The organism is Acinetobacter lwoffii (assembly GCF_024129435.1).
In the GTDB taxonomy this organism is placed as follows: domain Bacteria; phylum Pseudomonadota; class Gammaproteobacteria; order Pseudomonadales; family Moraxellaceae; genus Acinetobacter; species Acinetobacter lwoffii_F.
Map to the genome: position 1 here is coordinate 1 of NZ_JAMXXN010000021.1, position 50,928 is coordinate 50,928.

Below are 50,928 nucleotides of genomic sequence, written 5' to 3' on the forward strand. Positions count from 1 at the left end.
ATTATCAAAGTTCTGTTGCTTTAGCCTGTATATTTTTATGGCTACCTTTATAGGGTTAATTATGAACAGTAAATGTCAACAGACCCTAATAGTTTAGTTTAAAATGATATTTATACTTACAATAAATTTTCTAATGTTATGACAAATACACGAAGAGATAATTTTTCAAAACCTGTTGTGAGAGCATTAAGAGAACGGGTAAATAATCTTTGTTCTAATCCAGATTGTGGTAAGCAAACAATTGAGCCACAAAAAGCTACCTTAGATAAAATTAATCTTACTGGTACAGCCGCACATATATGTGCAGCAAGTGTAGGAGGACCAAGATATGATGAAACTATGTCTCAGCAAGAGAGAAAATCTATAGAGAATGGAATTTGGTTATGTAATCATTGTGCTAGAAAAATTGATATAGAACCTGATGCATATTCTGTTGAGTTATTAAAAGAGTAGAAAAATAAAGCTGAGCTTAAATTATTGGCGAATAGTAATAGTCCTCTATATGCGGAAAGTGAGTTTCAAAAGGAAGCACAATTAAGGGTGCTTGAAAGTCATAGATCAGGTCAAAGCTTTATAGGTGTGGCAAATTCTTCTTTAAATACTATTTCTAAAATAGTTCAAGAAGAGCTTAGGATACTTGATCCAAGACTAAATATTTCCTGTGACTATATCAATAGCACAACTCATTATAGAATAGATGTGGCAGAAGATAGTGAAGAGTCAGTAAAAATTAATTTTAAACCTAATAGTGCTGAAGAGTTTACCAAGAAATATACTAAGTTAATTGAAGGTGGGGAAACTTTTGAAATAGATGTTGATGCCATTAGTTCTAATTCAGAAGCTTTAAATGTTATTTTTCCTTCTCAGATAAAGGATGGAAAGCTATATGTTAAGAAAAATAGCGATTTAAGAGGAGAGTTAGAGTTTTTTGATGAAAAAGAAAATCTTATCTTGAGTGGTAATTCTGAGGTGGTTTATGGAGAAAAATCACATTCTTTAGAAATTACGAAATTTGACGGTTTAATGACCATAAAGTATAAAAATTCACCTATCAAAATTGGAGAGCCGAATAAAATACATTTTGAGATTTCTATCCATCTTAAAAATTGGGATGATATACCAGTCGAACGACTAACTTATTTTAATCAGATTAAAAGAGTATATAAGCTTCTCGCAGAATGTAATCAATTAAAGGTTAGACTTTCAGTAAATGGAATTGAAATATCATCTGTAATTACTGAAAATTTTCAAAAAGATTGGATAAACTCTATGTATATATTATTAGAATATGTAGAAAATGCTAGAAAAATCAGTGAAAAATTAAAGGTAGATGTTTTTTTTAGGTCTGATTTTCCACTAAATAATACAGAAATTAACAATTCTTACGAAATAGTTGAGTTGTTAGCAAATAAAAGTCACGAAAAGAAATTTTCTGCGTTCAGTAATTTTATTCCAAATAATGAAAAACAAGAATTAGATGCAATCTTTGCACAAGAAGACTATGAAATTATTATTCTTGAAAATAGAAAATTGAGTAATTTTATATTGTTAGACACTAAGGTTAAGTCAACCAAGATTTATATAAAAACTACCATTATTAATCCTCTTTTTGAGGTGGTTGAAAAAACAAAAAATAAAGAAGGTAGAATAGAATATAAGTGTAAGGTTCTACCTAAGGATGAAACTAGTTATTTAAATCGAGAGGTTTCTTTAGAGCCTTTTAACTTACAAAAAAATTAATTTCAGAAATTAAATAACGGTTTTAAATTTTACGATTGTTCATTCGTAAGCTCGAAACCATTTTTTTGGAAAATTCTAAGATTCCAAAAATAAACTTAGTGGATCATTTGATTTATCTAAAGTAAAACTTAGATCGGCAGGCTATCGCTTAGTATATCAGCTTATCGACTTCAAAATTGTCGTTTTGGTACTAGATGTAGATCGTCGAGATGCCATCTATAAAAAGATGTGAAAATTTTTTCTGGAAGTGCTTGCCATTGCTAAAACATCTTTCAGCCACACTTTGATGCACCCTCGAACCCCAATGGTGCAAAATGGTCTATTTTTTAGGCATACTTAAAAAATAAATCATTCTTGTTTTGCCTCTTTTTACGTATGTAATTAATTTCCCACGCATTCTGTTTAAATCTATTCTACTTTTATATTGTGGCACGCTTAATGCTTTTATTTATATACAACATAAATAGAGGATAGACATACACTTGATCACTCATAATCACAAACATCGGTTAACCATTCATGTATAAAAAGAATAGCAAGGACATGAGCAATCAAAATGGAATAAACCGGTGAAATACAAAACTTACTTTTGCTTTAGAACAAGCCCCATTTCAATGTTATGGGGCTTTTTTTCGCCCTTTTAAGCAAGTTTATTTACCTCATCCAAATAACTAAAAATTGGCACGCTTTCTGCATTTTCCTAAGTAATACGAAATTCTGGTTTTGTAATATCCCTAGGAGATGCACATGAACAATCCGACATCAAATAAAAAAATGCATCCATGGCTTCACTTTCTGGTTGAGCTGCTCAGTGTACGTGCAGGCTTTCACATTAAACAGTCTTCCCAATATCAACCCAAGGATCAACATCGTGCCTAAACAAAAATTGGCACGGATCAGTATTACCGTGCCAGAAACCACGCTACATGCGATGGATCAAAAAATTGTCGAGCAGCACTATGAAAGCCGTTCGCAGGCCATTGTCGACATGATTAACCGTCACCTGATTGATGATCTGGTGATTCGCGATGAAGTCATGGTTGGCACACTTACTTTGCTCTATGACGTCAGCCTTAAACCGCTACGCAGTCAGCTGGTCGATCTGCAACAGCAGTATCTGGCGCAAGTGATCAACTCACTTCATATCCAGCTGGATGATGAAAAAATCCTGCAAGTCATGCTGATGCAGGGCGCGAGCAGTGATCTGAAAGAAATAAGCGAACAATTTATTGCACTGAAAGGCGTGATTAAAGGGCATCTCGAACTGATGGATGCCGTCATGCCACCCATTCCACAAAATACCGAACACACTTAAGGAGAACAGCTGTGCACAACTTATGGACTGTACAGGACTGGCAACACGCCTACCAGAATAACAATATCCAGCTTAGTGACCTGATTGAGTATGTTGCCGGATTGAATAATGACGATCATGCCTGGATTTCAATTGCAACAGCAGCACAATTACAGGCACAAATTGATCCATTAACTGGTGCAGATAGTGCAAGCTTGCCACTTTATGGGGTGCCATTTGCAGTCAAGGACAATATTGATGTTGCAGGGTTCTATACCACAGCAGCATGTAAAGAGGTAGCTTATCTGGCAACTTCCGATGCAACAGCAGTCGCCAAATTAAAAGCTGCCGGCGCGATTGTCGTGGGTAAAACCAATCTGGATCAGTTTGCGACGGGTCTGGTTGGTGTGCGCTCCCCATACGGCGCGGTAAAGAACAGCTTTAATCCTGAATATATCAGTGGCGGCTCGAGTTCGGGTTCCAGTGTAGTCGTCGCAAACGGCTTAGTGCCATTTTCACTGGGTACAGATACTGCAGGTTCAGGACGTGTACCGGCAGGGCACAATAACATTGTCGGACTCAAACCGACCAAAGGCTGGTTCTCGACTACCGGCCTGATTCCGGCTTGCCGCACCATCGATGTGATTTCGATTTTTGCCTTAACGGTGGATAATGCCTGGCAGGTAGCGCAAGTCATGCAGGGCTATGATGCCAGCGATGAGTATTCCAGAACGCATCCTCAAAATGTTCCTAGCCAATTTTCAAAAGGGAAAATTGCCATTCCAGATACACTGGAATTTTATGGCGATGCTGAAACTGAAAAAGCATTCCAGCTGGCGATCGCACGTGTACAAAGCTTGGGTTATACGGTTGAGCCGATTGATTTTGCTCCATTTCAACAACTGGCAGCGGCCTTGTATAACCGCTCTTGGGTAGCTGAACGTACCAGTGCCGTGGAAAAAATGGTGCAACGCGAGCAGACCCATCCGGTAATTGGCCAGATTATTGCACAGGCAGACCGGTTCAGTGCGGTCGATGCCATGCAGGATGAATATGAACGCGCCCGCCAGAGCCGTGTTATTCAAAATACACTGGCAGATTATGATGCCTTGATGGTGCCTACGGCACCCACCATTTATCGCATTGCAGAGGTAGAAGCCGATCCTCTGGTGAAAAACAGCCACATGGGCGCTTATACCAATTTTGTCAATTTTGCCGACCTGTCGGCTTTGGCATTACCAAATAGTATTCGTGCCGATGGTCTGCCAACGGGTGTGACCTTTATTGCGTCAGCCTGGATGGATGAAGCACTGGCCAAATTCGGGCAAAAATGGCAGCAGGCGAGCCAGTTAAAGTTAGGCACATCTGAACGCCTGTATGAAAAAACAACTGGAATCTCATCAGGTCACAACGTGAAACTGGCTGTCGTCGGAGCACATCTGACCGGAATGCCGCTGAATTTTCAGCTGACCACACGTGGTGGCACCCTGATCAAGCAGACCCGGACTACTTCGCATTACAAACTCTACGCTTTAAAAAATACCACACCGCCAAAACCTGGCCTGCAATACAACGCGAAAGGTTCTTCAATTGAAGTCGAAGTCTGGGACATTCCGCGTGCACTGTTCGGGGACATTGTTGCAGAAGTGCCAGCACCATTGGGTATTGGCAATGCCCAACTGATTGATGGTACATGGGTTAAAGGCTTTATCTGTGAAGGCTATGCGCTTGAAGATGCTTCCGATATTAGCCATTTCGGTGGCTGGCGCGAATTTATGAAATCAAAACAGCTTTCAAATACTAAATTTAAATGTGAATGCATAGGGGAAATCGCAAAATGATCAAAAAAGCATTGATGTCAGTCTCTGTACTGTCTGCAATTTTATTGGCGGGCTGTGACAATACTGCCAAAGTTCCTGAACCGAATGCCAAGGCTGAAGGTACTGTAAATATTCAACCCATCCGTATTGGTTATAGCGACTGGCCGGGCTTTGTGGCCTGGCAGGTAGCGATTGAAAAAGGCTGGTTAGAGGAAGCTGGAGTCAATGCTGATTTTAAATGGTTTGACTATTCAGCTTCACTTTCAGCCTTTGCCGCCAACCAGTTGGATGCGGTCATGGTCACTAATGGTGATAATCTGGTCACTGGCTCTGGTGGGACTAAAGGCGTGATGATCATGGCGACCGATTATTCAGCCGGGAATGACGTGATTATTGCCAAGAATGGTATTAATTCGATTCAGGATCTGCGCGGTAAAACCGTAGCCACTGAAAAAGGTCTGGTCGATCACTTACTGCTGTCTACGGCACTGGATGATGCCAAAGTTGGCCTGAATGAGGTCAAACTGGTCAATACCATGACCAATGAATTGCCACAGGTATTTGCAACTGCCGATATTGATGCAATTGCGGTATGGCAGCCAGTGGCGAATCAGGCTTTATCCGCGGTGGCCGGTTCCAAGATTATTTTCACATCTAAAGACAAGCCCGGTCTGATTTACGATACTTTAACCGTTAATCCGACCCATCTTGAAGCCAATAAAGAGCAATGGAAAAAGGTGATTCAGGTCTGGGATAAAACGGTGAAATACATCAACGACCCGGCGACTCGTGAAGATGCCGCACAGATCATGTCTAAACGTGTCGGGGTCGATGCGAAAACTTATATGCAGTTTCTTGACGGCACCCATTTACTCGATTTAGCAGCGAACAAGAAAGTCTTTACCAAGGGTGATGGCTTCGATTCGATCTATGGTTCCAGCTACCATGTCAATAAATTCAATGTGGCCAACGGCATTTATACGACAGAAATGAATGTAGATGGTGTGATTGTTCCGACCTTGGTACAAGAACTCAAATAGAGCATATATCCTCATTTAGGAATGTAATCTAAACCCATAAAAAATCCCCAGATTGGGGATTTTTTATTATCAGATCAATATCAAAAAATTAAAGCTGCGTACTTTTAGAAAAGACATTGATAAAAATAATGCCAATAATCATGAATGCCAGCCCGATCAGTGCAGGAAGATCCAGTTGCTGTTTAAATACCAAGAGACCAACCGTTGAAATTAAAATAATGCCGGCTCCTGACCAGATCGCATAAGCAATGCCCATCGGGATGGTTTTCATGGTTAGTGACAGAAAAAACAGGGCAATGGCATAACCCAAAATGGTAGCAAGCGAAGGCCAGAGCACACTAAAACCATTAGAGGCTTTAAGTGCAGAAGTCGCAATAACCTCTGCAATAATGGCAATCGACAGATATAAAAAAGACATATTTCTCCCTATAGCACCCGTTCTGCATGCTGCATCAGATGTTCCCGTTCTGAATTGAGCCAGCTTTCAGCTTCTGTAGTCGTTGGCGTCCTGTATTGAAATTCATAGTCCGGCTGATATATATCCAGCGCAAAAATCAGGTCAATGTCGCGACCATCTAAAATGACGTGCTGAACCAGACGGGTTTCATCGAGAACTTCAAAATTTTCCAGATGAAAGGCTTTGCCTGTCTCACTGCTGCGAGTGCTATAAGTTTTGCTTTGACTATCAGTCCCAATAGATACCTCAAAACTTTCTAACAAGGTAAACACGGTCGGTTCGACAGCTTTAAAGTCCATTTGAGCGACTGTACTTTGCACTTCTGGTAAACGCGTCAGGGCATAGGCAATATGATTGCCACAAATCATCAGGCCACCATCCATTTCCAGCTCCTGACCAGATTGAACATCAAACGCAGACTTAAGACGCAGGCCTAAAAATAAACCGTGCTGTACCTGCTGTCGCCAGTCTTCGACATAAACATTACTGGGAGAAAATTCCAGAATGCAGTTACCAATCGCATGTAGCTTAGCTGGTTCCGGCCATTGCACATGATTCTGGTAATTGGCGTAGTCTTTCACTTCCCAGGACAAGAGTTGGCTGGCACTATCCCAAAGTGTATTGCCAATCCAGCCTTGGCGTTCCTGAACAGCAGTTCCCGTCTGGCTTTTTAGACGAAGATCAATAGTAAAACTGCGCGACTGAAACCAGTACACAATGGTATTTTCATCAGTCAGGCCATTATAAAAACTGATACTTTTACGCCGGAAAGCACCGTATAAAAAGTCCGGAATAATCTCTGGCTGAGGGGTGGTGGGCTTTAAAGTCTTAATCACTTCAAACAGATTCATGATGCTGTCTCCGCCTGTTCTTCAAGTCCAAAAGAGGAAAGTGGTACAGCATTTTTTAAGATCAGTTCACCGCTAGCAATGCGCTGTTTTAAATATTGAAAGGTCTGGGCGGTCTGATTAAACAGATGCTCACCCCCGATCAGGGCAGAATATTTGGAATTTTCAGTGTGAATAACCGGTTCAATCACGGTGTCATAATTGCAGGCGCAAAACAGCGGGAATGAATAACGTTCTTCCGAGACCTTTTTCACGCGGTGCTTGGTGGCGAGATATTTACCATTCGACAGAATTTCCATCATGTCACCGATATTCATCACCAGGGTATTTTCAATCAGAGGAATGTCGATCCATTCGCCGGTTTTATTTAAAACCTGTAAGCCGGGCGCGGTTGGTAACAGCAAGGTAAAGCATTCGTAATCGGTATGTGCGCCAATGCCTTCGGCATCTTGCACTTCCGGATTATAGGGATAATGAATCAAGCGTAGCTGACTTGGTGCAGCAGTAATTTTGCTTTCAAAAAAGTCCTCACGAACGCCCAACGCCAGTGCAAAGGCAGAAAAAATCTGCCGGCTGATCTCACGCAGATGACTATAGTATTGGCTGACAATAGACTTGAAATCCGGATGGTCTGGCCATAAGGTGGGCCCAAGTAAAGGACAGTCTTTTCTTACCCCCTGATAATCATAATTGACATCATAGGCTTCTTTTAAATCATAACTGTTGCCGGCAAACTGTTCTTCGCCAATCGGCACATAGCCACTATGGTTTTTTGATTTGCCAATATAGTGCTGCATTTTGGTGTCCAGATCCTGAGAAAAATAGGACTGGGCCATTTCAATCAGGGCTTTGGCGTAATCAGAATTAAACTGGCTACCTTGCAGATAAAGAAATCCGACTTCTTTACAGGCATGATCCAGAGCATGAGCAACTTCAATACGATCGGCTAAATCCGGACTTTGTAATTTTGAAATATCAACCAGTGGGAGTACATATTGCGCTTGCATGATAATCACCTCTAATGTTGGTCGTCCAACACAGCGATTAAAACCTTCGGGTCGTCCCAAAGGCATTTTGGATAAGATTATTTATTGCTGCTGACCTTGGTCATACGCGGAATGACCGGCAGTTCTGCCAGTGCCGGATCCAGTTCATCTTCTTCAGCATGCACCAGATAATCGACACGTTGTCTTAACTGTTTAAATTCAGGACTAAGCATGACGTCTGGATGGCGTGGACGAGGTAGATCAACTTCGATAATTTCCTTGATTTCACCCGGATTGGCTTTCAGCCCCACAATACGGTCGGCCAGTAAAATGGCTTCATCCATATCGTGAGTCACAAAAATGATGGTGATGTCGATATTTTGCCAAAGATCCATCAGATGACGCTGCATTTTTTGCCGGGTATGCGGATCGAGTGCTCCAAAGGGTTCATCCATCAACAGGATCTTCGGTTCATTGACCAAAGCCCGGGCAATCGCGACACGCTGTTTCATCCCGCCAGACAGCTCATGCGGATACTGGTTTTCATACTTTTCCAGACCAATGATATTGATCCATTCACGTGCCTGCGCTTCGGCCGCTGCACTACTTTGGCCTTTCATGCGCGGGCCAAACATGACATTTTCCTTGACGGTTTTCCATGGAAACAGGGTATAGCCCTGAAACACCATGCCACGCTCCGGACTTGGGCCGGTAATTGGCTGGCCATCCACCAGAATCTCACCACTGCTATAAGGATCCAGACCGGCGACTACACGGCTAAAGGTTGACTTGCCGCAACCGGAAGGCCCAATCACACAGATGAACTCCCGCTTATGAATTTTCAAATCAAGGGCATTTAAAACCGTACGCTCGGTTTTGCCATGACTGAATGATTGGGTCAGCTGTTTGGCTTCCAGAATCACCGGACGGCTATAAATCTTGTCAAAGTATTCGCGGGTATTAAATTCAGTGTTTTGCATCAGTTAGCTCCCGGTTTCCATTTAAATAAGCGTTGTCCCAATTTCATCAAGATCACATCACACAGCAGACCAATCACCCCGATAATCAGGATCGCGGCAAAGACATTATCAAAGTTCTGATAGCGGGCTTGCTGGGTAATGAACCAGGTAATTCCGGAGGTGCTGCCGATCAATTCTGCTACGATCAGGTATGTCCATGCCCAACCCAGCAGCACACGCAGATTGCGGTAAATTTCAGGCAGGGCCGCTGGAATCACCACATGCAACAGGCTTTTCAGTTTATTGGTGCCCAAGGTAAAACCGGCTTCAATCAGGCTGCGATCCACCAGACGTGTGGTATTGGCAATGATCAGGATTTGCTGGAACAGGGTTCCTATCACAATAATGGCAATTTTGGGTGCATCATTAATTCCGAGAATTGCCACTGCCAGTGCACCAAAGGCGGGAGCAGGTAAATAGCGGAAAAACTCAACAAAGGGTTCGGTCAGCTGGGAAATTTTATTTGAAAATCCGCATAAAATACCGAGTGGAATACCAACCAAGGAAGAAATAAAGAACGCGGTAAAGACCAACTTGATACTGTGCCACAGACTTTCATGAAACCAGGGTGCATTGGCTTGGGTAGGCTCCGTGGTAAAAGCTGTGATCAGTGCAATTGCCACTTGATGCGGTGCAGGCAGATAAATCGGGTTGACCAGAATACCCTGCGGCGGAGCCAGACCCTGATCTACCGCAGACTGAGCAGCAGAAAAAAACTGGTCTTTATCAATACGACTTTCGACCTGTAAATAGGCAACACTACCTGAATCAGTAATCTGGACTTGTGGATGCCAGATAAATGGCAAGTAGCTGACTGCACACCAAATTAAAATTGGTATTAAAAAAGACCCCAAGCCAAACAGCAATTTATTTCTTTGACTGAGTTCACGTGCAACGTAACTCATAGTGTTGCCCCTCAATATTACAAATTTTATAAAACGTAATACTGACTAAGCAAAATGGATGCCATGATGAGGGGAAACAGCCAAAATGTTAAAATAATCTTATATTTAAAAAGAAAATTTAAAATGAAAGGTAAGGATGGCAACTTACTTAAGTTAACATTCTGATTACATGTAGAAACATAAAACATGGAATTTTAGTCTTTATTGGTTATTTTTTGATCCAAACTATTTCATATCTTTACATCGGTTTAATTCGACCCAGCTTTTCTTTAAGGTATTGCTCACTTCTTAACTCATTGAATTATAAAAAGGGGAGCAATGTTAGAGTTTAAAAATCAAATCGTACATGGCGCAATTTTCGATATGGATGGAACCATGTTCGATACGGAACGCTTGCGCTTTCAAACCTTGCAGCAAGCTTCACGTGAGCTGATTGGTGTCGAATTTTCTGAAAGTTATTTAATGCAGTGTTTGGGCCTCAGTGCCCGTAGTGCAGAGCAGCTAGCCAAAGAGCGTTATGGACAGGATGTGCCCTATGCTGAGATTCGCCAGCGTGCCGATGTGCTGGAACTGGAACATGTACGTCATCACGGTGTTCCCATTAAAAAGGGTTTATTGCAGGTATTGGAACGCTTACGCAAGGCAGGCCTGAAAATGGCGGTGGCGACTTCAAGTCGCCGTGCAATCGCAGAAGAATATCTGATCAATGCCAATGTCTATAAGTTTTTTGATGTGCTGGTGTGTGGCGATGAGATTAAACAGGGGAAACCTCATCCGGAAATTTTTATCAGTGCAGCCGAAAAAATCAATTTAAGCCCGGCCCAGTGCCTGATGTTTGAAGATTCTGAAAACGGTTTGCGTTCTGCCTATGATGCAGGTGGTATGACGGTACTTTTCAAGGATATCAAAATACCGAACGAGTCCATGCTGGCACAAGCCCAGTATTATTATGAAACGGTCGAAGATTTTTTAATGGAACTGAACCAGTTTGTTCCGGTTCTGGACATGCCGGAACTGAATACTGCTTTTCCGCAAACACTCAATCAGCTGACTGTCGGGATTCACGGTTTTGGTGCAATTGGGGGCGGTTATCTGGCTCAGGTATTATCACACTGGGATGGATACACTCGTCCGCGCAAAATTATTGCTTCGACACGTAATCCGCTGTATCAATCTAGCGTCAATGCTTTTGGCACTTACTGTATTCGCTATGGCCAGAATTCTTTTGACCAGCGTATTGAAAATATGAGCGTGATTGATGCGCATGATCTGGAACAAATGCAGAACATGTATATTGAATCCAGTCTTGTAGCAGTCTGCGTACCTGAGGAAGCGCTGGTTTCTGAAGCAGAGGTCATTGCACAGGGCTTATACGCACGTTATCTGGCTTATGAGCAGCAGGATCAGCCACTGACAGTTTTAATTATCCTGAATAAAATCGGCGCTAAACAACGGGTAATGCAGCAGATTCTGAATAGTCTGCGAATGATTACTGATGGACAGACAGCCCAGAAAATTATGGATCAACATTATTTCTGTGACACCGTGGTCAACCGTATGGTGTCCAAGCTGTCAGACCAGAAACTGTACCGTCAGCTGCGTATCAAATACAACATGTTCAAGCAATATCAACTGGATGAGGATCTGTCCGTAGTTGATCTGGATGATGCTACGGCACTGAATGCAGAACAGGAACATCAGGCTGGGCTATATATTGAAGACCTGCGCCGTAATTTCCAGCCGAGTCATATTCTGCAGTCTATGGATCTGATTCTGTTTAATGCTGAAACAGATATGCCGATTTATGTAGAAAATAACAGTCCGTTACTGGCGAAAATGCGGCAGATGATTCTGGTGGATGATATTGCCAATATCCAGCTGATTAAAAACCGCTTATGGAATGGCGTGCATGCGATGATGGCGTGGTATGCCAGTCTGCGTGGACATCAGACTATTGGTGTTGCCATGTCTGATCATACAGTCAGAAAATTTATGCACCAAGCCTTAGCTCAGGTGAAGCATGGTCTCTGCTACCAGATTCCAAAACATGCCTCAGACCTGGAACGTATGGCTCAAAGCTTTAGTGAATCCTGTGCCAATGCTTATCAGGATCCATGCGCGCGTGTAGGTCGTGAACCCCTAAGAAAACTTGAGTATAATGAGCGTGTTATGGGGTCATTGGCCACCTTGCTTAAATATAGCTTAGCTTATGATGTTATATTAAAAGGAGCGGTGCTCGGTTATGTCTATGCTCTCGAGCAGGGTGAATGCGGGCAGCAGGAACTTTTGATGCATTTGCAGATTCAGTTGAGACATATGGCATTGGAGCCACAGCTCTATGAGGCGCTATATGATGAAATGTCACAATTCATCAATCAGATTATTGCTGGAAAATTGTCCTTGCAGAAATTCATGCAACTGGATTTACAGCGGGCATTAAGCTAAATAAAACATTAAATAAAAAAGACCCGGAATTTCCCCGGGTCTTTTTTATGGGAATATACAAAGTATTAAACAGTGCTAGATTCTTGTTGATAAATACAGGATTGTGCAATCTGTAGCTGATCATCCACTGACAGATCAATATCTTCCCATTTCTGCATCTGCTGCAGGAGCCAGATAAAATCATCGACTTTCGGTTTGGCACTTTCTCCAACAAAATTCCGGATAATATTCTTGATCTTGTAAAAGTCATAAACATGCCGCTGGGTGGAACATTCAAACTGAATAATCTGATAATCCACCAGCATGTCCCATACTTCTGATAAATCACTGCGCTGCTTTAAATCATTCTGCGCTTTTTGTACTGCCTTGACCACTGCCTCTACAGTAAATGGATGCTGTTCTGCCCATTCCTGGGTCATGGCCAAGACTTTATCGGCAACTTTTGGAATGACATTCTGGCTCGCCGCAACGATAAAGCTATAGCCTTCAAGTTTGGCCTGAATATTCCAGGGTTCTCCCACACAAAAACCATCGAATACTTGTTCCGAAATTCCTTTTACCATGGAAGGCGGTGGAGAGGTCATCAGCTGGATATTCTTGGCCAGTTGTGGATCAGTCAGCGCCAACCATTCTTTTAAACAGTAATGGTGAATTGAATATTTATAGACATAGGCCAGATTGATGGGATGATTCTGTTGTAAAGCCTGCACCAGTTTTTTTGAGGTACTCTGTTCATCATCCCCAGGCTGGATGCCGAGTTCATAGCACCAATCCTGGCGCAGGCTAATAAAAGCCTGATTCACGCTCAGTACTAGAGGGGTTTGCAAAGCCACCTGTAACTGGTCTGTGCCCAGGGCAGCAGCGGGCAACATGGCGGATAGACAATGTGCAGCATCCAGAAAGCCATAGGCCAGACGGTCACGCAAACTTGACCAGGAAGCTTCACGGATTAAATTGATGGTTAATCCTTGCTCGGAAAAATACCCCTGTTTTTCGGCCCAGAGAATGGCGACACAATCAAGTAAAGGAATATAGCCAATATTGAGTTCAGTTTTTTCTAATGTGGACATATGCTTTTCCTTATTGGCCCAATAACAGCTTTTGTGCATCCAGTAAGCGTCTGGCCATTTCACCAATGGTAATCCGGTGACTCATGGCATTTTTACGCAATAAAGCAAAGGCTTGTTCTTCCGTTAAGGCATGTAGCTGGATGAGCAGTGCTTTGGCTTTATCAATATCTTTACGATCAATCAGCTTGTCCTGGGTTTCTTTTAAATCATCCAGCAGCTTTTTATGTTTGCGAAACTGTTCAATTGAAATTTCCAGAATGCTTTCTAGTTTAGTGGGATCAATACCATCGACAATATAAGCCGTGATTCCGGCATCAATTGCACTTTTGATGGTGTCTTTATTGGAGTTCTGGGTAAACAGCACGGTCGGAAGTTCATATTGGCTGACACAGCTTTCAATAATATCCCGATGCGGATGATCCATATTCAGCAGGATCACATCTGCATGAATACCTTTGACATGCACCATATTCAGGTCATTCAGGATTAAACAGGCCACCACCTGAAAATCATGTAAAAGTAGGGATTCCTGGATGAATTGGGCGCGCTCCAAATCATCATCAATAAGAGCAATTCGTAATTTGGACATGGAATATTTTCAAGTAAGGCCTAAGGAATATTCAAGCAGGATTAAAGCAAAAAACATGCCATTAAATTGGTGCATAAAATTCTATTTTTCTGTTCAATTTAGTGCACAGCTTTAGATATTTCAGCTGATAGCTCATCAAAATGAAGCATTTATATTAAACGTCTGCCTGAAACAAGGCATTTATCTATTAAAAAAGTTGGCACGGTTTCTGCATTTATTAAATCGTCAAAGATGACTTTCAATACTAACAACGGCCAACGATGTCCGTTCTGATCGTAATTGCATTTTCAAAAAATGTGATTGGTATTTCGTTCAGCACAGGATAAATGACATGGTCAGTTGTTCAGCAATACAAAACGTACAAGCGTTTCAACCCTTCCTCCAGCATTACAAAGCGCTGGGTCGCGGTATTTACAACATATTCAATCAGCAGACATATCAATGCCTAGACGTGATATGTGGCTTTTTATCATCTTTAAAAAAACAATAGTTGGAGTGCAGATATGAAAATTCTCATGATTGGGCATGGCATGGTGGGGCATAAATTCATCGAATCTGTACTGGAACAGGCCGGTGATGACATTGAGCTGACCATTTTGGCAGAAGAGCCACATTTAGCTTATGACCGGGTACATTTGACCGAATATTTCAGCGGCAAGTCGGTCAAGGATCTGAGTCTGTGTCGTAGTGATTTTGCCGATGCTTATGGCATTGATTTGCGACTTAATACTAAAGCGGTTGAAATTGATCAGCTCCATAAAACCGTCACCACCAGCCAGGGTGATGTGCTGAGTTTTGACAAGTTGATTCTCGCTACCGGCTCTTATGCCTTTGTACCCCCAATCCCGGGCAATGATCGTCAGAATTGCTTTGTTTATCGTACTATTGAAGATCTGGATGCCATTCGTGCAGCTAGCCTGAATGCAAAAACTGGCGTAGTGATTGGCGGCGGCTTGCTAGGGCTGGAAGCAGCGAAAGCTCTGCGGGATCTGAATCTGGAAACCCATGTCGTAGAATTTGCTCCGCGTCTGATGGCGGTGCAGATTGATGATCTGGGCGGCCGGGTATTGCGCTCTAAAATTGAAGACCTTGGTGTCAAGGTACATACTCAAAAGGCCACGTCGAGTATTGAAGATGGTGACAGCACTCAGCATGTAATGAAGTTCGGAGATGGTTCGGTACTTGAAACCGATATCATCCTGTTCTCGGCTGGGATTCGTCCGCGTGATGAACTGGCGCGCCAGAGCGGCTTACTGATTGGTGAGCGTGGCGGCATCATCATTAATGATTATTGTCAGACCTCACATCCGGACATTTATGCCATTGGTGAATGTGCACTTTGGGATAATAAAATTTATGGTCTGGTTGCACCGGGCTATGACATGGCCCGTATCGCGGTGAAACACGTACTAGGACAAGAAAGTCATGCATTCGCTGGTGCAGACATGAGCACCAAACTTAAACTGATGGGGGTGGATGTTGCCTCTATTGGTGATGCACACGCCATGTCCCCAGGTGCCTTGAGCTATTTCTATGCTGATGAAGCGGCGCAGGTTTATAAAAAAATCGTGGTGTCAGCAGACAAGACCAAGCTGCTGGGCGCGGTGCTGGTGGGCTGTGCCAAAGAATATAGCGATCTTTTACAAATGATGCTGAATGGTCTGGCTGTACCGGAGCAACCGGAAAGCCTGATTATGCCGGGCTTTGATCAGTCAACTTCCAAATCGGGTGGTAGTGGCATCGATTTATTGCCTGACAGTGCGACCATCTGTTCCTGTAATAACGTTTCCAAAGCTGATATCTGTTCAGCCATTGATGGCGGTGCAACTTCATTGGGTGCACTGAAAAAATGCACCCAGGCTGCAACGGCGTGCGGTGGCTGTGCGCCATTGGTGACGCAGGTTCTCAAATCTGAATTACAGCGTCAGGGTGTCACGGTGAACAATCACCTGTGTGAACATTTTGCCTATTCACGTCAGGAACTGTATCACCTGGTACGTGTGCATGAAATCAAGACATTCTCTGACCTGATTCAGCAACATGGGCACGGCATGGGCTGTGATATCTGCAAACCGACTGTAGCCAATATTCTGGCATCCTGCTGGAATGATTTTGTGCTGAAACCAAGTCATGCTGGTTTGCAGGATAGCAACGACTACTACCTCGGCAATATCCAGAAAGATGGTTCCTATTCGATTGTGCCACGTGTGGCAGGCGGCGAGATTACCCCAGATGGCTTGATCACGATTGGTCAGATCGCCAAAGATTATGGTCTATATACCAAAATCACGGGCGGACAACGAATTGACATGTTTGGTGCGCAGGTACATCAACTGCCTGAAATCTGGGAAAAACTGATCAATGCCGGTTTCGAATCTGGACATGCCTACGGCAAATCCTTACGTACGGTGAAATCTTGCGTGGGTAGTACCTGGTGCCGTTTTGGAGTCGATGATTCTGTCGGCTTGGCGATTTTCCTGGAGAATCGTTATAAAGGCCTGCGTTCACCACATAAAACCAAAATGGCAGTATCCGGCTGTACCCGTGAATGTGCAGAAGCACAGAGCAAGGATGTCGGTGTCATTGCCACGGAAAAAGGCTGGAATCTATATGTATGCGGAAATGGCGGCATGAAACCGCGCCATGCTGAACTGCTCGCCTCGGATCTGGATACTCCCACACTCATCAAATATATCGACCGCTTCTTTATGTTCTATATCCAGACAGCAGACCGTCTGCAGCGCACCAGTGTGTGGCGTGACAATATGGAAGGTGGGCTGGACTATCTGAAAGATGTCATTGTGCATGATTCGCTCGGCATTGCCGCTGAACTGGAAAGCCGTATGCAGCATGTGATTGGCACTTATCAGGATGAATGGCGCACTGCGATTGAAGATCCTGAAGTGCGCAAACGCTTTAAGACTTTTATTAATGCCAAAGTAGCCGAGCAGAATGACCCGCATATTCAGTTTGCGCCTGTACGTGGCCAGATTCGTCCAAAGACAGAAGCTGAACGTGATTTAAACCGTATTCCAGTGGTTGAAGCCTAAATACCACAGTCAGGGAGAATGAAAATGACAATTTTAAAAGACATGAACGAACTGAACTGGTACGAAGTCTGCAATCTGGATGAGATCACTCCGAATACCGGTGTGGCAGCCCTGATTGAAGATCAGCAGATTGCAATTTTTCGCGTGGGTCAGGAACAGCGGGTTTATGCACTCAGCAATCAGGATCCGTTTAGTCTGGCCAATGTCATGGCACGTGGCATTCTGGGTGATCTGCAAGGTGAGCGTGTAGTCGCATCCCCAATTTACAAGCAGCATTTCAGTCTGGTGACCGGTCGTTGTCTGGAAGAACAAGAGCAGAAATTACTGGTATTTCCAACCCGAATTGAAAATGGCAAAGTTCTGGTGAGTCCGACTCCACAAAAAACTTATATTTCCAGTAATGGTCAAAACACAGAGCGCTTAAAACTGGTACTGATCGGGAATGGACTGGCGGGTATGCGTTGTCTGGAAGACTTGCTGGATATGGCGCCAGATCGTTATGACATTACCGTGATTGGGGAAGAGCCATGGGGCAATTACAACCGGATCATGTTGTCACCGGTATTGTCTGGTGAGAAAAGCTTTGCAGAAATTATGCTGCATTCAGCCGACTGGTATGCTGAAAAAGGCATTCGATTCATTGCTGGGGATGCTGCCATCGCTATCGACCGTTCGCGTAAACAGGTCCACACCCAAAAAGGCGAAGTCGTTGCTTATGACCGTTTGATCCTCGCCACTGGTTCCAAACCCTTCATGCCACCTATTCCGGGTGCTGAACTTGAAGGCGTGATTAGCTTCCGGGATATTCAGGATGTTAACCGCATGCTGGATTACTGCAAAACCAAGAAAAATGCCGTCGTGATTGGAGGTGGGTTGCTGGGTCTAGAAGCAGCTTATGGACTGAAGCAGCAGGGGATGAATGTAACTGTGCTGCATCTGATGGACCGTATTATGGATCGTCAACTGGATATGAAAGCCAGTCAAATGCTGAAAAAATCAATTGAAGATAAAGGCATCCGAATCATCACTGAAGCCAACACCGAAGAGCTGCTCGGTATTGATGGTCACGTGACTCAACTGCGACTAAAAGAAGGGACAATGCTGGATGCCGATTTGGTGGTCTTCGCCGTCGGGATTCGACCAAATAAAACCCTGGCTGAACAGGCTGGTCTGCGCTGCAATCGTGGGGTGCTGGTGAATGACACCATGCAAACCTATGACCCGAGTATTTATGCAGTGGGTGAATGCATTGAGCATCGTGGCCAGACCTTTGGACTGGTTGAGCCATTATGGGGACAGGCCTTTATCTGCGCGACGCATCTGGCTGAACATGGCCGACTGACCTTTAAGGCACCGACTGTTCCGACCCAACTCAAGGTTAGCGGATGTGATGTCTTCTCAGCCGGAAATTTTGAACCTCAGGATGATTTTGAAGATATCGTGCTGAATGATGAAAAACGTCAAATCTATAAACGGATCATTATCCAGCAGGACAAGGTCATTGGTGCGGTGCTATTTGGCGATACCGAAGATGGAGCTTGGTATGCAGAACTGATTGCAGATCAGACACCGATTAGTAATATCCGCAGCAAACTGCTTTTTGGTCGGGATTTTGCATTAAAAAAGGCAGGGTAATCGGATCAATCTCCCAACCCCTCTTTAAACAAGAGGGGACCCTCACTCCTTTATTAAAGGAGGGTTGGGGAGGATTAAAGCTTTTGAGACATAGAAAAAATTTAAATCAAACCTGTAAAAGCTAGATATCAGAGATTTGGTGAAACACGTGAATTTGGATGATTAAGGAGCACAGCAGCAATGAATAGTATTCCGGTTATGGAACTACATAGCTCTACTGAATCCCAAATAAAAACCGCTCAGACAACCTGTCCTTATTGTGGAGTAGGCTGTGGCGTCATCGCGCACGTAAGCCAAACCCCTATGGGTGAAAAGGTTCAGGTTGAAGGCGATGTTCAGCATCCTGCGAACTTGGGCAAGTTGTGTATTAAAGGCAGTCATCTCGCCGATACACTTGGCTTAAAAACCCGACTTCTGCATCCGATGACTGGTCGAAAAGAACAGCGGCAAATAAGCACTTGGGATCATGCCATTTCAAGTATTGCCAATAAATTTCAGCAATGTATTGATCAGTATGGGCGCGACAGCATCGCCTTTTATGTCTCTGGCCAGCTTTTAACTGAAGACTATTATGTGGTGAACAAGTTTGTAAAAGGCTATCTCGGTACTGCCAATATTGATACCAATTCAAGACTGTGCATGTCATCTGCTGTGGCAGCGCATAAACGGGCTTTTGGCGAAGATCTGGTACCGGCCAGCTATACAGATTTTGAGCAGACAGAAATGGTGGTTCTGGTCGGATCCAATACCGCCTGGTGCCATCCGGTGCTTTATCAGCGCATTATGAAAGCCAAAGAAGAGCGGGATTTATTCGTGGTAGTGATTGATCCACGCTTTACCGCAACCTGTGAAGCGGCAGACTTACACTTACCCATTTTACCCGGTCAGGATGTCGCGCTGTTTAATGGCTTGTTGCAATATCTTCAGCAAAATGGTCATGCCGATCTGGATTTTGTTACACACCATACTCAAGGTCTGGAGCAGGCGCTTGCCAGTAGCTCGACAGAGTCATCGCTTGAAAGCGTGGCAAAGCGTACTGGTATTGCTATTAAAAAATTAACCTTATTTTTTGAGAAATTTGCCCAGACCGAAAAAATCATGAGCCTGTTTTCCATGGGTGTAAACCAATCCTCTCAAGGAGTAGACAAGGCCAACAGCATTATCAACTGTCATTTATTGACAGGAAAAATAGGCAAACCCGGTTCAGCACCTTTTTCCATGACCGGACAGCCGAATGCGATGGGCGGACGGGAAGTCGGTGGGCTGGCCAATATGCTGGCCAGTCATCTGGATTTGGATAATCCGCAACATCAGCAACTGGTGCAGGATTTCTGGCAAAGCCCGGTCATCGCGCGGCAGCCCGGATTAAAAGCAGTCGATTTATTTCAAGCGGTGGAAAGCGGGAAAATCAAAGCCATCTGGATTATGGCCACCAATCCGATCGTGAGTTTGCCCGATGCAGATCAGGTTAAACGCGCTCTGGAGAAGTGTGAATTTGTGGTGGTCTCCGATATTTGTCTCAACACCGATACCACGCAATATGCCGATGTACTGTTACCGGCACTGGGTTGGGGCGAAAAAGATGGCACAGTCACCAATTCGGAGCGCTGTATTTCCCGGCAAAAGGCTTTTTTGCCGGCTCCGGGTGAAGCTAAAGCAGACTGGTGGGCCATTTCCCGGGTGGCTCAGGTCTTAGGTTTTCGCGGTTTTGACTTTAACAACAGTCATGACATTTTTCTGGAACATGCCCGTTTATCTGCCTATCAGAATAGTTCGCTTTCGCAACGTGAAGATACACCGAATTTTCGCTATTTCAACCTGCAAGGTTTAACTCATCTCGGTTTTGCGGAATATCAGAATCTAACACCGATTCAGTGGCCAGTCTGGGATAAGCAAGAAGTTTATCAGGTTGATCAACTATTTAGTCAAGGCCAGTTTAGCCATGCAGATGGCAAAGCCAGATTGGTGCCAACAGTTGCAGCCGATCCGGTACATGCTATTTCTGCTGAATATCCTCTGATCCTGAATACTGGACGCATTCGCGATCAATGGCACACCATGAGCCGTACCGGATTATCTGCCAGTTTGTCCCAGCATCGTGCCGAGCCTTATTGCGAGCTGCATCCGCAAGATGCACTGAAGTATGGCCTGAAAGATGCCGAGCTGGTCGAGGTGAAATCCGCTTGGGGAAGTTGTGTACTCCGTGTGCAATTTTCACAAAATATACGACGTGGCCAGATTTTTGCACCGATTCACTGGAACGACCAGTTTGCATCCGATGCGCGGATTGGCAAAGTGGTGAATCCGGTGGTTGACCCGATTTCCGGCGAGCCAGAATTTAAGCATACTCCGGTGATGATCCAGCCATTTTATACCCAGTGGCAGGGCGTGCTGTATGTACGGGAAGGCTTTGAGCAGAAAATCCAGACCATGATTAAAAATACGGTGTGGTGGAGCAAAACTCAAACCACTCAGGCCATCCGGTATGAACTGGCAGACCGGCGCAGGTTTTCTGACATCACCGGGCAGATCAAGAGTCTCTTAAACTTTAATGATGAAAGCTTTGAATGGCTGAATCTCGAAGATCAAACGGCGCACATCAGTCATATTGTGGTTCTTCAGGATGGCCAGTTAATTGCCAGTTTTTATATCGCACCGGCGGCACTATTACCAGATCGTGACTGGGTGGCAGGCCTGTTTAAACGTGAACGTCTGAGTGCATTGCATCGTAAAGCATTGCTGGCAGGTCAGGCCATGTCGATGGGAAATAGTGAAGGTCCATTGGTCTGTAGCTGTTTTAAAGTTGGCAAGAACCGAATTATCCAAACCATTAAAGATAAAAATATCACGCATGAAAAACAGGTGACTGCATGTCTAAAAGCCGGAGGAAATTGCGGTTCATGTTTGCCAGAAATTAGAGGCCTGATTAAAGCCTGCCAGACGGAGTACATAGAATGAAAAGAAAAGCAGTTAAAACGGTGTCTTATCCGGAAACCGATGTGGTGATCCTGGCCGGCGGTTTAGCGCGGCGCATGAATGGCATCAATAAATTGCTGCACAAATTTGATGATGAAATCCAGCTCATTAAAATCCATCATCAGTTGAAGTCCCGGGCAAGCAAAGTTTGGGTCAATAGCCATCGGGATCATTCCATTTATAAACGGATGATTCCTTCGATCGACTTTTATCAGGACGATGAACCCGGTTTTCAGGGACCATTGATGGGCATGAAGAGTGCCTGGTCACATGTACAATCTGATTATGTGCTGTTCGTACCCTGTGATGTGACCTATATTCCCAAAAAAGTCATTTCACGTTTACATCAAGCCCTGCAACGACATCCTTTATCTGAAGTGGCGGTAGTTGAAATCAATGAAAAAGCATTGTTTCCATTCTGTCTGATGAAGCGCAGCAGCTTACCCACTCTTATACAACATCTTGAACAGGATCAGCGCAGTTTAAAACGCTGTTTTGCTGACATGCACATGCAGCGGGCAAGTTTTAAAAATCGTGCCCTGTTTTTCCACAGCATTAATTCATTTGATGAGCTACAGCAGCATCAACAGCTTAACTTTCTATAGCGTTTACAATGCTAAAAGCCGAATTATCATATTCTGGCTCACCAAAATATTGCTTTTTTTATTTTTCGAGCAAACTTTCGGACTAAAAAAGAACAAATATTATCCATTAATATTATTTAAAAATAAATTTGTGCAAAGTTGGAACACTTTTTGCTCATTCATTGTGAAGAAATAGGGCAGTAACTCAAGACTGTTAAATAACCGTGCAGATCTCATCATGGACCGCAGCAATGAACAGCATGACAGCTTTAGCACCTCGCAGTATCTTTCAGGATCAGTTTGGACGCCAGAAACGTAAGTTGCGGATCTCGGTGACTGACCGCTGTAATTTTAAATGCAGCTATTGCATGCCTGAACATCCGCAATGGATAAATAAAAAAGATTTGCTCAGTTTTGAAGCCCTGTATGCTTTTTGCGAGTTTATGGTGCGACACGGGATTGAGCAGATCCGCGTGACGGGGGGCGAACCGTTGATGCGTCAGGGTATTGTTCATTTTATTGCCTGCTTACAGACATTGAAAGCAATTGGCCTGAAACGTATTTCCATGACCAGTAATGGCCATTATTTAAAAGATTATGCTCAAGCGCTTAAACAGGCAGGACTCGATGATCTGAATATCAGTCTGGACAGTCTTGATCCAAAGCAATTTCAGCAACTGACCCAAAAACAGTTACAGCCTGTACTTCAAGGTATTTCTGCCGCGCAGCAGGCAGGGTTGTCCGTCAAGATAAATAGTGTGCTCATCAAAGGCATCAATGACAATCAGATTATTCCTTTGGTGAAATGGGCACAGTATCAGGCTGTAGAACTGCGTTTTATTGAGTTTATGCCCCTCGATGGCGATCAGAAATGGAATCCGTCTGATGTCATCAGTGAGCAGGATATCCTGGATCAACTGAAAACTGAATTTGATGTCCAGGTATCTCAAGGACAGGGCGCCAATCCAGCCCGTGGCTATCTGGTCAATGGGCAGCCTTTGGGGATTATTTCTACCATTACCCATTCATTTTGCGGTGATTGTGACCGCCTGCGCCTCAATGCCCAAGGTGAATTTTATAACTGTTTATTTGCCAGACAAGGCCTGAACCTTAAGGCAGATATCGAACAACTGGCGCTGGATCATTTCGCCACACAGACATTTCAGCACAAGCTCCACGCTTATATCTGGCATAAGGAAGCCGGCTTCCATGCGATCCAGCAAACACCAATACAAAAGCCGATCCGCAAAATCAGCATGCACAGCATTGGAGGATAAATATGTCTCTCACTCAGCAAAAATTAATTCATATCAAAATAGAAGCCTTCGGTGCGATTGAACGACAACTTCCAGCAGATTTAAATTTGCAATGCGAGTCTGAAATTCAGGTTTCTGAAGTCCTGAACCAGTTGCTATCCATTTATCCTGATATACAGACCATGCTGGAACGTTGTGCATGTGCAATCGGTGAAGACATTATTTCCAGACAGAACGTTTTAAATCGGGACAGTACGCTGGTGCTGTTATCGCCGGTAGCAGGAGGCTGAGATGCAACTCAAACCATTAAAACAATTTGCCCGAATCCAGCAGACTGCTTTTAAGCTGGAGGATTTTGATGGTATTCAGCATTTTCCGGAATGTGGTGGAATCGGCATCTTTGTCGGAACAGTACGTAACCATCATCAGGGTAAAGCTGTGCGTGCCCTGAAATATACCGCCTATGCGCCTGTGGCTGAAAAAATGATTCGTGAAATTGAACAGCAGATTCAGACCAAATACCAGGTGTCTTATGTGCGGGTGGTGCATCGGATTGGTGAGTTGGGGATTGGAGAAACAGCCATCATTGCTATGGCTTATGCGGCCCATCGTCGTGAGGCCTTTGCGGCTTGTGAGGAAGCTGTGGAACGGGTGAAGCATGAAGTTCCGGTCTGGAAAGAAGAGTTTTATCTGGATGGTAGCAGCCAGTATGTGGAAGGCTGTTGTATTCGAAAAGATCATGGACCTGAAACTAATCACTCTCATCATGCAGAAGAAGCGCATTGTCACCATCACCATGTAGCAGAACACGCTTGCCAATCATCATCTAATTAAATGCGTCCAATGAGGATGCATAAGATGAATCACTTTAAAACAGATTTTAAAAATTAGCCTGGGATGAATCATGAAAAATGTAGGGATGAAAGCAGAAAGTTACCGTACAGCAATTGCCACTGGAATCCTGCATGCACCGCCACATTGCATTGAGCTGCTACGTAATGGCAATACTGAAAAAGGTGATGCCCTGAAAACAGCACGCATTGCCGGCATTCTAGGTGCCAAACGGACCGATGAGCTGATTCCATTGTGCCATCCATTACCGATTTATCGTGCCGATGTGGAATATGAACTGTGTGATGCACATGTCGAAATTATTGCTACTGTTGAAACCATTGGACCAACTGGTGTGGAAATGGAAGCTTTGACAGCGGTCAGTCTGGCAGGTCTGACCTTGTATGACATGCTGAAGCCGCATTGTGAACCGGAAGATTTGTCGCTGGATCAATGCAGGTTGCAGCAGAAAAAAGGCGGAAAATCACATTTTACCCGCATACTTAAAGAGAGTCTGTCCGCTTCGGTTATTGTGCTGTCCGATACGGTTGCAGCAGGCAAAAAGCCGGACACTGCCGGACAAAACGTAATGGAAATTTTAAAAGAAGCCAATTTTGATTCTATTAGTTATCAGGTTATTCCCGATAGCCCAGAACAGCTCTTGACCCTGATTGAACAGCAGAAAAATCAGTATCCGCTGATTCTAACTGTGGGCGGTACTGGCTTAGGTCCTAAAGACCTGACCGTCGAAACCCTACAACCTTTGCTGCAACGGGAAATTCCCGGTTTAATGGAAGCTTCACGTAGTTTTGGGCAAAAACGTACCCCTTATGCAGCATTAAGTCGTGGCGTGGCTGGCTATATTGAGAACAGTCTGGTGATGACCCTACCGGGAAGTCGTCAGGGTGCGAAAGAATCTCTGATCGCGGTACTTCCGGCTTTGGTGCACTTGTTTGATGTGCAAAAAAATATCCCACATGCGGGGGGCTATCAATGAATCAGGCACTATCACATTCAGCCTGCGGTGCTGAACCGGGACTGATTTCTGTTGATCAGGCACTGCAGATGTTACTTGAGCAGACGCATATCTTGGTAGCTGAAAGCCTGCCGCTTGCTCGGGCTCTGAATCGCTATCTGGCAGAGGCGATTGATTCGGCCATACCATTGCCGCTGTTTTCACAAAGTGCTGTAGATGGCTATGCGCTTTGCAGTCCAGAAAATGTTAGTGCTCACAGCACTTTTGAACTCATTGGAGAGATTCGGGCAGGGCAAAGTACTGAAATTGAACTGCGGCCAGGTCAGGCGGTCCGGATTTTTACCGGTGCCAGGATTCCAGCAGGAACTACAACGGTCGCCCGTCAGGAAATTGTCAAATGCCATGCCAATCAAATCATTATTACAACAGACCTAAAGCCTCATACGGATATACGTGATGCAGGCGAGGAAATCGCACAAGGGCAGCGTCTGGCAGATGCAGGTCAAAAACTGCATGTAGGTGCAATTGCAGCTTTGAGCATGGCAGGCGTAAAGCAGGTTTCAGTCTATCGTTATCCTAAAATTGCTGTTGTGATTACTGGAGATGAAGTCGCTTCCAGCATTGAAGACCTGAATTCCGGAAAAATCTTTGACGCCAATGCTCCACTGATTCAGGCCTGGTTTCAGTCACAGGGTCAAAACGTAGATATTCTGCATGTGCCCGATTGTGAGTCCGAACTGCAATTATTACTGAACCGACTCAAACACCAATACGATGTCATCTTGACCACAGGCGGGGTTTCGGTGGGTGATTATGATTTCATTCGCCCTGTTGCCCTGGAGCAGGGTTTTGAGCAGATTTTCTGGAAAGTGAAGCAGAAGCCCGGAAAACCGATGTTATTTGCCAAGTATCGTCGAGATGATCAAGGTTACTGTTATCTCTTGGGTCTACCGGGAAATCCGGCTGCCGTGTATGTCGGGATGCAAATCTATACGGCAACTTTACTGAATGCCTTACAAGGGCAAAAGCAGTCACCTGCATGGCTTAGTGCGGTAATGACACATGATTTGAAAGCGGATGCACGTGAACGTTTTTTAAGAATGGCTGCAGAATTTGATCAGGGTACTTTAAAGCTCAAAAGCCTGGCGAAACAGCAGTCGCATATGTTGAGTAATCTGATGCAGGCCAATTGTCTGGTACGTATTCCGGCAGCAACAGAAATCCAAGCCGGGCATGTGGTACAAGGTTTACTGATTTGAAATGCCTGTCGCAATTCTCAATATTCGAATCACATAGAATGAGAAAGATGGATTTATTCAAAGTTCTACTCACTGGCGTGCTGTTGACTAGCCCCATGCTGTATGCCGAAACAGTTAAAATATATGCCGCAGCCAGCCTGACCAATGCGATTACTGATATTTCCAGACTATATGAGCAACAGCATCGGGACATCCAGATCGTTCCGGTTTTTGCTGCGTCTTCGGTATTGGCGAAACAAATTGCGGCGGGAGCGAGCAGTGATCTATTTTTCTCTGCAGACCTAGACTGGATGAATGATCTGATCAAGAAACAAAAAATTCAGATCGGTCAGATTCGACCTATGCTTTTGAATGAACTCGTATTGATTAGTTCTATTCAGCAAAAAAATCATTTTAAAATGTCAGCCGACTTTAATTTTGCTAAAGCCTTTCAAGGCTATCTATGTACCGGACAAATGGAATCGGTGCCTGCTGGAAAATATGCCAAACAAAGCTTAACCCGGCTGGGCTGGTTGAATCAGCTTCGAGGCAGAATTGTCGGTACGGATAGCGTCCGTTCAACTCTCGCCTTTGTAGAACGTGGCGAATGTCAGGTCGGTATTGTGTATAGAACTGATGCCTTGATGAGTAAAAAAGTTAAAATTTCGGGGGTGTTTCCAGCCAGAACACATCGTCCGATTGTGTATCCGATTGCTTTAACCCGGCAGGGCCAGAAAAATCAGGCAGCAGTCCAATTTTCTGAATTTATCCAGACAAGCGCACAGGCCAAACAGATTTTCCAGAAATATGGCTTTAAGCTTAAGGTCGGCTAACTGCTCATGCTTACACCAGAAGAACTGAGTGCCTTAGCGCTTTCAGCCAAAGTGGCGGGCTTTGCCACAGCGGTGTGTCTGCCATTTGCTATCGCCGTAGCATGGCTACTGGCACGTTATGAATTCAGGGCCAAATTTCTCGTTGAAGCGATATTGCAGATGCCCATGGTGCTACCGCCGGTAGTGCTGGGCTATCTTCTGCTCCTGCTATTTGGCCATCAGGGGATACTGGGGCAATATCTACATAAATGGGGAATTCAGCTGATATTTAATTGGAAAGGTGCGGTACTCGCTGCCATGATGGTGGCATTTCCTTTAATGGTTCAACCAATTCGCTTGTCTTTTCAAATGATCAACCGGCAATTAGAACAGGTGGCAGGATCTCTAGGCGCTGCACCATGGCGGGTATTCTGTAGCATTAGCCTGCCTCTGGCTTTGCCTGGAATTTTAATCGGCAGCATTTTATGTTTCAGCCGCAGTCTGGGAGAATTTGGTGCCACCATTACCTTTGTTGGCAATATTCCAGAAGAAACCCGCACGATTCCCATCGCCATTTATAGCCTGTTACAACAGCCTGATGGAGAAAGTATGGCTATGCGTTTGGTCATTTTATCTCTGATTCTGGCTTTTTCAGCCTTGATTGCAAATTACTGGATCATGCAGAAGTATCAACGTAAATTGGAGGGCTAAGATGCTGAAGTGTGATTTTCAGTTTAATTACGCAAATTTCCAGCTACAGGCCAGTCTGGATATGCAGACACAATTGATTGGTATTGTGGGAGCCTCAGGAAGTGGGAAAAGCACCTTTTTAAAAAATATTGCAGGGCTATTAAAACCATCACAAGGCTTTATTCATTTTCAGCAAAAAATATTATTTGATCATCAGCAGAAACTGAATATTCCTGTTCATCAAAGAAAAATTGCCCTGATTTTTCAGCAAGCCCTACTGTTTCCGCATCTGAATGTCATGCAGAATTTGAAATATGCAGAACAGCTAAATATAAAAAATAAAGGTCAGCAGAAATTTACGTTTGAAGACATTGTGGAGTTACTCGAATTAAAGCCACTACTTCGGCATCGGGCGCATCAGCTTTCTGGTGGACAGGCACAGCGCGTTTCTATCGGTCGTGCACTTTTATCTTCTCCCGACCTATTACTTTTGGATGAGCCTTTAAATGGACTGGATCAAAAGCTGAAAAACCAGATTTTACCTTTTCTGAAAATTGTGATTCATCAAACAGATTTACCCATGATTTATGTGACTCATCATGTAGATGAAGTGGCGTATTTACAGGCACAACTGCTGCATTTTGAAAAGGGAAAAATTATTTGATCCAGCCCTGCACCGATTTAAACCAGCAATGACTCCGGGCAGGTCATCCTATCGCTGTTTTGCTCATAATTTCTCAGAAGATATCTATTTTTCTCTCTATTTTTAAGAAAGAAAAGTCTAAATTTGAAAGTGAAATAAAAATTATTTTATATAAAAGAATAGTTTATTTTATGTTAAAAATAATCTGGCATGACCTATGCATATATCTAATTAAAGTCAAAGAAGACTCTACATTTGTGTGACGGCCAATGACGTCCGTTCTGATCGTTACTGATATGCCTTGTGCATCACAGTGACTTAAATACGTTCAGTTCTGGTAAGGAAATGGCTATGTCTTCAAATACAAGTCTCAATAAAGCAACAAAAATAAGTCTATTTAACTTTAGTACTTCAGCGATGCGGGCCTTCCATATGAGTTGGCTCGCTTTTTTTGTCTGTTTCTTTGCGTGGTTTGCCTGTGCACCGTTAATGCCAGTGATTGCCGGTGAATTCAGCCTGACCAAAGAGCAGATCGCCAATATCAATATTGCCGCAGTCGCCATTACAATTCTGGTGCGTCTGATCGTGGGGCCGTTGTGTGATAAATACGGTCCGCGTAAAACCTATACCGCCTTACTGATTATTGGCAGTATTCCGGTGTTTGGTGTGGCGTCGGCCAACAGTTATGAATCTTTCTTGTTTTTCCGTTTATTGATTGGCGCCATCGGTGCCAGCTTCGTGATTACTCAATATCATACCAGTATCATGTTTGCGCCAAATGTGGTGGGAACGGCAAATGCAACTACAGCAGGTTGGGGGAATGCCGGTGGCGGTGCGACTCAAGCCCTGATGCCTTTAATGCTGGCTGCTTTGGTGATGTTCGGTGTAGAACAGGCAATGGGATGGAGAATTGCACTTCTGGTTCCGGGTATTCTGATGATCATTGTCGGTGTACTGTACTGGAAATTCACCCAAGACTGTCCACAAGGCAATTTTAAAGAACTCCGTGCTGAAGGTATTTCTGTTGGTAGCGATAAAAAAGGTGGTCTTGCCATTCTGATGCATGCCGCACGTAACTACCGTGTCTGGATTCTATTTGGGGCTTACGCAGCCTGTTTTGGTATTGAAATTTTTATCCATAATATTATTGCCTTGTACTTTGTCGACAATTTCCAGTTTGGCCTAAAAGAAGCAGGCATGGCTGCCGGAATTTTTGGTTTACTGGCATTGTTTGCCCGCGCCTTGGGTGGCATTGTTTCGGATAAAGTCGCGATTCAAAAAGGTCTGGATGGTCGAACCAAAGTTCTGTTTGCCTTGATCATGCTGGAAGGTCTGTTTCTTATTCTATTTTCGCAAATGAATAGCGCGACCTTGGCTATTATGGCGATGACCATCTTTGCCTTGTTTACTCATATGGCATGTGGCGCTACCTATGCACTGGTGCCTTTTATCGACCGTGATGCCTTGGGTGGTGTGGCCGGTATTATTGGTGCAGGTGGCAATGTCGGCGCAGTGGCTGCGGGTTTCCTGTTAAAAGGCATGCTGGATATTCAAACTACTCTGATGGTACTGGGTGGCTTGGTAGTGATTGCTGCAAGTTGTGTGTTGATGATCCGCTTCTCTGTCGAGCATAAAGAAAAAGAACAGCGTTTATATGAACAGGCCGTGACTGAACGTCATCTGGCAGAAGCACAGCAATAATGCTGTACTCCTTGATTTAAAATGAGTCGCCAAAAAGGATAGCAATATCCTTTTTGTTGTTTTTGCTAACTCAATAATAAAATGGTGAACTATATATTCAGGATGGGAAATTATCATTTAAAAAGGAAAGAATGATTGAATTCATCGAATAAAAATAAAAGCATTTATAGTTTATATTTTTAATTTGAGATGAAAGATTATATATATTTTAATAACGATTTTAAAAAAATAAATGAATTTAATAAGTGTAGATAAAATAAAAGCCATTTTAATAATGGCTTTTATGCTTATGGTGGAGGATTAATAAGTTTTATAAGGTAAAAACTTTCCGGATAATACGACATTCACCCGATCTCCGTTTGGATTATTCTCCCGTTGAATATCCATGCTGAAATCAATTGCACTCATAATACCATCTCCAAATTCTTCATGGATGAGTTCTTTAATTGTCATACCATAGACGCTGACAACCTCATACCAGCGATAAATCAGCGGATCTGTCGGCACACTGGTTGGCAGAGAACCTTTATAGGGTACGATTTGCAGCCAAGCGATGGCTTCATCAGTCAATCCAAATATTTCACCAATTTTTTCTGCCTGTTCTTTATTAAAAGCCATCTGACCCAAACATGCGGCTGTCACCCATTCTTTAGAAAGGCCTATTGTTTCAGCGACATCTGCCCATTTAATAGACTTTAAAACTTTCGCTGAAATAATCATGTCTGTCACTTGTTGACGATGGCTAATCATTAATCTTCTCCAATAGCTATATTTAAAAAATGACCGTTATAGATAATGCAGAGATTGTGCCAATATAATTATTAGGATTAAATTTTAAAATAATTCATCTGATTTTTATTGGCTATTTAAAATAAATGGCATGCTATTTGCTTTAATCTATATTAAATATGGCAACGGCGCCATGACACAATTGATCTGTTTGAATAATGCAAGGCAAAGACGCCTAGGGTTGAAATAGACCTTAGGCGTCTTTTATTTGCAAACAGGCAAGTAATTTATATAAAGGGGATAAAAATATGGCTTATCTTGCTCCTGCAGAGTTTGCAAAAAAAGTGGTCGATGCCGGTGAGGCAAAACTTCATATGGCAACGCGCGATGTTTTAATCCGTGCGTTTATGGCAGGCGCAATTTTGGCGCTGGCAGCTGTATTTGCCGTGACGATTGCGGTGCAAACAGGGATGCCACTGATCGGTGCGCTGCTATTTCCAGTTGGTTTCTGCATGTTGTATCTCTTGGGCTATGACCTGCTCACTGGGGTATTTGTATTGACTCCATTAGCCTGGCTAGATAAACGTCCTGGGGTAACGTGGTCACGTATTTTAAAAAACTGGGGACTGGTTTTTTTAGGTAACTTTGCCGGATGTTTAACCGTGGCAGTGTTGATGGCCGCAGTCTATACCATGGGTTTCGCCGCTGAACCGAATGCGGTCGGGGTGAAAATTGCCCATATTGGTGAAGACCGGACTTTAGGCTATGCCGAATATGGTTTTGCTGGCTGGATGACGATTTTTATCCGCGGCATGCTGTGTAACTGGATGGTGTCACTCGGGGTAATTGGTGCCATGATGTCAACCACGGTCAGCGGCAAATTCATTGCGATGTGGATGCCAATCATGCTGTTTTTCGCCATGGGCTTTGAACATTCAGTGGTGAATATGTTCCTGTTCCCATTTGCCATGATGATGGGCGGTGATTTCTCGATTACAGACTACTTCTTGTGGAATGAATTACCGGTGGCACTGGGGAATCTGGTGGGCGGTTTGGCACTGACAGGTCTGGCGCTCTATACCACGCATGTACGTACTGGCGATAAAAAAGAATTCTAATCTGAGCATGATGATTTATGCCTTGAGATTAAAGGGATCAATTCGATCCCTTTTTGAGTATTTAAAATGAATAAAAAATTAAAGATCAGCATCGGGCAATATTCTTCCGCTGGAATCAAAGAACAGAATCAGGACTTTCATGGGGTCTATATTCCTGAAGGCCACGCGCTTAGCAGTAAGGGCATTGCCTGTGCAATTGCAGACGGGATCAGTAGCAGCAATGTCAGCCATATTGCAGCAGAAACTGCAGTCAGCAGTTTTTTATCGGATTATTATTCGACTTCGGATGCATGGAGTACCCAAACTTCGGCGGCACGGGTCATTCGTGCGACCAATTCCTGGCTATATGCACAAACTCAGCAAAGCCGCGGGCGTTTTGATAAAGACCAGGGTTATGTCTGCACCTTTAGTGCACTGATTTTGAGACAAAACAGAGCTCATATCTTTCATGCAGGCGATAGCCGGATTTATCGCATTCAGACACAAGCCATTGAACAGTTGACGGCTGATCACCGTATTTGCCTGTCATCAACAGAACATTATTTAAGTCGTGCACTGGGTGCCGACCATCGTATCGACGTCGATTATCAGCAGCTTGAATTATGTGAAGATGATTTCTTTATCTTGATGACAGATGGAGTCTATGAGTTTATTGATATGCAGCTCATATCGGAGATGCTGCAACAGCAACAACATCTGGATATCATTGCCAAGTCTATAGTCGAGCTAGCCTTTAAACGGGGCAGTGATGACAATCTCACCATTCAAATCATTAAAGTGGATCAACTACCAGAGGAAAAATACTTCCAGATTAAAAGTCATGTTTTATTTCCACAACAGCTAAGTCATGGTGATCTGTTTGAAGGTTATCGGATTGATAAAATCCTGCACCAAAATCATCGCAGCAGCCTCTATTTGGCGCATGATGAAGCGACACAAAATCAGTTGGTCATTAAAACCTTGTCTGTCGATGTGCAGGATGATCTCAAAGCCGTAGAACAATTTCAGTTAGAAGAATGGGTATCGAAACGCTTAAAACATGAAAATCTGCTGCAATGTTATCCGCATAAGGGCAGCAAAAAAATTTTATTTCAAAGTTATGAATACTTGCAAGGGGAAAGCTTAAGTCGCTGGCTGCATCGTCAAAAAACAGCTTTAACTTTACAGCAGTTGCTCCCGATCATTGAGCAGGTGGCCAAGGCACTGAATGCCATGCACCGTCTTGAAATGCTGCACCAGGATGTACGGCCAGAAAATGTCATGCTGCTTGAACCTGCTGATGCTTTAAAAGTGAAACTGATTGATTATGGATCGACAGCGGTCAGAGGTCTGGTTGAACTGAATCCCAAACATGCAGACGTTCCTTTGGGAACTCTGGCCTTTATGGCACCTGAGTATTTTATTGGACACTCGCCCTCAGTAAAATCAGATCAGTTCTCGCTGGCGGTGATGAGTTATTATTTATTGACCCGACAATTACCTTATGGGACAGACCTTGCGCGCTGTAAGACCGAAAAGGACTTAAAACAGGTTCGATATCATCCACTCTATGAGTATCGACCGGATCTGCCGCATGGCTTGGACGCCATCTTTAAAAAAGCGCTTTCCATTCGCCCGGAGCAGCGCTATGAAGCACTTTCAGCCTTTATATATGATCTGAAACACCCAGATCTCAAATTTAAAAAATCAGTTTCACGTCCTATGCTTGAAAAGCATCCAGTCACTTTCTGGAAATCCTGCACAGCGATTCTGTTTTTGTTATTGCTCTGGGTATTTGCACTATATTTTAGCCAATGAAAATAATCCAAATAAGCTGTTGAACGATTTTTTTGATTTAAATAAAAAATCAATAGTGATTTAAGCTGAGATGTAGTCAAAATATCTATTTATTCTTATTGCAGATTTTTATATTTTTACGATGATTGACTTTGTATTTTCGAAGATTATCCCTATAAAATAGAAAGTGCAGTCAAAAAACTAAATAAGCATAAAAACATTGGAATAATAATTGCTTATTTTTAATACCATTAGAATAAAAAGGCAGATGAGACATGAAAAATCAATTTTTTAAGCTGATTTTAATCTTGGGCAGCAGCATGGTGATGAGCCAAACAAGTCTCGCCGGAGATGGTGGCTTGCGTTTTGCTGAGAAAAATCAGGAAATAGCGGCACAAATTCAGGCCAAGAAAAAAACGGCAGAAACACAGGCGCAGCCCCTACAAGCAAAAGCCTCTACAGAAGCGAAATAGTAAAACAGCACTCATCCAAGAAGGTGAGCTGTTCAGGTTAGATCAGATGTATAAGATGTTGTGATGCGAAAACTAGTCCCTAACTTTTTAATACTGAAAAAAAACTCCCCATCCATTTTTAAGAACGGGGAGTTTTTGTATTTTTGAATCCTTGAAAAATTTATTGATTCTGTTCTTCGTCCTGTCTTTCCTGACGCAGTTGATCACGTTGTCGCTGTGGATCATGAAGACCTAATTGACCTCGCTGGATCTCGCGATCCTGTTTTTCTTGCGGATCAAGTTGCTCTTCAGTGAGTTCATCATCATTTCGGTCGGTTGGATTGGACATAGTCTTTCATCCTCTAAAATATTTTCTACTTTTTATTGTATGAATTGAGCAAAATTATTCTGTGACTTTTATACCGAAGTTAGTTTTCTATCTTGTTGCTGCTGTAAATTTAAGCGCTATTTTATAGACAAATTTAATAAAATTAATTTAATCAATAAAATTAAATTAATAAAAATTAAGGGAATAGCAATTCAAACCTACAAACCCAATAGGTGAATATATCTCATTATTATGATTTAAAAATGAGAAAAACTAAATAAAATAAGAGAAATGGGTTATGCTTAAGACAAATTAAGTGTCATCCGTCTTTTGAAATTTCCGGTATTTTCCATGATAGAACTCCGCCATTTAAGAACTTTAACTGCTCTGCGGGAGCATGGTTCTCTGGTTGCAGCAGCAAGTGATTTATGTTTAACCCCATCAGCCTTGTCACATCAGCTACGTGAACTCGACCAATGGTTCGGGGTTGAAGTAGTGAATCGGCGTAGTCGTCCCGTAAGTTTTTCAAATGTTGGGGAGCGGTTGTTAAAACTGGCAGATGAAATATTACCGCAAGTTCAAATTGCACAGAGCGATATCAGCCGTATTGTGCATGGCCAGACCGGACGAATAGTTTTCTCCTCTGAATGTCATAGCTGTTTTGACTGGTTGATGCCACTACTCAATCAATACCGGATGCAATATCCGGATGTAGACCTGGACTTTGCTTCAGGTTTTGAATCGAATCCGCATGAATTATTACAAACCGGAGAGTTTGATCTACTGATTACGGCTGATCCAATTGCGCTTAAAGGCATTGAATATTTCCCGATTTTCGAATACGAATCACGCTTGGTTTTATCCAATACCCATCCACTGGTACGTGCGAAAGAGATTACTGTTCAGGAGCTTGCTGAAGAAACGCTGGTAACTTATCCGGTGGATAAACACCGTTTGGACATTATGTCGCGTCTGTTTATTCCCGCTAATATTCTACCAAAAGACATTCGCACCACAGATTTGACCCAAATGCTGATTCAGCTGGTGGCAAGTGGTCGCGGGATTGGTGCATTACCTGATTGGGTGGTAAATGAATATGAGCAGAAAGGCTGGGTCACTTCACGCCGCCTCGACTGTGTGGCACCTGAAGGCTTACGTCGAACTTTATACGCCGGCTATCGCACAGAAGAAAAGCAGAAAGATTATTTTGAAGGCTTCTTGAAACAGCTGGATCGGTTTTCCAAGAAAAGACAGGTCTATTACAGCTAATTTGCGAATAGTTAAATATATTTAGTCCGTTATTTTTAAAAATCCTGCATCGTCAGGATTTTTAAGAATAGACTTTTTTCTCTCAAGAATTTCAATTTTCCTATAAGATGATGAGGTTAATTTCGTCTACTTTAAATCAGAAAATATACAATTTCGGCCAACTTTCGAAATTAAAGAACTGGTTTAGTTGATTATAAATTTTTCTAATTATCACATTTTGCCAAGTGGAAATACATCTGTGCAGAATTAAATTGCATATTATTAAATATCAATTACTTGAAAATTAAGTTCTTGGAACTTGTGAGGATGTAGTTCTGATCTTGCAAGTTGATTTCTAAGAAAAAGATTAAATAAAATGAAAAAATATACGCTGATCAGTCAATTTTTTGGCAGAAAATAACTCCGGAAAATAACAATGTTGATCTATGCTACAGCATAATTTTTAAACTGATTTCCTCTCATAAAACGGAATCACTTATACAGGACTGTATAAACTCGCCATGCACATGACAAAAATTCCTCTCAAGAAAAGCCCGCTGAGCCTCATGATTCTGTCGATTGTCTCAGGTCATCTTTATGCTGAAACTGCCGTAGAGCCGGGCAATGTTCAACAGCTGAATACCATCGTGATCAGTGCTGAGCAAAATGCCAATCCGCAGCAGCAATATCAGAAAGAGCTGGCTCAGGTTTCAGGAGGAACGAATTTTATTGGCGAGCAGCAGTTAGAACAGCAGCGACTTGCCACCACAGCCGATGTGTTCCGTTTACAGCCAGGAATTTATGCCCAGTCTGCGGGGAATGAAGGTGCAAAAGTCTCAATCCGTGGCTCAGGCATCAACCGGACTTCAGGTGCACACGCATCCGGTACGCACGTCCTGATTGACTATATTCCATTTACCGGGCCGGGCGGTACAGCGTATGAACTGCTAGAACCCTGGTGGATTGATCATGTCGGTGTCTATCGCGGAGCCAATGGTTTTAAACAGGGTGGACTGGCCTTAGGTGGAACAATCAACTATAAATCCAAGACTGGCGCAGATCAGGATGGCTCTGAACTCAAATATGAAATGGGCAGCCATGGTTATCAGAAATATCAGTTTAGTACCGGCCGAAAGCTGGATCAGATGGATTATTATCTGGCGCTGACGAGTACCCAGTTTGATGGAATTCAGGATCATGCTGAAGGCGATGGTAAGGGTCTGGCTTTTAATTTGGGCTATCAGATCAGTCCGGATATCGAAACCCGTTTTTATGCCCGTTACCGTGAGAGCAAGCATTTAACTCCAGGACGGATTACACAAGAACAGCTCAAAAATGATCCTGAAGCAGCGAATAGCTTTAATTTAGCGGTAGATGCCAAACGGATTCAGCCGGGCAGTACCTGGCTGGCCAATACCACGACCTGGAATTTACAGGATGATGCAAAACTGACTGGCAGTCTGGCTTATCATCATTATCCGCTGGATTTACGTGAAAGCAGTTATCGTACCAATGTCGATTATGAAGATATTACAGCGCGCTTCCAGTATGAAAAACCTTACCAGTTTCTAGGTCTGGAGCATCAGGGGCGTATTGCCTTGCGCAGCACGACTCATCGTCCGGACAGTGGTGTAACGGAAACCATCCGACGTGATACGACTATTGATGGAACTTTGTATCCGGCAGATACCGTTACCCGCCGTTATACCTATCGCGGTTCAGACAACGTCCTGCAATTTGATCAGGAAACCACATTAAATGATCAGTTCAAATTAGATTTGGGACTGGCAGCGGTGTATACCCATCGGGAAAGTGAAGTAACTTATCCTGTGGCGAGTCCTGAAGTCAGCCGTTATGAATGGAATTTTGCACCACGACTTGGTTTGACCTATCAGCCGAATGAGTCTGTGCAATGGTTTGCCAATTTAAGCCGCAGCATTGAGCCAGCACATCCTTGGGCGATGGCTTGGTCTTCACCGTATTATTTTGACAGTGGTGTCGCTTCAGGCCGGGTACGTGCACCAATCTATTTAGACACTCAAACTGCCAATAGCTTTGAACTGGGTGGACGTGGACAATCAGGCTTTGGAGATTGGGCACTGAGCTACTATTATTCTAAAGTGAAAAATGAACTGTTAACCTCTGAAATGATTAAAGATTATGGGAGTAATTCTCCTCAATCTGAAAGAATTAGTGTAGAAGCAAATGCCACGCCAACGATTCATCAAGGGATAGAGCTAAGTCTGGATACGCCCTTGCATGAATCCCAATATGGCGAACTGCGTCTGCAACAGGCTTATACCCTTAGCGATTTCCAGTATAAAAATGATCCATTGTTTGGCAAGAACCAGTTGCCAGGAATCCCTAAACATCTGTATCAGGCTCAACTGAGTTATGCTTTAAATAATGGCCTCTATATTGGTCTGAATACCGAATATGCATCGAAGATGGCACATGATTATGCTAATAGCCAATTCAGTGACGACTATCAGATCTGGGGCATTGACGTGGGTTATGCACCAGAACATCAATCGTGGAAAACCTGGATCAACTTTAAAAATATCACGGATGAGAAATATGCTGCGGTCGTGATTCCTGGTCTGAATGATAAAGGTGCTGATGTAGCGCGATCTTCACCAGGTGAAGGTTTTTCTACTTATGCCGGTGTGTCATTTAAATTTTAATTTTTAAAATCAAAAAAAGAGCGGTGAAAACCGCTCTTTTTATTTATTGATAGAAAAGGTTTATCAGGTTTCTAAAATTCCGGTAACGCCTGTCACAATCATATCGATGGCAATCGTACCAATCAGAAGCGCAGCAACACGACCGACAATATCGACATACAGGTCAATGTAGTTGGAATATTTATGTTGTAAATGATCATGCAGGTATTTCATCAGAATTAGCAAGCTACAGGTCAGAAACAGGGTAAAGAAGATCACCAGAATGGTTTGCATTAAACTGAGCTGAATCCCGGTAATCACGGAAGCCGAAATGGTGCCGGGACCGATCATAAACGGCATGGCAATCGTACCCGCCAGATGACTGGGCGCTCCACGCATCACACCAATCGTATCAGCACCTTCAAAGACATAACGATAGCCAATCACCAAAAAGATAATACCGCCAAAAATCTGGAAGGACTCAAACCGTACATGCAAGAATTCATTAAAGAAGGCTTCACCGGTTTTTGCAAAAATGATGAACACAATAAAGCTGATCAGACTGCCCTGAATCAATGCCATGTTGAATATTCTTGCGTCGGAATTACGGATAATTCCGAGCATATAAATACTCATCAGAAAAGGATTGAGCAGGGAGAAAAACAGGGCAAATGCATTCAAACTTTCTGACATTATTGATTCCTTCCGTAGTTGAGAGATCCTAGATTTCACGATCCGGGAACAGCGGACGTTTACCTGGGCTGATCCGGTTAATATGCAGATACATCATATGGCGTTCATATTTATCCAGGATGTCATTGATCACCTGTTCCTTACTATAACCGACCAGATCGTTGCCCTGAGAGCCTTCAAACAGATAACTTTCCAGACGATAGTAATAACGTTTGGTTCGTTTACCACGTGAACTGAAATTTGGCGTGTCATAGCGTACCGGCCATATTTCATAGACAAAGTTTTCTTCTTCATCGAGCTGAATGGTCAGATCTAGGTGATACAGTTCAGGTTCTTCCTCAAGTGATTTTTCCTGAATATTGACTTGAATGCCTTTATCAATTAACTCGGTTGCAACCGCCTCGATGGCCGGCTTGCAGACATTGTCCAGCATGGTCCGGGTCTGGGACAGGCTTGGATGCAGCATGACCCGGCTTAGACGCTTCTTCCAGTTCAATATATCCACATTGCCGACCACAGGTGCCGCATTCAGACTGGTACTGGCCTGTCGAAAATCCTCCAGACGTAAGGACTTATATAGTCCCGCCATCACAAAGAAAATGACGAAACTAAAAGGCAGGCCCATAATAATCGTGGTGTTCTGTAATGCTGTTACGCCATTGGCCATGAGCATTGCCAAAGTTAGCAAACCGATGGCAATGGCCCAGAACACACTCAGCCAGCGCGGTGAATCATGCTCAATATTAGTGAATTTGGTGGTGAAATTTCCCAATACCAATGCCCCTGAATCCGCTGAGGTCACATAGAACAGCAAGCCGGTAATGGTGGCGACACCTGCAGTAAACATAAAGCCTGGATACTGCGCCAGCAGATCATAAAAACCATGTGCCGGATTTTCTAAAACTGTCGTAGCAAGTTGAGTATTACCATCAAAAATCACGCTATATAAAGCACTGTTACCGAAAATAGACAACCAGGTCAGGGTAAATAACAGAGGAATAACCAAAGTCCCGGTGACAAATTCACGAATGGTACGACCACGGGAAATACGGGCCAGAAACAGACCGACAAAAGGTGACCAGGCGATCCACCATGCCCAGAAGAACAGGGTCCAGCTATTCATCCATTCTTTCGGTTGTTCAAAAGGGAAACTGGTTAAAGAAAGTTTCGGGAACTGGCTGATATAGTCACCAAAATTCTGAATCAAGGCAGCTAATAAAAACTCGGTATTGCCTACAAACAGAATGAATAGCAGCAGCCCAATTGATACATAGATATTAATTTCAGACAGGATCCGGATGCCTTTATTGACACCGGCAGTGACTGAAATAATAGTAATAATCACAGCAACAGCGATGAGTGCAGCTTGAATCCAGATATTTTCCGGTAAATCAAACAGCACATGCAGGCCATAATTTAATTGCACAACGCCAATCCCGCAGGTGGTGGCAATACCAAAAATCGTGCCGAGTACTGCAGCCGTATCCACAGTATGGCCGATCGGACCATTAATTCTTTTTCCAAAGATCGGATAAAGTGCCGATCGGATGGTGAGCGGTAAATTGTAGCGATAACTGAAATAACCCAGGGCGACCCCAATCAGCGCGTACATGCTCCAGCCAGTTAAACCATAGTGGAACAGGGTCCAGACCATGGACTGGCGAGCCGCCTCGAAAGTCTGGCCTTCACCGACGGGTGGATTCATATAATGCGAGAGAGGTTCCGCCACCGAGAAGAACATCAGGTCAATCCCGATTCCGGCAGAAAACAACATGGCTGACCAGCTTAATAAACTAAATTCAGGCTTGGAATGTTTAGGCCCTAATTTAATTTCCCCATAACGTGAACAGGCAATAAAAATAATAAACACCAGATACAAAGTGGCAGCCAGCAGGTAATACCAGCTAAATGTACGACTGACCCAGTTCAGAATATTGGTGATGACCAGATTGGCCTGTTGATTGAATAAAATCGTGACGAGAGAAAAAAGCAGAATAAGTGTTGCTGAAACATAAAACACCACTTTATTCAGACTATCCTGCACTTGTTCAGTTTTCTTTTGCATAAATCTGTGACCGTAGTTTTATTGTCATGTGATTTACAGCGCAGTTCGATTTGACACAGGGTTCGACACTTAAAGAGTCAAAGCCGAATCAATTACAAACATTTGCAAATCCAAAACAAACTGCGCTGTACATCTGAGGTTGCTATGCACTATAATTTTTATTAATTGATCGTTCAATTAAAAAAACGTTTTTTAATGTTACCTCATTCTGCTATTGCAGCATGAGTCCGATTTATAGATTCGTTATTCAGGTTAGTCTTATGCCAAAAGTTGGTATGCAACCGATCCGCCGTCAACAGCTTATTGACGCGACCCTAGCTGCTGTAAATGAACTAGGTTTTGCAGAAACCTCAATCAGCCAGATTGCACAACGTGCCGGTGTTTCGACCGGCATCATAAGCCATTATTTTGGCGGGAAAAATGGCCTCATTGAAGCAACAATGCGTTATTTATTGCAGCAGTTAGGTAAAACCGTGGCAGAGATGCAGACCCAGGTGGATGCCACACCTGAGCAACGTTTGCTTGCCATTGTACGGGGTAATTTTGCTGCACCTCAAACCAATAAGGCCGCTATGAAAGTCTGGCTGGCATTTTGGGCGAGCAGCTTGCATCAACCGGACTTGCATCGGTTGCAACAGGTTAACCATTACCGCTTACATTCCAATCTCAAGCACGAATTTATGAAAGTGCTGTCCAAATCAGAAGCAGAAAAAGCGGCACAAGGGCTAGCTGCACTGATTGATGGTTTCTGGCTACGTGGAGCACTGATCAGTGGCGAGATTGATCCAGAAATGCCGATCGAACTGTGTAGCCAGTTTATCCAGCAGCAATTGAAATCACACAAATAGGCGAGGGAATTACAGTGACTACCTATCATTTACAGCGTCCTTATATTCACGGCCAATATGTCGATGCAACATCGCATCGCAGCTTTGAAAGCATCAACCCTGCAACTGGTGAGATCCTGGCGGAAATCCAGATCTGCAGCAAAGAAGACATTGATCGTGCCGTCGAATCTGCACAAAAAGGGCAGAAGGTCTGGGCTGCAATGACGGCGATCGAGCGCTCCCGGATTTTAAATAAAGCAGTCGCTATTTTACGCGAACGTAGTGATGAACTGGCGCGTATTGAAAGTCTCGACAGCGGTAAAGCCTGGAGTGAAACCTCTACGGTAGATATTGCGACTGGTGCAGATGTCCTCGAATATTATGCCGGCATCTTGCCAGCCCTCGAAGGACAGCAGATTCCACTGCGAGAGACTTCATTTATTTATACCCGTCGTGAGCCTTTGGGTGTTGTGGCCGGCATCGGGGCCTGGAATTATCCAATCCAGATTGCATTATGGAAATCTGCACCAGCACTGGCGGCAGGCAATGCCATGATTTTTAAGGCCAGTGAAACCACGCCTTTGACCGCACTGAAACTGGCTGAAATCTATACCGAAGCCGGTGTGCCGCACGGGGTATTTAATGTCGTGACTGGCAGTGGCGAGATTGGCGCTTATTTAACTGCACATCGGGATATTGCTAAAGTCTCGTTTACCGGTGGTGTTGCCACGGGTAAAAAAGTCATGGCGCAAGCCGCAGATTCCAGCCTGAAAGAAGTCACCATGGAACTCGGTGGGAAATCTCCCCTGATTATCTGTGAAGATGCCGATCTTGATCTTGCCGCTGACATTGCCATGATGGCCAATTTTTACAGCTCAGGTCAGGTCTGTACCAACGGCACCCGGGTATTCATTCCCTATACCTTAAAAGCGGCTTTTGAAGAAAAAATCTTGCAGCGTATTCCTCATATCCGTATAGGCGATCCGCTCGATCCGGAAACCAATTTTGGGCCAGTCTCTAGTTTTGCGCATATGCAGAAAGTACTGAAATTTATCGAGCAGGGCAAAATCGAAGGGGCACGATTACTTTGTGGTGGTGGCCGTGCCACACAAGGTGATTTGGCCAAAGGTGCCTACGTCTTGCCCACGGTATTTAGTGACTGCCGGGATGATATGAGTATCGTCCAGCATGAGATCTTTGGGCCTGTCATGAGCATTTTAAGCTATGACTCTGAAGAGGAAGTCATTCGCCGTGCCAATGCGACCGAGTACGGACTGGCTGCGGGTGTTGTCACGCCTGACCTTGCCCGTGCGCATCGTATCATTCATCAGATTGAAGCCGGAATTTGCTGGATAAATACCTGGGGCGAATCTCCAGCAGAAATGCCAGTCGGTGGTTATAAACACTCAGGAGTTGGACGTGAAAATGGTATTGTGACTTTGCAGCAATATACCCAGACCAAATCGGTTCAGGTGGAGTTGAACCCATTCCAGTCCGTGTTTAGCGCATAAAGAGGTCTCCGCTTGATGAATTACGATTATATTATTATCGGGGCAGGCTCGGCCGGAAATGTGCTGGCTGCTCGATTGACTGAGGATCCGGATACCAAAGTCTTGCTATTAGAGGCGGGCGGGCCGGATTATCGTCTGGATTTTAGAACCCAGATGCCGGCAGCCTTGGCTTATCCTTTACAGGGACGCCGTTATAACTGGGCCTATCTGACCGATCCTGAACCACATATGAATAATCGCCGCATGGAATGCGGACGTGGTAAAGGCCTTGGTGGCTCATCGCTGATTAATGGCATGTGTTATATCCGCGGCAATGCCATGGATCTGGAACAGTGGGCCAGCTTGAAAGGTCTGGAACACTGGAGCTATGCAGAATGTCTGCCCTATTATAAAAAGGCGGAAACACGCGATATTGGCGGCAATGACTATCATGGCGATGCCGGGCCAGTTTCAGTCGCAACACCAAAAAATGATAATAATGAGCTGTTTCATGCCATGATCGAAGCTGGTGTACAGGCCGGTTATCCACGAACGGACGATTTAAATGGCTATCAGCAGGAAGGCTTTGGCCCGATGGATCGTACCGTGACTCCGCAAGGCCGCCGTTCCAGTACCGCGCGCGGTTATCTGGATATGGCCAAAGGGCGCGACAATCTCACTATTATTACCCATGCCATGACCAATAGAATTCTGTTTAGCCAGAAGCAGGCGATTGGCGTGGAATATTTTGAAGGTCAAAATGCCTTACAACCCATTCAGGTCTTTGCCGATAAAGAAGTTCTGCTGTGTGCCGGGACGATTGCTTCCCCGCAAATTTTGCAGCGTTCAGGTGTGGGTCCTGCCGCATTATTAAAAAGTCTGGACATTCCGGTCGTTCAGGACTTGCCGGGTGTGGGCGAAAACTTGCAGGATCATCTGGAAATGTACCTGCAATACCAGTGTAAAAAACCGGTCAGTCTCTATCCCGCCTTAAAGTGGTATAACCAGCCGATGATTGGTGCTGAATGGTTATTTCTAGGCACAGGTATTGGCGCCAGTAATCAGTTTGAAGCAGGCGGCTTTATCCGTTCTTCCGACGAGTTCGAGTGGCCCAATATCCAGTATCATTTCCTGCCGATTGCAATCAACTATAATGGAACCAATGCCATTCATGAGCATGGTTTTCAGGCGCATGTCGGTTCGATGCGTTCACCCTCCCGCGGGCGTATACAACTCAAATCCAAAGATCCGTTTGAGCATCCAAGTATTTTATTTAACTATATGAGTACCGAGCAGGATTGGCGCGAATTCCGGGATGCCATCCGGATTACCCGGGAAATTATGCACCAGCCAGCACTTGATCCTTATCGGGGTGAAGAAATCAGTCCGGGTCAAGCTGTACAGACAGATGCCCAGATTGACGAGTTTGTGCGTAATCATGCTGAAACCGCATATCACCCATCTTCTAGCTGTAAAATGGGCGAGGATGATATGGCAGTTGTGGACGGTTATGGCCGGGTACATGAAATGCAGGGTCTCAGAGTCATTGACGCTTCCATCATGCCCTTAATTATTACCGGAAATTTGAATGCCACTACCATCATGATGGCCGAGAAACTGGCAGATCATATTCGGGGAAATCCGGCTTTAGCTGCATCGACTGCGCCGTTTTATCGGGCAGCTCGAGTCTCAAGCCAAGCTTGAAATTTCTATTTTACAGGTGGAAATAGGCATAAACTTATATTAATTATGCGTTAAAATAAGCTGTATATTTTGATATTAATCGATCTTTAAGTAGGGCTGCATCATGTTTTCAGCCCTTTTATTTACCCAAAAAGAATTTTATATTTTATGAGAATCTTAAATCAAACCTTGCTCTTCGGCTGTGTCACATTTTCCAGTATTTGTAGTTTTGCAAATGACGTTCAAAACAATCAAATACAAGCAAGTGGCAACCTGAGCGTGGTGTCTAAATATGTATCACGCGGTTTAAGCAATGCACCGGAAGACGATAATATTGCACTACAAGCAGGGTTGAATTTGGCCTATGGCAACTTTTATGTGGGCTATTGGGGTTCTACATTGGGTTATTCCTATGCTGAGGTGCAAGGACGCAGAGGGCATAGCACCGATAAATTCGAGCATGACTTTTTGGTCGGCTATACGCACAGCTCGGAACATTATGATTGGGATTTCTGGAATGCCACCTATTATTATCCAGGGGGCGAAAACACCACCGGTAATGAGTTGGGTTTAAATGTCAGCCGTATGCTGGATGAAAAAACCAGTATTGGCGCGAGCGTATCGACCTATCTTTATGATGTGGCCTATGCCAATCAGGGCGATACCTTTTATACGCTGAATCTGAACCATCAATTGAATGATCGTGTGAATGCCAGTCTGACTGCTGCAGGTAGCTATTTTAATGATGAAGGCAAATATGAAGGTGGAGAACTGGGTGATACCCAAAAACAGCATGCCTTCCGTTATGCGTCTGCCGGACTGAGTTATGCAATCTTGCCTCAATTAAGTGTGTCAGGCGAATATCTGCTGGGGGGCTATGACCGCTACGGTGACAAGCAGCGAAATCTGGCTTTATTCGGTTTAAGCTATGATTTTTAAGGCCTTAAAGCTTAGAAGATGAAATTATTGTTAATCTGTCTATACATATTTTAAAGCTACATCAGAAGCGCTCATTCGATATTAAAAGCAACACATGGATCGTCACAAATTTTAAATGTGTTGATTCATGTTGTTCCTATTTCTTAGCTTTATAGAAAATATCGCGGAAAAACTCACAAACGTTATCAATTTCATCAAATGACTCTATAATAGCGCCCATTCTTAAAGGGTTCGCCGTAGTCTCATGACTACGTTATTACCCTGATTTATTTTTAAGTCAAGTTCTCCTGCGTGATTCGGCTTGTACATTCAGATTCAGCATCTTATTTGTCCATGGCGGCACATAAGAACATTTAGGTGTCCACATGGAAATCAAGGTCAATTATCTCGACAATCTGCGCCAAGAAGCCAAATTTGATGACTTCACGGTGATTGCCGATCAACCGATTCGTTACAAAGGCGATGGTTCTGCACCCGGTCCATTCGATTATTTTCTGGCCTCATCGGCACTTTGTGCAGCTTACTTTGTCAAAGTATATTGTGCAGCACGTGATATTCCGACCGAAAATATTCGCCTGTCACAAAACAATATTGTCGATCCTGAAAACCGTTATAAACAGATTTTTAAAATTCAGGTTGAACTGCCAGCTGATATTTCAGAAAAAGACCGCCAGGGCATTTTACGTTCGATTGACCGTTGTACGGTCAAGAAAGTGATCCAGACTGGCCCTGAGTTTGTGATTGAAGAAGTCGAAAGCATTGATGCCGATGCGCAAGCCTTGTTAATGCCAAGTCTGGCCTCTGCAAACAGCACTTTTATTCCGGGCAAAGATCTGCCTTTGGAAGAAACCATTGCCAATATGTCTGCCATTCTGGCCGGTCTGGGCATGAAGATTGAAATCGCATCATGGCGCAATATCGTACCAAACGTATGGTCATTGCATATTCGTGATGCACAGTCGCCAATGTGCTTTACCAATGGTAAAGGTTCAACCAAGGAAAGTGCGCTGGCATCTGCACTGGGCGAGTTCATCGAGCGCTTGAACTGTAACTTTTTCTATAATGACCAGTTCTGGGGTGAAGACATTGCCAATGCAGAATTTGTACATTATCCGGATGAAAAATGGTTTAAGCCGGGCCCGAATGGCGAACTTCCGCAGGAAGTCTTAGACGAATATACACTTGAAATTTATGATCCTGAAGATGAGTTATTGGGTACGCATCTTTATGACACCAACTCGGGTAATACTGAACGTGGCATCTGTTCACTGCCATTTGTACGTCACTCCGACGGTGAAACGGTTTATTTCCCATCGAATCTGATTGAAAATCTGTACTTGAGTAACGGGATGAGTGCAGGGAATACCTTGCCTGAAGCTCAGGTGCAATGCCTGTCTGAAATCTTTGAACGTGCGGTCAAGCGTGAAATTATTGAAGGTGAACTGGCTTTACCGGATGTACCTGAACAGGTGCTGGCGAAATATCCAAAAATTGTTGAAGGTATTAAAGGTTTAGAGGAACAGGGCTTCCCGGTGCTGGTCAAAGATGCCTCATTAGGCGGTCAATTCCCGGTAATGTGTGTGACCTTGATGAACCCGCGTACCGGCGGTGTGTTTGCATCTTTTGGCGCGCATCCAAATTTTGAAGTGGCACTTGAACGCAGTCTGACTGAATTGCTGCAAGGTCGTAGCTTCGAAGGTCTGAATGACCTGCCGAAGCCAACTTTTAGCTCAAATGCCGTGACTGAACCGAACAACTATGTCGAACACTTTATCGATTCGAGCGGTGTGGTGTCTTGGCGTTTCTTTAGTGCCAAAGCAGATCATGAATTTGTGGAATGGGATTTCACCAACCATGGTCAAAACTCCAATGCAGATGAAGCTGCAGCTTTATTCGGCATTCTGGAAGAGCTCGGTCATGAAGCCTATATGGCGGTTTATCAACATTTAGGTGCAACGGCTTGTCGTATCCTGGTGCCAGGCTATTCTGAAATCTATCTGGTCGAAGATCTGATCTGGGATAATACCAACAAGGCTTTGGCATTCCGTGAAGATATCCTGAACTTGCATCGTCTGGATGAAGAACAGCTTGAGGCGCTGGTAGAGCGTCTGGAAGAATGTGAGCTGGATGACTATACCGAGATCAAAACCTTGATCGGGGTTGAATTCGATGAAAATACCGAATGGGGCCAATTAACGATTTTAGAATTAAAATTGTTAATTTATCTTGCGCTGCAACAATTTGAAGAAGCCAAAGATCTGGTTGAGCAGTTCTTGCAGTTCAATACCAACACGGTAGAACGCGGCTTATTCTATCAATGTATGAATGTGGTGCTGGAAGTACTGCTTGATGACGAGATGGAAATTGAAGATTATGCACATAACTTCCGCCGTATGTTTGGTGATGAACGTATGGATGCGGTTATGGCTTCAGTTGAAGGCACGCTTCGTTTCCATGGCCTGACTGAAACCAGCATGAAGCTTGAAGGTCTGGATCGTCATTTACGCCTGATTGATAGCTATAAAAAACTGCATGCTGCGCGTGCCAAGTTTGTCGCAAAATAAATCAATTCCCTGAATGACTCAAATTTTAGTCGTTCAGGTCTGATTTTAAAATGGCTGATCCGGCTTCGGGTCAGCCATTTTTTCAGCACGACATAAACCAGATTATTTTCCTATCTCATTTCAATAGATAGAGTGATACAGGCTTATTTTGATTTACTTTAAAATTTATTAATCCCAGCTCTCGAGAGAACTGGGATTACCTAAAAAATTAAAGTGAAGAGTTAGTACGAACTGCTTCAAGATTGGGTAAGTGAATCAGAGAAATAGATATATTTTTTTAATTCACAAGAACTATCCAAATTACATATTTGGATAGTTTGGACCACCGCCACCTTCCGGTGTTACCCAGGTGATGTTCTGAGACGGATCTTTAATATCACAGGTCTTGCAGTGCACACAGTTGGCTGCATTGATCTGGAAACGCTTGGAACCGTCATTATTTTCCATGATTTCATACACCCCTGCCGGGCAGTAACGCTGCGCCGGTTCATCCCATGTCGGCAGGTTGACTTCCACCGGAATTGAAGCATCGGTGAGTTTTAAATGCGCTGGCTGGTTTTCTTCATGCACGGTATTCGAGACAAAGACTGAAGACAGACGATCAAAAGTCAGCTTGCCATCCGGCTTTGGATAGTTCGGTTTAAAGCTTTCAGCCGCCTGGGTTTTCAGCGCAGCATGATCTTGAACCAGATCATGCAGGGTAAATGGCACTTTAAACACGTTCTGATCGATGAAGTTAAACGCGCCACCGATCCATTGACCGAACTTGTGCATTGCCGGGCCAAAGTTACGCGAGTTATATAGCTCTTCTTTCAGCCAGCTGTTGTTGAACTTGTCGGTATACGCGGTCAGTTCTTTCACGAAGAAATCTTCACCTTCAGCCACACGTGCCACCGCCAGATCACCGCCTTTTTCTACACCGGCCGCAATCGCCTCAAATACCGCTTCACCGCAGAGCATGCCGGATTTCATCGCAGTATGTGAGCCCTTGATCTTGGCAAAGTTCAGGAAGCCGGCATCATCACCAATCAAAGAACCACCCGGGAAGGTGAATTTTGGTAATGAGTTAAAACCACCTTTGGTCACAGCACGCGCACCATAAGAAATACGCTTACCACCTTCCAGATACTGCTTGATCAATGGATGGGTTTTCCAGCGCTGCATTTCCATGAACGGATACATATACGGGTTAGTGTAAGAAAGATCCACGATCATGCCCAGGGTCACCTGATTGTTCTCGGGGTGGTAGAGCCACCATCCGCCTGAAGAACCAGTTTCAGAAAGCGGCCAGCCGGCACCATGCATGACCAGACCCGATTTGTGCTTGGCAGGATCGATTTCCCAAAGCTCTTTAATGCCGATACCGTAGTGCTGCGGATCAGCGTCCTTATCCAGGTTGAACTTCTGGATCAGACGTTTACCGAGGTGACCACGACAGCCTTCAGCAAAGATGGTGTATTTGGCATGCAGTTCATAACCCGGGGTAAAGTTATGCGTCGGCTCGCCATCTTTACCAATGCCCATGTCACCGGTCTGGATGCCTTTGACTGTGTCATCGGCATGATACAGAATTTCTGATGCCGCAAAGCCCGGGAAGATCGATACTTCGAGTTCTTCGGCTTTCTGGCCTAACCAGCGCACCACGTTGCCGAGCGAGATGACATAGTTGCCATCGTTATGCATGGTTTTAGGCACCATCCAGTGCGGTGCTTCCTGTGATTTTTCATCTGAAAGCAGGAAGAAGGTTT

The 50,928-nt window shown here is 43.9% G+C and carries 42 protein-coding genes; 30 read left to right on the forward strand and 12 right to left on the reverse strand.

All coding sequences use genetic code 11. From position 1 onward, the window contains the following. Nucleotides 1–138 precede the first annotated feature (138 nt). From NI455_RS12000 to NI455_RS12025, 6 genes are all read left to right on the forward strand, one after another. Nucleotides 139–453 carry a hypothetical protein gene (locus NI455_RS12000; RefSeq protein ID WP_253114366.1) on the forward strand — a complete coding sequence of 105 codons (315 nt, stop codon included), beginning with the start codon at nucleotides 139–141 and terminating at the stop codon, nucleotides 451–453. 24 nt (nucleotides 454–477) lie between these two features. Next, the gene (locus tag NI455_RS12005; RefSeq protein WP_253114368.1) at nucleotides 478–1,740 is read left to right on the forward strand and encodes a hypothetical protein; all 1,263 of its coding nucleotides are present in this window, start codon (nucleotides 478–480) and stop codon (nucleotides 1,738–1,740) included. A gap of 747 nt (nucleotides 1,741–2,487) precedes the next feature. Continuing rightward, nucleotides 2,488–2,619: a hypothetical protein gene (locus NI455_RS15505; RefSeq protein ID WP_004647016.1), complete on the forward strand. Its 132-nt coding sequence runs from the start codon at nucleotides 2,488–2,490 to the stop codon at nucleotides 2,617–2,619. Then, entirely contained in the window at nucleotides 2,612–3,055 is a 444-nt protein-coding gene (locus NI455_RS12015) for a CopG family ribbon-helix-helix protein (RefSeq protein ID WP_004280384.1), read from the forward strand. Before NI455_RS15505 ends, NI455_RS12015 begins: the two co-directional genes overlap by 8 nt. An 11-nt stretch (nucleotides 3,056–3,066) precedes the next feature. Continuing rightward, a complete protein-coding gene (gene atzF, locus NI455_RS12020) occupies nucleotides 3,067–4,875 on the forward strand; it encodes an allophanate hydrolase (RefSeq protein WP_253114371.1) in 1,809 nt (602 codons plus the stop codon). After that, a complete protein-coding gene (locus NI455_RS12025; protein ID WP_253114373.1) occupies nucleotides 4,872–5,894 on the forward strand; it encodes an ABC transporter substrate-binding protein in 1,023 nt (340 codons plus the stop codon). Before atzF ends, NI455_RS12025 begins: the two co-directional genes overlap by 4 nt. An 88-nt stretch (nucleotides 5,895–5,982) precedes the next feature. Here the strand turns inward: NI455_RS12025 and NI455_RS12030 are convergent, their stop codons facing one another. The 5 genes from NI455_RS12030 to NI455_RS12050 all read right to left on the reverse strand — a co-directional run bounded on the left by NI455_RS12030 (nucleotide 5,983) and on the right by NI455_RS12050 (nucleotide 10,109). Beyond that, on the reverse strand, nucleotides 5,983–6,312 hold the full coding sequence (locus tag NI455_RS12030; RefSeq protein ID WP_004731048.1) for a DMT family transporter: 330 nt from the start codon (nucleotides 6,310–6,312) through the stop codon (nucleotides 5,983–5,985). Between the two features lie 8 nt (nucleotides 6,313–6,320). Then, entirely contained in the window at nucleotides 6,321–7,202 is an 882-nt protein-coding gene (locus tag NI455_RS12035; protein ID WP_253114375.1) for a hypothetical protein, read from the reverse strand. Then, complete coding sequence (locus tag NI455_RS12040; RefSeq protein ID WP_253114377.1) at nucleotides 7,199–8,206, reverse strand: isopenicillin N synthase family dioxygenase; 1,008 nt, start codon at nucleotides 8,204–8,206, stop codon at nucleotides 7,199–7,201. Before NI455_RS12040 ends, NI455_RS12035 begins: the two co-directional genes overlap by 4 nt. A gap of 77 nt (nucleotides 8,207–8,283) precedes the next feature. Next, nucleotides 8,284–9,165 (reverse strand): ABC transporter ATP-binding protein, encoded by an 882-nt coding sequence (locus NI455_RS12045; RefSeq protein WP_253114379.1) that lies wholly within the window; start codon nucleotides 9,163–9,165, stop codon nucleotides 8,284–8,286. After that, nucleotides 9,165–10,109 (reverse strand): ABC transporter permease, encoded by a 945-nt coding sequence (locus tag NI455_RS12050; RefSeq protein WP_253114381.1) that lies wholly within the window; start codon nucleotides 10,107–10,109, stop codon nucleotides 9,165–9,167. The genes NI455_RS12045 and NI455_RS12050 overlap by 1 nt, the downstream gene beginning before the upstream one ends. 318 nt (nucleotides 10,110–10,427) lie before the next feature. Between NI455_RS12050 and mtlD the strand changes: the two genes are divergently transcribed. Next, nucleotides 10,428–12,554 carry a bifunctional mannitol-1-phosphate dehydrogenase/phosphatase gene (gene mtlD / locus NI455_RS12055; protein WP_253114384.1) on the forward strand — a complete coding sequence of 709 codons (2,127 nt, stop codon included), beginning with the start codon at nucleotides 10,428–10,430 and terminating at the stop codon, nucleotides 12,552–12,554. Nucleotides 12,555–12,619: 65 nt separating this feature from the next. On the opposite strand, the gene NI455_RS12060 is transcribed toward mtlD, so the two are convergent. Beyond that, nucleotides 12,620–13,624, reverse strand: a complete 1,005-nt coding sequence (locus NI455_RS12060; RefSeq protein WP_253114387.1) for a CmpA/NrtA family ABC transporter substrate-binding protein — start codon at nucleotides 13,622–13,624, stop codon at nucleotides 12,620–12,622. A gap of 10 nt (nucleotides 13,625–13,634) precedes the next feature. After that, the gene (locus tag NI455_RS12065) at nucleotides 13,635–14,213 is read right to left on the reverse strand and encodes an ANTAR domain-containing response regulator (RefSeq protein WP_253114390.1); all 579 of its coding nucleotides are present in this window, start codon (nucleotides 14,211–14,213) and stop codon (nucleotides 13,635–13,637) included. Nucleotides 14,214–14,716: 503 nt separating this feature from the next. On the opposite strand from NI455_RS12065, the gene nirB reads away from it, so the two are divergent. From nirB to NI455_RS12130, 13 genes are all read left to right on the forward strand, one after another. Continuing rightward, nucleotides 14,717–17,263: a nitrite reductase large subunit NirB gene (gene nirB, locus NI455_RS12070; RefSeq protein WP_253114391.1), complete on the forward strand. Its 2,547-nt coding sequence runs from the start codon at nucleotides 14,717–14,719 to the stop codon at nucleotides 17,261–17,263. Nucleotides 17,264–17,287: 24 nt separating this feature from the next. Then, the gene (gene nirD / locus NI455_RS12075) at nucleotides 17,288–18,898 is read left to right on the forward strand and encodes a nitrite reductase small subunit NirD (protein WP_253114394.1); all 1,611 of its coding nucleotides are present in this window, start codon (nucleotides 17,288–17,290) and stop codon (nucleotides 18,896–18,898) included. Between the two features lie 180 nt (nucleotides 18,899–19,078). Then, nucleotides 19,079–21,856, forward strand: coding sequence for a nitrate reductase (locus NI455_RS12080; protein WP_253114396.1), 2,778 nt, complete (start codon nucleotides 19,079–19,081; stop codon nucleotides 21,854–21,856). Next, nucleotides 21,853–22,479, forward strand: coding sequence for a molybdenum cofactor guanylyltransferase (mobA, locus tag NI455_RS12085; protein WP_253114397.1), 627 nt, complete (start codon nucleotides 21,853–21,855; stop codon nucleotides 22,477–22,479). The genes NI455_RS12080 and mobA overlap by 4 nt, the downstream gene beginning before the upstream one ends. A 230-nt stretch (nucleotides 22,480–22,709) precedes the next feature. Beyond that, nucleotides 22,710–23,735 carry a GTP 3',8-cyclase MoaA gene (gene moaA, locus NI455_RS12090; RefSeq protein ID WP_253114398.1) on the forward strand — a complete coding sequence of 342 codons (1,026 nt, stop codon included), beginning with the start codon at nucleotides 22,710–22,712 and terminating at the stop codon, nucleotides 23,733–23,735. A gap of 2 nt (nucleotides 23,736–23,737) precedes the next feature. Further along, nucleotides 23,738–24,004: a MoaD/ThiS family protein gene (locus tag NI455_RS12095; protein WP_253114399.1), complete on the forward strand. Its 267-nt coding sequence runs from the start codon at nucleotides 23,738–23,740 to the stop codon at nucleotides 24,002–24,004. A 1-nt stretch (nucleotide 24,005) separates the two neighbouring features. Further along, entirely contained in the window at nucleotides 24,006–24,548 is a 543-nt protein-coding gene (locus NI455_RS12100; RefSeq protein WP_253114400.1) for a molybdenum cofactor biosynthesis protein MoaE, read from the forward strand. 70 nt (nucleotides 24,549–24,618) lie between these two features. After that, a complete protein-coding gene (gene moaCB, locus NI455_RS12105) occupies nucleotides 24,619–25,542 on the forward strand; it encodes a bifunctional molybdenum cofactor biosynthesis protein MoaC/MoaB (protein ID WP_216986047.1) in 924 nt (307 codons plus the stop codon). Then, nucleotides 25,539–26,780: a molybdopterin molybdotransferase MoeA gene (locus NI455_RS12110; RefSeq protein ID WP_253114401.1), complete on the forward strand. Its 1,242-nt coding sequence runs from the start codon at nucleotides 25,539–25,541 to the stop codon at nucleotides 26,778–26,780. Before moaCB ends, NI455_RS12110 begins: the two co-directional genes overlap by 4 nt. Nucleotides 26,781–26,827: 47 nt before the next feature. Further along, nucleotides 26,828–27,592, forward strand: a complete 765-nt coding sequence (gene modA / locus NI455_RS12115) for a molybdate ABC transporter substrate-binding protein (RefSeq protein WP_253114402.1) — start codon at nucleotides 26,828–26,830, stop codon at nucleotides 27,590–27,592. A gap of 6 nt (nucleotides 27,593–27,598) precedes the next feature. Then, entirely contained in the window at nucleotides 27,599–28,282 is a 684-nt protein-coding gene (modB, locus tag NI455_RS12120; RefSeq protein ID WP_148335041.1) for a molybdate ABC transporter permease subunit, read from the forward strand. Nucleotide 28,283: 1 nt separating this feature from the next. Beyond that, entirely contained in the window at nucleotides 28,284–28,925 is a 642-nt protein-coding gene (locus tag NI455_RS12125) for an ATP-binding cassette domain-containing protein (protein ID WP_005096928.1), read from the forward strand. A gap of 330 nt (nucleotides 28,926–29,255) precedes the next feature. Next, nucleotides 29,256–30,605, forward strand: coding sequence for an MFS transporter (locus tag NI455_RS12130; RefSeq protein WP_253114403.1), 1,350 nt, complete (start codon nucleotides 29,256–29,258; stop codon nucleotides 30,603–30,605). 300 nt (nucleotides 30,606–30,905) lie between these two features. On the opposite strand, the gene cynS is transcribed toward NI455_RS12130, so the two are convergent. Further along, nucleotides 30,906–31,355, reverse strand: coding sequence for a cyanase (cynS, locus tag NI455_RS12135; protein ID WP_253114404.1), 450 nt, complete (start codon nucleotides 31,353–31,355; stop codon nucleotides 30,906–30,908). Between the two features lie 287 nt (nucleotides 31,356–31,642). Here cynS and NI455_RS12140 point away from each other — a divergent pair, with 287 nt between their 5' ends. The 3 genes from NI455_RS12140 (at nucleotide 31,643) to NI455_RS12150 (ending at nucleotide 34,701) form a co-directional block, all read left to right on the forward strand. Further along, complete coding sequence (locus NI455_RS12140) at nucleotides 31,643–32,452, forward strand: formate/nitrite transporter family protein (protein WP_195724747.1); 810 nt, start codon at nucleotides 31,643–31,645, stop codon at nucleotides 32,450–32,452. Nucleotides 32,453–32,518: 66 nt separating this feature from the next. After that, the gene (locus NI455_RS12145) at nucleotides 32,519–34,249 is read left to right on the forward strand and encodes a bifunctional protein-serine/threonine kinase/phosphatase (RefSeq protein ID WP_253114406.1); all 1,731 of its coding nucleotides are present in this window, start codon (nucleotides 32,519–32,521) and stop codon (nucleotides 34,247–34,249) included. 254 nt (nucleotides 34,250–34,503) lie between these two features. Continuing rightward, nucleotides 34,504–34,701, forward strand: coding sequence for a hypothetical protein (locus tag NI455_RS12150; protein ID WP_005100292.1), 198 nt, complete (start codon nucleotides 34,504–34,506; stop codon nucleotides 34,699–34,701). Nucleotides 34,702–34,861: 160 nt separating this feature from the next. Here NI455_RS12150 and NI455_RS12155 read toward each other — a convergent pair whose 3' ends face one another. Further along, nucleotides 34,862–35,029 carry a hypothetical protein gene (locus NI455_RS12155; RefSeq protein WP_005100295.1) on the reverse strand — a complete coding sequence of 56 codons (168 nt, stop codon included), beginning with the start codon at nucleotides 35,027–35,029 and terminating at the stop codon, nucleotides 34,862–34,864. 330 nt (nucleotides 35,030–35,359) lie between these two features. Here NI455_RS12155 and NI455_RS12160 point away from each other — a divergent pair, with 330 nt between their 5' ends. Next, nucleotides 35,360–36,277, forward strand: coding sequence for a LysR family transcriptional regulator (locus NI455_RS12160; protein ID WP_253114407.1), 918 nt, complete (start codon nucleotides 35,360–35,362; stop codon nucleotides 36,275–36,277). Nucleotides 36,278–36,777: 500 nt separating this feature from the next. After that, a complete protein-coding gene (locus NI455_RS12165) occupies nucleotides 36,778–38,940 on the forward strand; it encodes a TonB-dependent receptor family protein (protein ID WP_253114409.1) in 2,163 nt (720 codons plus the stop codon). A 63-nt stretch (nucleotides 38,941–39,003) separates the two neighbouring features. Here NI455_RS12165 and NI455_RS12170 read toward each other — a convergent pair whose 3' ends face one another. Then, a complete protein-coding gene (locus tag NI455_RS12170) occupies nucleotides 39,004–39,612 on the reverse strand; it encodes a MarC family protein (RefSeq protein WP_244783020.1) in 609 nt (202 codons plus the stop codon). Between the two features lie 28 nt (nucleotides 39,613–39,640). Next, nucleotides 39,641–41,677: a choline transporter gene (locus NI455_RS12175; RefSeq protein ID WP_253114412.1), complete on the reverse strand. Its 2,037-nt coding sequence runs from the start codon at nucleotides 41,675–41,677 to the stop codon at nucleotides 39,641–39,643. A 260-nt stretch (nucleotides 41,678–41,937) separates the two neighbouring features. Here NI455_RS12175 and betI point away from each other — a divergent pair, with 260 nt between their 5' ends. The 5 genes from betI (at nucleotide 41,938) to NI455_RS12200 (ending at nucleotide 49,180) form a co-directional block, all read left to right on the forward strand. Further along, nucleotides 41,938–42,525: a transcriptional regulator BetI gene (betI, locus tag NI455_RS12180; RefSeq protein ID WP_005170886.1), complete on the forward strand. Its 588-nt coding sequence runs from the start codon at nucleotides 41,938–41,940 to the stop codon at nucleotides 42,523–42,525. 14 nt (nucleotides 42,526–42,539) lie between these two features. Next, the gene (gene betB, locus NI455_RS12185; protein WP_218209002.1) at nucleotides 42,540–44,015 is read left to right on the forward strand and encodes a betaine-aldehyde dehydrogenase; all 1,476 of its coding nucleotides are present in this window, start codon (nucleotides 42,540–42,542) and stop codon (nucleotides 44,013–44,015) included. A 15-nt stretch (nucleotides 44,016–44,030) separates the two neighbouring features. Continuing rightward, nucleotides 44,031–45,698, forward strand: a complete 1,668-nt coding sequence (gene betA / locus NI455_RS12190; protein ID WP_180075847.1) for a choline dehydrogenase — start codon at nucleotides 44,031–44,033, stop codon at nucleotides 45,696–45,698. Nucleotides 45,699–45,845: 147 nt separating this feature from the next. Beyond that, nucleotides 45,846–46,616 carry a TorF family putative porin gene (locus NI455_RS12195; RefSeq protein WP_100535111.1) on the forward strand — a complete coding sequence of 257 codons (771 nt, stop codon included), beginning with the start codon at nucleotides 45,846–45,848 and terminating at the stop codon, nucleotides 46,614–46,616. A gap of 365 nt (nucleotides 46,617–46,981) precedes the next feature. Next, nucleotides 46,982–49,180 carry an OsmC domain/YcaO domain-containing protein gene (locus NI455_RS12200; protein WP_253114415.1) on the forward strand — a complete coding sequence of 733 codons (2,199 nt, stop codon included), beginning with the start codon at nucleotides 46,982–46,984 and terminating at the stop codon, nucleotides 49,178–49,180. A 300-nt stretch (nucleotides 49,181–49,480) separates the two neighbouring features. Here NI455_RS12200 and NI455_RS12205 read toward each other — a convergent pair. Beyond that, nucleotides 49,481–50,928, reverse strand: a 1,448-nt coding sequence (locus tag NI455_RS12205; protein WP_253114417.1) for an electron transfer flavoprotein-ubiquinone oxidoreductase, incomplete at its 5' end; no start/stop codon positions are given.

What these genes read in the sequence shown, in the direction of transcription:
- modA (WP_253114402.1), top strand. Translation starts at nt 26,828, where the DNA reads ATGGATTTATTCAAAGTTCTACTCACTGGCGTGCTGTTGACTAGCCCC.
- NI455_RS12040 (WP_253114377.1), bottom strand. Translation starts at nt 8,206, where the DNA reads ATGCAAGCGCAATATGTACTCCCACTGGTTGATATTTCAAAATTACAA.
- NI455_RS12100 (WP_253114400.1), top strand. Translation starts at nt 24,006, where the DNA reads ATGCAACTCAAACCATTAAAACAATTTGCCCGAATCCAGCAGACTGCT.
- NI455_RS12155 (WP_005100295.1), bottom strand. Translation starts at nt 35,029, where the DNA reads ATGTCCAATCCAACCGACCGAAATGATGATGAACTCACTGAAGAGCAA.
- NI455_RS12200 (WP_253114415.1), top strand. Translation starts at nt 46,982, where the DNA reads ATGGAAATCAAGGTCAATTATCTCGACAATCTGCGCCAAGAAGCCAAA.
- NI455_RS12145 (WP_253114406.1), top strand. Translation starts at nt 32,519, where the DNA reads ATGAATAAAAAATTAAAGATCAGCATCGGGCAATATTCTTCCGCTGGA.
- NI455_RS12025 (WP_253114373.1), top strand. Translation starts at nt 4,872, where the DNA reads ATGATCAAAAAAGCATTGATGTCAGTCTCTGTACTGTCTGCAATTTTA.
- NI455_RS12065 (WP_253114390.1), bottom strand. Translation starts at nt 14,213, where the DNA reads ATGTCCAAATTACGAATTGCTCTTATTGATGATGATTTGGAGCGCGCC.
- NI455_RS12175 (WP_253114412.1), bottom strand. Translation starts at nt 41,677, where the DNA reads ATGCAAAAGAAAACTGAACAAGTGCAGGATAGTCTGAATAAAGTGGTG.
- mtlD (WP_253114384.1), top strand. Translation starts at nt 10,428, where the DNA reads ATGTTAGAGTTTAAAAATCAAATCGTACATGGCGCAATTTTCGATATG.
- NI455_RS12125 (WP_005096928.1), top strand. Translation starts at nt 28,284, where the DNA reads ATGCTGAAGTGTGATTTTCAGTTTAATTACGCAAATTTCCAGCTACAG.
- betI (WP_005170886.1), top strand. Translation starts at nt 41,938, where the DNA reads ATGCCAAAAGTTGGTATGCAACCGATCCGCCGTCAACAGCTTATTGAC.
- NI455_RS12000 (WP_253114366.1), top strand. Translation starts at nt 139, where the DNA reads ATGACAAATACACGAAGAGATAATTTTTCAAAACCTGTTGTGAGAGCA.
- NI455_RS12150 (WP_005100292.1), top strand. Translation starts at nt 34,504, where the DNA reads ATGAAAAATCAATTTTTTAAGCTGATTTTAATCTTGGGCAGCAGCATG.
- NI455_RS12035 (WP_253114375.1), bottom strand. Translation starts at nt 7,202, where the DNA reads ATGAATCTGTTTGAAGTGATTAAGACTTTAAAGCCCACCACCCCTCAG.
- NI455_RS12165 (WP_253114409.1), top strand. Translation starts at nt 36,778, where the DNA reads ATGCACATGACAAAAATTCCTCTCAAGAAAAGCCCGCTGAGCCTCATG.
- mobA (WP_253114397.1), top strand. Translation starts at nt 21,853, where the DNA reads ATGAAAAGAAAAGCAGTTAAAACGGTGTCTTATCCGGAAACCGATGTG.
- NI455_RS12160 (WP_253114407.1), top strand. Translation starts at nt 35,360, where the DNA reads ATGATAGAACTCCGCCATTTAAGAACTTTAACTGCTCTGCGGGAGCAT.
- NI455_RS12195 (WP_100535111.1), top strand. Translation starts at nt 45,846, where the DNA reads ATGAGAATCTTAAATCAAACCTTGCTCTTCGGCTGTGTCACATTTTCC.
- NI455_RS12060 (WP_253114387.1), bottom strand. Translation starts at nt 13,624, where the DNA reads ATGTCCACATTAGAAAAAACTGAACTCAATATTGGCTATATTCCTTTA.
- moaCB (WP_216986047.1), top strand. Translation starts at nt 24,619, where the DNA reads ATGAAAAATGTAGGGATGAAAGCAGAAAGTTACCGTACAGCAATTGCC.
- moaA (WP_253114398.1), top strand. Translation starts at nt 22,710, where the DNA reads ATGAACAGCATGACAGCTTTAGCACCTCGCAGTATCTTTCAGGATCAG.
- nirB (WP_253114391.1), top strand. Translation starts at nt 14,717, where the DNA reads ATGAAAATTCTCATGATTGGGCATGGCATGGTGGGGCATAAATTCATC.
- NI455_RS12050 (WP_253114381.1), bottom strand. Translation starts at nt 10,109, where the DNA reads ATGAGTTACGTTGCACGTGAACTCAGTCAAAGAAATAAATTGCTGTTT.
- modB (WP_148335041.1), top strand. Translation starts at nt 27,599, where the DNA reads ATGCTTACACCAGAAGAACTGAGTGCCTTAGCGCTTTCAGCCAAAGTG.
- NI455_RS15505 (WP_004647016.1), top strand. Translation starts at nt 2,488, where the DNA reads ATGAACAATCCGACATCAAATAAAAAAATGCATCCATGGCTTCACTTT.
- NI455_RS12045 (WP_253114379.1), bottom strand. Translation starts at nt 9,165, where the DNA reads ATGCAAAACACTGAATTTAATACCCGCGAATACTTTGACAAGATTTAT.
- NI455_RS12110 (WP_253114401.1), top strand. Translation starts at nt 25,539, where the DNA reads ATGAATCAGGCACTATCACATTCAGCCTGCGGTGCTGAACCGGGACTG.
- NI455_RS12080 (WP_253114396.1), top strand. Translation starts at nt 19,079, where the DNA reads ATGAATAGTATTCCGGTTATGGAACTACATAGCTCTACTGAATCCCAA.
- betA (WP_180075847.1), top strand. Translation starts at nt 44,031, where the DNA reads ATGAATTACGATTATATTATTATCGGGGCAGGCTCGGCCGGAAATGTG.
- NI455_RS12095 (WP_253114399.1), top strand. Translation starts at nt 23,738, where the DNA reads ATGTCTCTCACTCAGCAAAAATTAATTCATATCAAAATAGAAGCCTTC.
- NI455_RS12140 (WP_195724747.1), top strand. Translation starts at nt 31,643, where the DNA reads ATGGCTTATCTTGCTCCTGCAGAGTTTGCAAAAAAAGTGGTCGATGCC.
- NI455_RS12030 (WP_004731048.1), bottom strand. Translation starts at nt 6,312, where the DNA reads ATGTCTTTTTTATATCTGTCGATTGCCATTATTGCAGAGGTTATTGCG.
- cynS (WP_253114404.1), bottom strand. Translation starts at nt 31,355, where the DNA reads ATGATTAGCCATCGTCAACAAGTGACAGACATGATTATTTCAGCGAAA.
- nirD (WP_253114394.1), top strand. Translation starts at nt 17,288, where the DNA reads ATGACAATTTTAAAAGACATGAACGAACTGAACTGGTACGAAGTCTGC.
- NI455_RS12170 (WP_244783020.1), bottom strand. Translation starts at nt 39,612, where the DNA reads ATGTCAGAAAGTTTGAATGCATTTGCCCTGTTTTTCTCCCTGCTCAAT.
- NI455_RS12130 (WP_253114403.1), top strand. Translation starts at nt 29,256, where the DNA reads ATGTCTTCAAATACAAGTCTCAATAAAGCAACAAAAATAAGTCTATTT.